Origin of the sequence: Tamlana flava, assembly GCF_041287255.1 — a bacterium.
In the GTDB taxonomy this organism is placed as follows: Bacteria; Bacteroidota; Bacteroidia; order Flavobacteriales; family Flavobacteriaceae; genus Tamlana; species Tamlana flava.
The window spans coordinates 519,043-576,713 of sequence record NZ_JBGGTX010000001.1 but is presented as its reverse complement, the minus strand read 5'-3'; the positions used below and the strand labels follow the sequence as shown (position 1 = coordinate 576,713).

Genomic DNA, 57,671 nt, shown 5'->3' with positions numbered 1-57,671 from the left:
ATTACGGTGTAACCATTGCAGATGGAAAAGTAACTGCGCCAACAGGGGTTGTCGTGTATTATACTGAAAACACTACCCGCACTTGGATAGCAGGTTCAGACACACCACTTAACATTTGGGATGACGAATATTTATTAAATGGAAATCAATCTGGAGTAAGTGCCGCTGGTGTTGAATACAGCTTGACTGTGGAAGAACCGCTGCATTTTATCTTATTGCCAAGGGGCATAGAATCTGGTATTCTTGATGTAGATATTGCCAATCTTACTGATGTAAAAATAAATTATGGCAACAACACCATTACCATTTTCGGACAAATTTATCCATTCAGTAGTTAATCAAATGATTTATCATTTGTCATGCTGAACTTGCTTGCACTGAATTTATTTCAGTTCTCAGCATCTCATGTTTGACAACTGAAGGCTAACAAAAAGAGACTGCTAAAAAGCAGTCTCTTTTTTTGTTTTAAATTATAATTAGCTAGTTGTCTACAATATTTCCATCAACCATCGTCAGTTTTCTGTCTGCCATATCGGCCAGTTCTTCATTATGGGTAACAATGACAAAGGTTTGACCGAATTCATCACGCAATTTAAAAAAGAGATTATGTAGGTTTTCAGCGCTTTCACTATCTAAATTCCCGGAAGGTTCATCGGCGAAAATCAAATCCGGATTATTGATTAATGCACGTGCCACCGCAACACGTTGTTGCTCGCCTCCAGAAAGTTCACCTGGTTTGTGGTCGTATCGGTGTGACAGTCCTAAAAAATCCAAAAGTTCTTTGGCGCGCTTTTCGGCTTCAGCTTTTTTAGTCCCTTTTATAAAAGCGGGTAAGCACACATTTTCAATGGCTGTAAATTCAGGTAATAACTGATGAAATTGGAAAATAAACCCAATATGTTCATTTCTAAATTTGGCTAAAGCTTTATCTTTTAGCCTAATAATATCGGTGTCATTAATGGTAAGCTCAAAGTTTTCTTTTGAGGAAGCCTTGTCCAGCGTGCCCAATATTTGCAGTAAAGTGGTTTTACCCGCGCCAGAAGCTCCGACAATAGAAACGATTTCGCCTTTTTCAACAGCTATATCAACGCCTTTTAAAACTTCTAAATTGCCGTAATATTTATGGATGTTTTTTGCCTGGATCATCTGTAAAAAATAACAGCGGTGAAATTACTATTTTATGTTGGCTTGCACAATTAAGAATCCTTTTTATTGCCGTGTGCATTTTAAAGGCTATATTTATTCAAAATAAATTCCTCGAAATCTGTTTCGGGGTTTCCTTTGAAATTGTCATTCCTGTGACAACGGGAATCAAAAATAAAGTTAAAATCGTCATGCCTTACAAGAGTTTTGAAGAGTATAATATGAAAGTTAACGACGATGTAAAAACGCGGTATAAAAACATAATAAAAGATTTGGGTGAAGATGCCACTCGTGAAGGTTTGCTTAAAACCCCAGAGCGTGCCGCCAAAGCCATGCAGTTTTTAACCCAAGGCTATCACCAAGACCCCGTTGAAATTCTTAAAGGTGCCATGTTCAAGGAATCTTATAACGAGATGGTGATTGTTAAGGACATAGAATTGTACTCGCTATGCGAACACCATATTTTGCCTTTTTTTGGAAAAGTGCATATTGCCTATATACCAAACGGACACATTGTTGGGTTGAGCAAATTGCCAAGGGTGGTCGATATTTTTGCCAGACGTTTGCAGGTACAGGAGCGATTGACAGAGCAGATTTTAGACTGTATTAACGACACGTTGAAACCTCAAGGAACAGCCGTGGTTATTGAAGCGTCTCACATGTGTATGATGATGCGCGGTGTGCAAAAACAGAATTCCACGACTACTACTTCAGGTTTTAGGGGACAGTTTGAAAAAATTGAAACCCGAAACGAATTTTTAAAGCTCATCGGGAAATAGACAATGTTGAATTTTGGTACATTTCTTGCTTTTACCAACCGTAAATTTTAATGAATGAATAAATACAAAAAATTAATCCTCGGTATTCTTTTGGATGCCATGGGCTATGTTTCCTTTGTGATACCGGTTGTTGGTGAATTTTCAGATATTGTTTGGGCACCTGTTTCGGGTTGGCTCATGACCAAACTCTATAAAGGCAAAGCAGGTAAAATAGCCGGTGTTATAACCTTTGTTGAAGAAGCATTGCCATGGTTAGATGTTGTGCCTACATTTACTATCATGTGGATTTACACCTATGTCTTTAAGAAAGAGGGTAAAAATTAAATTGTTTTAAGCCACAACCTTCCCACCTTTAACAAGTAACCAAATAGCAAAAGCCATTTCACCAATAATACTGGGAATGGCTACCATAGCCAAAAATACTGAGGCATAATCATCATAATTTGGCAGAACAAAATGCGCCAAAGTATCTACCATATACATGATACCAGCAATAATGAGGAAAACAGCAATGAGTTTTGGTTTGCCAATAATTTTTCCCAATAAAATAAGGTGTATACCAAAAAACAAAAGCCCGATGAGCCAAATAGTATTGAATATATATACTTGCTCAAGGATGCCCTCGGCAGTATTGTGGGTCAATGCCATAGGAAGCGCAAAAATGGCCACGCCCATAATGGCGGCATGCATCATTCTAAAATAAGTGCTGAGGTTACTCAGTGCATGGGTTTTGTACAATTCATATAGCGCCCAAGCCACAACAACATCAAAAATAACGGTGATGATAAACGCCACAATACCAAGCCGCACCATCATGTGGTTGTTTTGCACCGTTTCCATGGGTGAGTTTAAAAGGTTTTCAAGTACAAGAAAATTGGCAAAAATGGCCGCAAAGAAAATAATCAAGTAGCTAAGGCCTGCTATTATGGAGAGTTTTTTGGGATTCATTGGTTTTATTTTGGCACTAGCAAGGAGATATTGAATTTGGTTCGCCTAATGCGATGATATGCGTCGTTTTAATGACTTATATCAATCGTTACTGAAACAAGTTCAGCACAAGTAGGCGAAGTTAGTTGAAAATTTTTACAAAATCAATAATTTTAAAATAAAAAACTACCCCAAAACCCCATTTAAAACATTGTTAACAACTCCGCCCCAATTACTGAAAAACAATTTCTTATTAACTGTTTTAATTTTGTAAATTTGCCTGCGTTTATAAGCGCAACATGACAACTACAGCAAAATATATTTTTGTAACCGGCGGCGTTACATCATCACTCGGTAAAGGTATTATAGCGGCTTCTCTGGCCAAATTGTTACAAGCACAAGGTTACCGGGTTACCATTCAAAAATTAGACCCTTACATTAACGTGGACCCTGGTACGCTAAACCCTTATGAGCATGGCGAATGTTATGTTACCGAAGACGGTGCAGAAACTGACTTGGATTTGGGGCATTACGAGCGTTTTTTAAACCGACCAACCAGTCAGGCAAACAACGTTACCACAGGGCGTATTTACCAAAGTGTAATTGAAAAAGAGCGTCGCGGTGAGTTTTTGGGCAAAACGGTTCAAGTGGTGCCACACATTACGGATGAGATAAAGGAGCGTGTTCAAATTTTGGGGAAATCGGGCAATTATGATATCATAATCACCGAAATTGGTGGAACTGTTGGTGATATTGAGTCCTTACCTTATATAGAAGCTGTGCGTCAATTGCGTTGGGATTTGGGCGAAAACAACGGTATAGTTATTCATTTAACGTTGGTGCCATACCTTTCTGCCGCTGGTGAGTTAAAAACAAAACCAACCCAGCACAGTGTAAAAACGCTAATGGAAAGTGGGATACAGGCGGATATATTGGTATGCCGTACAGAGCACGATCTTCCAAGGGAATTACGTAGAAAATTGGCATTGTTCTGTAACGTTAAGGAAGAGGCCGTTATTCAATCCATTGATGCGTCGACCATTTATGATGTACCTAATTTAATGCTTAAAGAAGGGTTGGATAAAGTGGTGCTTCAAAAATTGAATTTAGAGAGCTCAAAACCAGATATCGACCAATGGAACGAGTTTTTGAATCGCCATAAAAACCCAAAAAGTGAAATTACCATTGGTTTGATTGGCAAGTATGTAGAACTGCAAGATTCTTATAAATCCATCTTGGAAGCTTTTATTCATGCTGGTGCTTCAAACGAAGTTAGGGTGAATATTGAATCGCTTCACTCTGAATATATAAACCCTGAAAATGCCGAACTTATGTTGGGGCATTTAGATGGTGTTTTGGTTGCTCCAGGTTTTGGCGAACGAGGTATTGAAGGTAAAATAGATGCTGTTAGGTATGTACGTGAAAACAATATACCATTTTTGGGTATTTGTTTGGGTATGCAAATGGCGGTTATTGAATTTGCACGAAATGTTTTGGGAATTAAGGATGCCGATTCAACCGAAATGAAAATGGATACACCAAACCCGGTTATTGCCTTAATGGAAGACCAAAAAACAATTACCGACAAAGGCGGAACCATGCGTTTGGGCGCTTGGGCATGCGATTTAAAATTGGGTAGTAAGGTTCGTGATATTTATAAGGCCGAAAGCATTGCAGAACGCCACAGACACCGTTACGAATTTAATGGTGTTTACAAAGAGCGTTTTGAAGCTGCCGGAATGATTGCAACGGGGTTAAATCCAGATACTGGATTGGTGGAGATTATTGAATTGCCAGAGCACCCATGGTTTATTGGCGTACAGTATCACCCAGAATATAAAAGTACTGTGGCCAATCCACACCCATTATTTGTGGCGTTTGTAAAAGCCGCACTTAGCAACAAGAAAAAAAAGAATGCCACAATGGCACAAAACAAATAAACGGATAGTTTTTTGATATTAAGAAATCCGCTTGTTTAAATAGATAGGCATGTCCATTAGGACAGAAAGGTTAAAGTTATTTTAAAAAGACTTCGCTCAGTTTTAAGCATTGGGGTCTGAATCTAAAAAATGGAAGAAAAAAAACTAGACATTAATTCGATTATTGGTTTTATACTGATTTTCGGAATTTTGGCGTATATGCTTTGGCAAAACCAACCAACGCCAGAAGAGTTGGAAGCCCAAGAAAAAGCAAAGCAAGAGCAAATTGAGGTAGAACAAAAAGCCAAAGAACAAGAGCAAACCATTGTAACCACTGCCGAAGACTACGTGGCTGGTTTAGGTTTGGATTCCCTACAGCAAGTTCAATTAAGAAATAAATTAGGTGCATTTGCGTATTCGGCCATGCAATCTTCAGATGAAGAAACCGTGGTTGAAAGCGATTTGCTGGCTTTAAAATTCAGTAATAGGGGTGGTTATCTTTCGGAGGTTAAGCTGAAGAAATTTGTAGACTACGATTCTTTGCCTATTTATTTGGTAAAAGATGACAATGCTGTTTTCAATATCAATTTTGGAACTACGGACAGTAGAATTTTGAACACCAAAGATTTGCCATTTGTACCTTCGGTAACCGGAAATGGTGATATCACGGTTATTTCTATGAAGCTTAAAGTTTCTGAAACCAAGTTTTTGGAATACCGTTACGAGCTTAAAGATGACGATTACATGATGGGCTTCACGGTGCGTTCGCAAGGTTTGGCGGATGTCATTAATAGTTCGCAAGAAATTAATTTAGACTGGAAATTGAAAGGCTACCGTCACGCCAAAAGTATATCCTACGAAAACAGGTATACCGATATTCACTACGATTACGAAGACGGAAAAGATGATTACACAGGTGCTCGAGATGCAGACGAAAGCATTGAAGATGTGGCTTGGATAGGCTATAAGCAACATTTCTTCACTTCGGTTTTGTTAACCGATAACCGTTTTAAAAAGGTACATCTTACAGCTCAAAATTTGGTTGAGGATGAGGCTGTCGATACAGTTTATACTAAGTTGTTTACGTCTAAAGTACCATTGGAATTACAAGGTGGCGAACTAAACCAAAGTATGGATTGGTATTATGGGCCAAGTGACTTTAAGGTTTTAAATGCTTACGACAGAAATTTAGATGAAATAGTGCCATTTGGTTGGGGTATTTTCGGCTGGATAAACCGGTATGTGTTCATGCCTCTGTTCGCCTTTTTAGGAGGCTTTATGCCCTACGGTATTGCCATTGTGGTGATGACTATTTTGGTAAAAATCCTATTGTCTTTTGTGCAGTACAAACAGTTTTTATCCCAGGCCAAAATGAAAATTTTGAAACCGGAATTGGATGAAATCCGTGAAAAGTACAAAAACAACAAAATGAAAGCGCAGCAAGAAACTATGGCTTTGCAAACAAAAGCAGGGGCAAGCCCAATGGCGGGCTGTTTACCAGCTTTAATACAGTTGCCCGTGTTTTACGCGTTGTTCCAGTTTTTCCCTTCAGCATTCGATTTAAGACAAAAAAGTTTTCTTTGGGCGGACGATTTATCATCGTATGATGTTATTGCCAACCTACCGTTCAATATTCCATTTTATGGTAACCACGTGAGTTTGTTCCCGTTATTGGCATCAATCGCTATTTTCTTTTACATGAGATTAACTACAGGGCAAAACATGCAAGCCACGCCACAACAGGAAGGCATGCCCGATATGGCAAAAATGATGAAGTATATGATGTACTTCTCTCCAATCATGATGTTGTTTTTCTTTAATAATTATGCATCAGGTTTGAGTTTGTATTACTTCATTTCCAACTTGATTAGTATCGGTATTATCTTGGTCATCAAAAATTATATTCTTGATGAAGATAAAATCCATGCCCAAATTCAAGAGAAAAAGAAACAGCCTAAAAAACAAAGTCGTTTTCAGAAAAAAATGGCTGAAATGATGGAACAGGCGGAACAGCAAAGGCAAAACCAACAAAAGAAAAGGTAATTTGTTATTATGATATTGTCACGCTGAGCGCAGTCGAAGTGTTATTTCAATTCACAACATAAAAATTTTAAAAACTGTCAGAAATAATTTTGGCAGTTTTTTTGTTACAAGAAAACAGTAAAACAGTCGTTTGTATTTTATAATTTGGGAAAACGCAAAAATCGATTAAGAATGAAATTTATATATAGCCTTTTAGTATTTTTAATGTCGGCCAATTTCCTTTGCGGACAAACCTTCAATCAACTTGACTCAGAAGGAAAACGGCATGGCAAATGGAAAAAGAACTATGATAACACCGATATTTTAAGATATGAAGGTGAGTTTTTCCATGGTAAGGAAATAGGACTTTTCAAGTTCTATAAAAAACATAGAAACAAGGCCGTATTGTCGGCTACCAAAAAGTTTAATGTAGATAATAATTTGGTGGAAGTTAAATTCTTTACGTCAACAGGTAAGCTGGTTAGTGAAGGGCAAATGGATGATAGAACTTATGTTGGTACATGGAAATATTATCAAAAGGACTCTGATGAGCTGCTTATTTTAGAGCATTATAGCAACAAAGGTGAGTTGGATGGCGAACGTTACGTGTATTATCCCAACGGGCAAATCGCAGAAAAACAAACTTATGTTGCTGGAAAATTGTCTGGAGAATCTTTATGGTATTCCGAAAACAATGTGCTTTTAAAATCCTATTTGTATGAAGATGATGAGCTGCATGGTGAAGCCAAATTTTATAATGCCCAAGGGGAATTAATTTCTGAAGGAACGTACAAAAGAGGAAAAAAAGGTGGTGTTTGGAAGTACTATGAAAATGGAAAATTGGTAAATGAAGAAAATTTCAGCTATGTGCCGAAGCCAATAAAAAAAACGCCTTAATTACTTAAGGCGCTCTCTTTCATAGGCAATTATATGGGAATAACTAAGTATTGCCTATAATCAACAAACCAAACTAATTTTATTGTTCTAGGTTGGGAAGTATAACGCGGTCAATCACGTGTACTACTCCATTAATACCCTGAATATCTACTAATGTTGTTACAATGTTGCTTGTTCTACCATTGGCATCTGTAAGTGTAAAGGCTGATGCATCTGCTGTAATTGGACCACCTATGGTGGCTACTTCACCGCTGGTTAATTGATTTGATTGGACATTGGCATTTACAATATGGTGCAAAAGTACGGCATCAACAGTTGAGGTTTCAACTTCAGACAGAGCCGATACATTCAACTCAGCCAATAATGCTACAAAAGCGTCATTGGTCGGGGCAAATACAGTGAATGGCCCAGACATTGCATTTGATACCGTTGCAATATATGGAACAGTTGGGGTTCCTGAATCGGCATAGACCAATGCATCTACCAACACAGATAAATTAGGGTTAGTGGTTGCAAACGTTGCTATTGTAGGAATATCAATCACTTTATCAATAACATGTACAATACCGTTTGTTGTTGAAACATCAGGCATAGCAACTTTTGCAGCTCCGTTAAATGTCACTCCAGAGGTGCCATCATAGTAAAGACTTAAATTTGTTCCATTTGGACCGCTTGCCATGGTATTGGTATACCCTGTATTTCCTATTAATGCTGATGATGAAATATTGGCACCAGCAATTACATGGTTCAATAAAATTTGAGTTAACACATCATTTGGAACTTCGGCAAGCGAGCTAAAACCCTTTTCAGCTAAAAAGGCTGTAAAAGCTTCATTAGTTGGGGCTAGAACGGTTTTATCGCCAGAAGCAGTTAAGGCATTAACTAAACCCGCTTGAACTACGGCATCAACTAAAATACTCAAATCATTAACGGATTGGGCAGTCTCAACTATATTTAAAGTTGGGCCTATTACGGTGTTGTCATCATCGTTGCTGCATGATACAAATAGGCTAGTCGTTATTAAAACGATTACTAATTTTTTAATGGCTTTTAATCTTTTCATAATACAGGTTTTAATTTATTGTTTAACAAAAATATTAAAAAATTAAACAAAAATCCAAATTTTTGTTTAATTTATTTTTAAAAAGTTTAAACAAAATAGTTTTAGTGATTTATTATAGACGAGATTAAACCATAAAAAAATAGGCTAATTATGTGTATCTTTGCGCTTTAAACTTAATGATGAAACGGGTAATTGTCGGACTTTCAGGAGGGGTAGATTCTAGTGTAGCTGCATACTTGCTTAAGGAGCAAGGCTATGAAGTTATTGGCTTGTTTATGAAAAACTGGCATGATGATTCCGTAACCATTTCCAACGAATGCCCATGGTTAGACGACAGTAACGATGCTATGTTGGTTGCTGAAAAATTGGGTATTCCTTTTCAGACGGTCGATTTAAGTGAACAATATAAAGAACGCATAGTCGATTACATGTTCCATGAGTATGAAAAGGGCAGAACACCAAATCCCGATGTGCTTTGCAACAGGGAGATTAAATTTGATGTTTTCATGAAAATTGCGCTCGAATTGGGTGCAGATTTCGTAGCTACGGGGCATTATTGTAGAAAAGGAATTATCCAAAAGGATGGTAAAAATACTTATCAATTGTTGGCAGGTGTTGATGGCAATAAAGATCAATCTTATTTTTTATGTCAATTATCCCAACAGCAATTGGCCAAATCTTTATTTCCTATTGGTGAATTGACCAAACCTGAGGTACGCGAAATCGCCTCAAAATTGGATTTGGTGACTGCTGAAAAGAAAGATTCACAAGGCCTCTGCTTTATTGGTAAAGTGAAGTTGCCGGATTTTCTTCAGCAACAATTAAAACCGAAAGAAGGTGTTATTGTTGAGATTCCTAAAGAACAAGACATTTTTAAGACTATTGAAACCCATTTTGATTCCGAAGAGGAAAAATTAAAATACCTATCCAGAAAGATAAACTACAAATTGGATTATGGCAAAATTGTAGGTAAGCATCAAGGCGCACATTATTTTACCAAGGGGCAACGAAAAGGTCTTGCAGTAGGTGGTACTGTTGAACCTTTGTTTGTAATCGATACCGATGTTGAGGAAAACATAATCTACACGGGTCAGGGGAAGGAGCATCCCGGTCTGTTAAAAAAAGCCTTGTTTGTAAACAACGAAGAAATACATTGGATTCGTGAAGATTTAGAGCTGGCCGTTGATGAAACCATGCAAGTTAAAGCCCGAATTCGCTACAGGCAACCTCTTGAAAAGGCAACGCTTCATAAAGTGGATCCCGGCTTGTATGTAGAGTTTGAAAATTTTCAATCGGCAATAACTGAAGGCCAGTTTGTGGCGTGGTATATTGAAGATGAGTTGGTAGGATCGGGAGTTATTTCGTAAATTGTCATAAAAAAATTATGACTAAAGGAATAGTATTTTGCAGTTTCCTTTTATTTCAGATTTTGTCCTTTGCCCAAGAAGATGCATGGGTTTATTTTGTTGATAAAGAAAATGTGTCAAATTCTTTAGCCAATCCAATTACCATTCTTACCCAAAAATCAATCGATAGAAAATCCAGGTCCGGTGTGGCTATTGATGAGCGTGATGTTCCGGTTAACGAAAATTATATTTCCCAATTAAAAAGTACCACAGGTATAACCGTGATGGCTAAATCTAAATGGCTGAATGCGGTTCATGTTCGTGCTAGTCAAGCAGATATTTCTGGACTTCTGGAACTAAGCTTTGTCAGTTCTGTAGATTTTGCCAATAAAAGTTTGAACAGAAGTTCCGCTAAGGTTGATTCTTTAAGGCAAAAATTAAAATATAAATTAGAAACTCCATTAACATTTTTTGAATATGGCAGTGCTTTAAATCAAGTGCAAATGCTAAAAGTAGATGGGTTACATGTTTTGGGCTATACCGGGGCTGGTATGACCATTGCTGTTCTTGATGCGGGTTTTCCTAATGTCAATACCATGAATGGATTTCAAAGGTTAAGATATGGCGAAAGTATTTTAGGAGCGCATGATTTTGTAAACAGGGATGATGATGTTTATACAAATACAACCAGCGGACATGGCACCTATGTTTTAAGTTGTATGGCGGGTTATTTAGAAGGTGGGTCGCAATACGTGGGCACTGCACCAGATGCATCGTACTATCTGTTCATTACGGAAGATGCTACCAGCGAAAACCCCGTAGAAGAAAGTTATTGGGTTGAAGCTGCAGAAAGGGCAGATAGTTTGGGAGTAGATATAATCAACACTTCCTTGGGATACACTTCTTATGACAATTCTAACTATTCCTATGCTGCTGCAGATTTAAATGGTCATACGGCCTATATCTCCAAAGGAGCCAATATTGCTTTTGAAAAAGGTATGTTGGTCGTGGCTTCTGCAGGAAATTCTGGTAATGGTGGAGTCGGGGCACCTGCCGATTCGCCCAATGTACTATCCGTAGGTGCCGTAGATCGTAATGGTAATTACGCTTCTTTTAGCTCGGTTGGTAGCAATAATCAACCCACACAAAAACCCGATGTGGTTGCCCAAGGGCAAGCAAGCTTCATTATCGCAGAGAATGATGGCATTTATTCTGGAAATGGAACATCATTTAGTGCTCCAATTTTGGCTGGAGGTTTGGCATGTTTATGGCAAGCCATGCCTGATAGAAACAACGCCGAAATCATGCAATTGATTAGAGAGTCTTCTTCCCAATATAACTCCCCAGATTATTTTATCGGTTATGGAATACCCAATTTTAAAGCTGTGGTGGATGGAGAATTACCCAATGGAACATATATTCCAGAAAATCTTATTGTTGAGTATTATCCAAACCCGGTGGAGGATAAACTATATCTAAAATTAACATCAAATCAAAATATGGTAACCTTTCAGTTATTTGATGCTTTGGGAAAATTTTTAAAGGAAATCTATGTTGCAAAAAATGAACTCCAAACTATTGATTTGGATTTTTTACCCCAAGGAATGTACATGGCGCGAATAACTTCAAGCAGAAATACTAAGGCTTTTAAATTGATAAAGTACTAATGGCAAATAAAATCACTAAATTATTCAATATTAATTACCCCATCATTCAAGCTGGCATGGTTTGGAACAGTGGTTGGCGATTAGCTTCAGCTTCCAGCAATTCAGGAATTTTAGGGCTGATAGGTGCTGGTTCTATGTATCCAGAGGTACTAAGGGAGCATATTCAAAAATGTAAAAAAGCGACCAATAAACCTTTTGGGGTAAATGTTCCGATGTTGTATCCGGATGTTGAAAAAATTATGGATATTATTGTAGAGGAAGACGTAAAAATTGTGTTCACATCAGCGGGAAATCCGAAAACTTGGACAGGTTGGTTACAAGAGCGAGGCATTACTGTTGTTCATGTCGTTAGTAGTGTAAAGTTTGCGCTAATGGCTCAAGAGGCTGGGGTTGATGCCATTGTAGCCGAGGGATTTGAAGCCGGTGGGCATAACGGAAGGGATGAAACTACAACTTTGGCTCTAATCCCTATGGTGAAAGAGAAAATAAATATACCTTTGATAGCGGCTGGTGGAATTGCAACAGGCAGGGCCATGTTGGCAACAATGGTTTTAGGGGCAGACGGTGTACAAATTGGAAGTCGGTTTGCAGCCAGCCAAGAGAGTTCGGCGCACATTAATTTTAAGCAAGCCATTGTTGATGCCAAAGAGGGAGACACCCAACTTACCCTCAAAGAACTTGCTCCAGTTAGATTGATTAAAAACAAATTTTATAATGATTTGCAGGCGCTTTATAAAACATCACCGACTGTCGAAGAGTTAAAAGAATTACTGGGAAGGGCAAGAGCAAAAAAGGGTATGTTTGAAGGTGATTTGGAAGAAGGTGAATTGGAAATCGGGCAAATTTCTGGATTGATATATGACATTAAACCAGTTGGCAAAATAGTTGCGGAAATCATCGAGGAATTTGAAGTGGCACAAAAAAACATTCCAGAAATTTAATATCGGCTAAAAACGAAAGAGGAGAAAATTTCTTTCCTCCTCCATGATTTGAAACTTTAAGTTTTTAATATTTTAAATCCCTATCAATATAAAACTTAACTGTCTCGTTGCTTGTTATTTAGTTTTAAAGAGAATCACCTAAAGATACAAAAAAAGAGTAAATATCTGACAATACTCTCTTTTTATTAAGATTTGTTAATGTGTTGTCAGCATAAAAGCGGTTAACAGCCTTCGTAAAAATATAGCTATAGTTTACATTTGCTACATGAAATTGGCTAATTATAGCAAAGAATTTAAATACAACTGGAACCTTGCTTCACCTGTTATGTTAGGGATGCTTGGCCATACTTTTGTGAGTTTTGTTGATAACGTCATGGTTGGTCAGTTAGGGAGTGCTGAGCTTGCAGCAGTTTCTTTGGGTAATAGCTTTATGTTCATTGCCATGTCTCTAGGCATTGGATTTTCAACGGCTATTACACCTTTAATCGCTGAGGCAGATGCTGAGCAAAATTTCATAAACGGAAAATCATCGTTCAAACATGGGCTGTTTTTATGTACGATTTTGGGTGTTTTGCTGTTTTTATTGGTGTTTTTTGCCAAACCTTTGATGTACTTGATGAAACAGCCAGAAGAGGTTGTAGAGTTTGCCATGCCATATTTGGATTTGGTAGCGGTATCCTTGATTCCGTTAATTGTTTTTCAAGGTTTTAAACAGTTTAGCGATGGCCTGTCTATGACCAAACCTCCCATGTATGCCACAATTTTGGCAAATATTGTTAATGTGGTTTTAAACTATGTCCTGATTTTCGGGAAGTTTGGTATGCCAGAATTAGGTATTGTTGGAGCGGCTTATGGTACGTTGGTATCACGGTTAGTTATGGTTGGGCACCTTTGGTTTTTGTTGAAGCAAAAGGAAAAATCAAAAGCTTATGTTGCCCATATCAAGTTTTTCGTTTTGGAGAAACTGATGTTAAAAAAGATTATAAACCTGGGCACACCCAGTGCGATGCAAATGTTCTTTGAAGTGGCCATTTTTACTGCAGCTATATGGCTAAGCGGTTTGCTTGGCAAAAATCCTCAAGCAGCCAACCAAATAGCCTTGAATTTAAGCTCTATGACCTTTATGGTCGCTATGGGTTTGAGCGTCGCGGCGATGATAAGGGTAGGGAACCAAAAGGGATTGAAAAATTATTTTGAACTTCGCCGAATAGCTCATTCCATTTTTCTACTGGGCATTATTTTTGCCACTACGTTTGCTATTTTATTTTTAATTTTCCATCAGCAATTACCAAAATTATATCTGGATAACAATGATATTGAAAATGTTTTGGACAATACCGAGGTGCTGACAATTGCAGCAAAATTATTACTGGTTTCAGCGGTATTTCAAATAAGTGATAGCATGCAGGTTCTTGCTTTGGGTGCATTAAGGGGTCTTCAAGATGTAAAGGTTCCTATGTTTTTGGTTTTTATTTCGTATTGGATCGTTGGCTTTCCCATATCCTGGTTTTTAGGAAAAGAAGGAAGCTACGGTAGTTTTGGTATTTGGCTAGGATTACTGGCAGGACTTACTTCGGCAGCAATTTTATTGTATATTCGATTTAATTATCTAACTAAAAAGCTAATTTTGTCCAATAATTAATTCCAAGAACCATGTCTCTTCCAAAGTTTATATTAGGCGATAATTCAGATTATCCAGATGCTATTTTTATCATACATACTGAATTTCCAAGGTTCATAATTAACCTAGAAAATGATGAGGTGGAATGGTTTGAAGATTTTGATGTCGAGGATCAAAAAGAATTGCAAAATGAAACGGAAAACGCCATTAAACAAGCTACCGAGTTTTATGATAACGAGTTAGCTAAATATGAAGATTAGATTTTTTGGAATAAATTTAGGGTATCATACTGCTAAAAATGATTGAAAAACTTCTGGAATACGATACCGAACTGTTCCTCTTCCTAAATAACTTAGGATCACCAAAATGGGACAGTCTTTGGCTAATTATAACTAATAAATTATTTTTTGGTAGTTTTTTTACAATACTATTGTTTTATCTTTTTTATAAAAAATTTGGATTGAAAGCGGTGTTTATTCTAATTTTCGTTGTTGCAGTGATGATTACGTTTACCGACCAAATTACCAATCTTTTTAAGAGTGGTTTTGCCAGACCCAGACCTTGCGGAAACACCGATATTGCTGACCAATTGCGCTTTATTGCCGTGCGGTGTGGAAAATATGGGTTCTTTTCTGGGCATGCCTCAAACTCTATGGCGGTTGCTGTTTTTGGTGGACTGCTATTAAGTCCCCATTTTAAAAAGCTTATTTATATTCTAATGTCTATTAGTTTGATTGTGGCCTACAGTCGTATTTATATTGGCGTTCACTATCCGTTGGATATTGTTTGCGGAATGATATTTGGTGCTTTTTCGGGGGTATTGTTCAGTAAATTGGCACAATATCTTTTGAAAGGTAAAAATAATCTTAAAGCTTAAGATTCAACAAATAGTCTGCCGCAGCAAAAGGCGTCGTTTTTTTGTTTTCGATAAGTTTCATTTGCTTTTCTAATTCCTTTTTAATTTTTGGTGCGTTGAAGAAATCAAATTTCAGTTGCTCTTCAATGGTTTGGATGAGCCAATATTCACTTTGTTTATTTCGCTTAACCTCAAAATAACCATTTTTGGTTGTTGCTTCCATATAATCTAAAACCAGTTTCCAAATTTCATCGATTCCTTCACTGTTAATGGCACTGCAAAGAGTCACTTTTGGTTGCCAATGCGATGGTCTTTCTGGGTAGAGGTGCAGTGCCATGCTAAATTCTTCTTTTGCAAGTTTGGCAGATTTTAGGTTGCCTCCATCTGCTTTGTTAATGGCTATGGCATCAGCCATTTCAATAATACCGCGTTTGATGCCTTGCAATTCATCACCAGCACCGGCTAGTTTTAATAGCAAGAAGAAATCCACCATACTATGGACCGTGATTTCGCTTTGGCCCACACCAACAGTTTCAATAATAATGACATCAAAACCTGCGGCCTCGCATAAAATTATGCTTTCTCTAGTCTTTCTGGCTACACCACCAAGGGAATCACCAGAGGCCGACGGGCGTATAAAAACGTTATCATCCTTGGCCAAGGATTCCATTCTGGTCTTATCGCCTAAAATACTACCTTTCGAAATGGTGCTTGTTGGGTCTATGGCCAAAACAGCAACGCGCTTGCCCTGCGCGGTTAAATGCTTGCCAAAAGCCTCTATAAAAGTGCTTTTGCCAACGCCCGGAACTCCTGTAATACCAATACGAATAGAATTATTTGCATAAGGTAAACAGCCCATTATAACATTGTTGGCGTCTTTTAAATGTTTCCGATTTTTGCTCTCTATAAGGGTGATTGCTTTACCCAAAGCCGTAATGTTCCCATTTAAAATAGAAGCAATTAATTGGGAAGGGGCAATTTTGTTACTGCGCTTTTCTTTAATTGACTTGATGGAAGATTTATCAGTGGTTTCTGAAACGGAAACTCCTTTTTTTTCTTTTAACGCCGATTTTTTTTCTTTTGACACGAATGGAACGATTGTTAAACTAAAATAACAATTTTATTTTCATTCTTATAAAATGGTTGTATGATATAATCCCATTTACTTTAACGGCACTGCAATCTTAACATCGTCCCATGCCATGGTCAACGCCAACCTGTCTGTTGAATTATCAAATGCTATAGTAAATTGCTCCACAATATGGTCTAAATTTTGAACAGGAACTTCAATGTCCAGAACGTCATAATTAGGGTCCCACATGGGTTTCATTTCGGCATTTACACCCCATGAATATTGTTTGGAATTGAACATCACAGTCCAAGTGGAATCTTTAGGCACGGTCCAAAGCGTGTATTTACCAGCATCCAGTTGCCTTCCGTTTACTTCAAGTGGTTGGTTAGTTTCAAAAGTGGTGGCTTCGTTGGCACCCGTACGCCAAACTTGGTTAAAAGGTACAAGTCCACCAAAAATCTCCCTACCTTTTTTATAGGGCCTGTTGTAAAACACCTTCAGTTTTAAATCGTTCAGTTCAAATTTTACTGTGTCTTTCGGGCTTAATCGCTTGTTGAAAATATTTTCAACAAAAACAGAATATAAAAATAAACCTAAGGCTACTATGGATAATAGAATTAAAAGACGTTTCAAAAAGGTGTTCATAGAGAGCAATTTAGAAAGGCACAAAGATAATTTAATTGATATAACTTCTAAAATCCAAACGTACATTTATTTAGCTTTGTTATGAGACCCAAAAAAAATATTTTAATTTTTTGCAACACCGCTAGTTTTTTGTCGTCTTTAAGATGAACTAACATAAACCAGAAGTAAAAACCCGTATGTTTCAAGTTGACATTATAGAACAATGTAAACAGAACAACCGAAAAGCACAACTGCAGTTATACAACCAGTACTGCAATGGTATGTATATTGTTGCCAAACGGTTTTTGAAAGATGCTGGTGACGCTGAAGATGTGGTGCAAGAAGCCTTTATTAAGGCATTCACCAAATTGCACCAATATAAGGCAGAAGTTACTTTCGGGGCATGGCTAAAACGTATTGTGGTCAATAAGTGTATCGATTTTTTAAAAGCTAAAAAACATGAACTCGTTGAGTTAAAGGAGGCGCACCTTAAAGTGGTCGATACACCAAAAGACGACAAATGGTTGGTAGATGATGCCATTACCCTAAACGATGTAAAAGTGGCAATTACCGAGTTGCCCGATAAATATCGTTTTGTTGTGATGCTGTACTTAATTGAAGGCTACGATCATCAAGAAATTTCTGAAATATTAAAAATTTCCGAAGTGGCCTCACGTACCCAATTATCAAGGGGAAAAGTAAAATTACAAGAACTTTTAACACTAAAAAAAGATGGCGCAAGATATTAGGGAGTTGTTTAAGGATGACAAAATAACACGGGAGGAAATGCCAGAAAACCATCAAGCTAGGTTTTTAAAAAAGCTTGATGAAGCATTGCCAGTTTCCAAAAAGTCGAAATTTGGATGGTTGCAAATTGCTGCCAGTATTGTTGTTCTTTTAGGCTTAAGTTTTGGTGTTTTTAAATATTTTCAACCTACTCAAATAGAGACTTTGCCTGAAATTGTAAACACTGAAATAATAGAGACCAAAACTTTGGGTGATGTTTCGCCGGGTTTAAAAAAGGTCGAGGATTATTATTTGGCGAGTATCAATTTAGAGTTGTCTAAAATGAAATACACACAAGAAACCAAAGAGCTTTTTGATGGGTATTTAGAGCAGCTTAATGAGCTTGACCAAGAATACAAGCGTCTCTCTTTGGATTTAACAGAATCCGGCCCTTCAGAATTGACCGTGAACGCCCTTATCGATAATTTAAAATTCCGTTTAAACCTGTTGTATCGCCTTAGGGAACAACTGGAACAATTTAATGCTTCTGATGTTAACTCTGACGAAGTTTCACAATCAATCTAAAAAATCAAAAAATGAACAGTACAATTATAAAATTGAAATTTTTGGCCATTTGTTTCTTCATTTCAGGAAGCATTTTGGCACAGGAAAAGTTGACCAAAGTGTCACAATCCATAAAAGTGAATAAAGATGTTACCATCGACTTAAATACGAGCCATTGTAACATTGTTTTTGACACCTGGAACAAAGACGTTGTAGAAATAGAAGCTTATATAGAGGGAGAAAAGTTAAGCCAGGAAGAGCTTCAAAAGGTATTAAAAGCTTGGGATGTTGATATTGATGCCACGGTGGATAAAGTGTCCATTAAAACCAAAGGAGGAAGTCCAAATGTTTGGGTGCTTAAATCGTCGCACCATGGAGACGATAAGGATGTTGAGGTTATTTTAAAGGAGCTAAAATATGAATTGGCAGATTCACCTGATATGGATTTCGATTTTCATTTTGAGGTTCCAGAACCACCAATGGCGCCAAATGTTTCTGGAATGCCTGAACTTCCAGAAATGCCTGAGTTACCGGAGTTGCCCGAATTGCCAGAAGGTGTTTATAGTTTTAAATTTGACTACGAGGCCTATAAAAAGGATGGTGAGAAGTATTTAGAAGAATATACCAAACAATTTGAATCTAAATATGGCAAGGAATTTCAGGAAAAAATGAAGGCTTGGGGTGAAAAATTTGGCAAAGAATGGGGAGAGAAATATGGAAAACAGATGGAAGTTTGGGCCAAAAAGTTTGAAGGAAAATTTGATAATGAGGAGTTTGCCAAGAATATGGAAGAGTGGGGCAAGCGTTTTGCCGAGCAAATGAAAGGTCAGGCAGCACGTATTGAAGTTCAGGTTGAAAGAATGGAAGCGCAAAAGGAACGTGCCTTGGCTCAAAAAGAACGTGTTGAAGCCCATAAAGAGCGTGTTAGGGAACGAGCCAAACTTATTGAAGAACGAGAGGAAATAATTGAAAAAATTATCCATGGTAAGCCAGGGTCTAATGTTAAGAAGACCATTAAAATTAAAATGCCCAAAAAGGCAAAATTAAAAGTTAATGTAAGACATGGTGAAATAGAATTGGCTTCTACTGTTGATAATATAAAAGCCGATTTATCATATGCAAAATTTAAAGCCCAAAGCATTAATGGAAGTTTAACTTCCATTAATGCCTCCTATTCGCCCGTTTATGTGTCCAATTGGAATTTAGGGGAACTTAGTTTAAATTATGTAAAGCAGGCCAATTTGGAGAATGTAAAGCATTTGGTTTTAAACGCGGTATCATCGGATGTTGATATAGATAGTCTTACGGGAAGTGCCATTATTGATAGTAATATTGGTGATATGGCTATTTTAAATATTGGAGATGATTTCACCAATTTAAATGTGATTTTGCAAAACAGCAATGCCGTTTTAAAGCTTCCAAAAGTAGATTGTAATGTGCAATACAAAGGAACGCGTTCACGTTTTACGCACCCCAAAAAGAGCTCCAAAGATCAAGATTCTAATTTTTCATCTGGTAGCATGGCCAGCGGGAAAAGTATTGTGGTTAATGCCAAATACAGCAATGTGGTTATGCAATAACCTCTTCATTTTAACAAATACCCTTTTGTTAACACAACTGTTTTTTAGCAGCTAATCTTCCAATACTCCATTTCTCTTCTTACCGTAAACCCCAGTTTTTTGTATAAAGCTATAGGGCCCAAATTAGTTTGGTCTACATGCAGGAACGGTATTTTCCCTTTGTCGAAAATTGTATTTGCAGCGTGGGCAATTAATTTAGTTGCATATCCTTTGCCCGTATGGTCTGGGTGCGTTGCTACAGCGCTTAGTTCAATGAAATTTTTTGTTTGGAAACGTTCACCGGTGATGGCAACTAGCTCACCTTTTTTAAAAATGCCATAATAAGTTCCTAAGGTATTAGTTTTTGCTTTGAAAAAATGTGGATATACGAGTTCTACCAAATCAATGAGCTGATCGTAATGAGCTTTATTTAGCGTGATGATTTCTTCCTTTATAGGGATGTCCAATTGATTGTAAAGCATCATTTGGAGGCCAACATAACGTATTAAAGGCTTAAAATGTTCAGGAATTTTAGGTTTATTGCCAACGATAAAGAAGTCTTTAATTAATTGGGAGTGTTTTTCAATGGGAGCAGATGTATCTTCACTATTGATAAATGCCCCAAAAGGTGCATAGTCGGTTTTGTAAAACTTAACGTTTCCGTAATCAATGCATTCATTAAAATGCGTGTCGGTCAAAGAGTTCCAAACAGGATTATCCAAGGCATCTTCATTTACTTTCATCTTCCGTGCTTTTTTCCAATCGATCGATTATGGTTTCCGTTGGGGTTAAATAATTAAACCAAAGAGTGTCTTTATTTTTTTTAAACCATGTGAGTTGTCGCTTGGCAAATCTGCGTGTATTTTTCTTTATTTCTGAAACTGCAAAATCGAGTTCCCATTCACCATTCAAATAGCTGAAAAGCTCTTTATAGCCTACTGTGTTGAGGGCGTTTAGGTTTTTAAATGGGAGTAAACTTTTTACTTCGTCCAGTAAACCTTGCTCCATCATGATGTCAACCCGTTGGTTAATGCGGTTGTAAATTGTTGACCGTTCGGCAGTCAATCCAATGCTGATTGTTTTAAAAGGGCGTTTAACTTTTTCCTTATTTAAAAAGGAAGAGTAGGGTTTTCCTGTGCCGATGCAAATTTCTAAAGCACGAATAACACGATGTGGATTGTCAATAGCCATGGATTGGTAGCTTGTTAAATCAAGAGTTTTTAATTGTTTTTGAAGATGCACTAATCCTTGAATCTTTAACTCTGCATTAAGTTTTTCCCTGATGGAATAATCAATATCCGGAAAATCATCCAATCCATTAACGACGGCATCTACATACAAGCCAGAGCCACCAACCATAATCACAACATTGTGACTTTTAAACAGTGCATCCAAGCATTCTAAAGCGTCTTTTTCAAAAGAACCGACACTATAATGGTCGTGAATAGATTTGTGGTGAATAAAGTGGTGTTTTGCCCCTTTCAATTCAATAGGTGATGGAGCTGCGGTGCCAATTAGCATTTCTTTGAAAAACTGGCGGGAATCGGCCGAAATAATTTCCGTCTTAAAATGCTGCGCCAATTTTATGCTCAAAGTGGTTTTTCCTATGGCCGTAGGTCCAACAATAGATATCAGATATTTATTTTTAGGATTGATAAGCTGTGAACAATTATAAATTAAGATTTCAAAGTTTGTGTCCGCATTTATGGCAAAATTCTGCCCCATCTTGATGTCCCTCTGCCGAACAACTTGTGCAGGCCTGCGTATTTAGATGAATTTTAGGGTTAGCCTCAGGTTGCTTCTGTTTGCTTTGGCTGGTGTACTCGGCCGACACTATACCTGTTGGTACCGCAATGATGCCGTAACCCAAAATCATGACCAAAGAGGCTATGAATTGTCCCAAAGGTGTTTGCGGCGCTATATCGCCAAAACCAACAGTTGTGAGTGTTACGATACACCAATACACGCTTTTTGGTATATTGGTAAAGCCATTTTCTTCTCCCTCTACCAAATACATAATAGTTCCTAAAATTATGGCAATTATTAAGACTGCAAACAGAAAAACAGATATTTTGGCCCTACTTGCCTTCAACGCCCTTAATAAATTATTGGACGCTCCTAGATATCGTGCTAATTTTAGAATCCTGAAAATCCGCAATAACCTTAACGCTCGTAAGGCTGCTAATGCATGGACACCTCCAAAAATCAGTGAAATGTATTTTGGTATAGTAGAAAGAAAGTCTACTATGCCATAAAAGCTAAAAATATACCTAAAAGGTTTTTTTACGGTTATGATTCTGGCTATGTATTCAATGCTAAATAAGATAGTTATAATCCATTCAGATATGTTTAGAAAGTTATGGTATTTGGCATCAATGCTTTTAACGCTTTCCAGCATTACCAATAAAATACTGGCGATAATGGCAATAAACAAAACCACATCAAAAAGCTTTCCCTCTGGGGTATCCGCTTCATAAATAATTTCATGTAGCCTATCTTTCCAATGCTTTTTTGTTTTACCCATAACTTTTTGAACTCCTTCAAAAATAAGAAAGATAACTTATATCTTCTTTAAGAGCAGCAAAGAGTTTTTTTGGACATCAACAATCTTACTCATATATTCTTTTAAGTATGGGTAAAATTCCGCTGAATACATGGCTGACTTAAAATCAAATTTCATGATGATAACAATGGAGTTGTTCATGATTTTTGTTGAAAACCCAATTTCCCCGGTGTTATTCGGAAGCGATAAGCTTAGGTCTTTTGGTTTCTCGACTACCGTGTACTTTTCTCCCAAATTTAATCTGAACATGTAGAGATAATCATCTCTATAACCAAAATCAATAGGGTAAGTTCGTTCTTGAAGTTTAAACGGATTTTCAGTAAAAAATTTAACAAAAAAAGGATTTAAGTATATGTTTTCTCCAGTATTTTCTGGATGATATTCAATTTCATAAACTTCCGAAAAATCCTGAGCCGTTACGTCATCTTCAGTCACCGCATGTTCTATTATTTCTAAATATGGCGCATTATTGGTTAAATTTTCCCTATACGCAGTGGGGTTAGGGTAATATGCTTTTTTGTGTTTTAGGGCATGGTAACCAGTTCTTTTGCTTTTAACTTTTCCAACCAGCTTTTGTTCTTCATCAAAGATCATTTCAACATCATACATAACCCTAGACAATGATTGCGGCTCTATTTCTATCCATTTACTGCCATTTTTAAAATCCAATAGACGGCCATATTGGTTTAGACATCGAAAAGGAAGGTCTCCAAAGCTCAGGAAGCTATCCGTAGCGTCGAGCAAAAATGTTTTGTTGTTGATTGTGGTCTGAACAATTAAATAATTAAACTCTGAAATAACGGGGAATAATTTTGTGGAAAAACCATTGCCTCTTGTGGAAAGCAAAACGGGATTGGCCTTAATTCCTGTTTCTTCAAGAAGTATTTTTAGAAGAATATTTATGGCAGTTGCGTTTCCAGATTTTTCTTGAATGAGGTCTTTGACTGAAACATCTCTAAAAATTCTAAATTCCTCGTTCCATGTATAGTTTTCTTGCACGAACCTGTAAATAGCTTTGGCTTTTGCTAATAGGTCTGTTTCGTTAAGAATATTTGCAGGAAGAATTTCTTCAACTTTAATGGATTTTGCCAATTGTCGACCTATTGTTTTTTCCTTCTTTAGTTCTTTGTCAACATCCTCCCATGTTTTTGTATAAGATTGCTTTCTGCCATCAAAATGCATAAATGATTTTAGTTCATATTCAATTCTGGCCAGATAGTTGGATTTACTAGTCATGTAGTCTTCCTCGACAAACGCGGGCATATCTTTCATAGCATATCTTGCATCAAAACAATTAGCTTCGCCACCATTGCCACCTGATAAACATGCTTTTTTTACTTTGGATTCATTAATGGCAAGTTTTTTGCCGCCAATGAGCTTAATATTGTAATCCCAATTTCCAGGAATGCTAGCGCAGTATTCACTGTAGAGTTTGGGAATGCTACCCTGAAAATCCCAGCCCCTATAGTTAAACATAAATGGGGTTCTTTTGGTATAGCTATAAGTAATTACGGAACCTTCCTTAACGTTTGGTAATGTGAATTTTACCAAGGTGTAGTATTCGTTATATTTTTCTCTAAATATATTTTTTTCTTCTAGCTTGGTAGTGGTTACTTCTTCTCCTTCTAAATTATAAGTTGTGGCCACAATGTTCTCTATCCTCTCAAAACTGTTGTTGTCTTTTTCGTAAAGGGGGATAGTTATATTGGCGTTTTCAAAGCCTTCCTTGTTGAAAATTTTAATTTTGTGCTTTTCTTCGGTATGCAAATCATAATCTTGCTGGCTGACAAAACTATTTCCGTATTCATATAAAACAATGGCGTTGGCCGTCGAGTCTTTTGGGTAGGATGCCATCCTTAAGTCACTTAGGGAAACTCTAAAAACAGGTTCTTCACTTGATTGGGAGAATGTAAGTAAAGAAAATGTAAGAAATAGGGCGGCAGTAAAGAGATTTTTTAACATAGTTTTTTAGTTGAAATTACGTTAAAAATATGTCTTAAATTTCTTAAAATAATTCAATCGAACAAAATTCTTTTCACTCTTTTGTTCTTACGAAGGTAACTTTGAATGATATGTTGTGTGTCCCTGTTGTTTTGCATTGGAGTTATTATAGATTTTAGAATATCTATATTATTGATTTGATAGTTTAAATTAAAATATCCAACTCCTTGGAATACACCATTTTCTATAAGTATAGCACTTCGCTCATCCACTGCGCGGCCTTTGTCCAAAATAACCATGTTTTTATTTGAGTAGCTATTTTTTGTTATGAGTTGTTGAACACGTTTATTATAGGAATCTGCAGGTTCTTTCTGTATGCAAGCACCTTGGCATTCTTTTATATCGAAATTGAAACAGCTAGACTTTGTTTTGTAAAGGCCGGTGAGTTTTTGGCATAAATTGTATTCGTTTACGGCATTTGTAATGAAGCTTTTTCCACTTTGTCGGTTGCTAAACGTGGTTATGGGTTTTTTTCGGCCATCTGAAATGTCAATTTTTAAATTAATATAGTTGTTCTCATCCGTAAAACTATATAAAGCATGAGTGAAAATGGAGCGGCGTAAAGCTCTGTTGTATATGGGTTTGTTTTTTTTTATTTCCTCACTTTCTTTCAAAAGGGCAATTAGTTCGCTGCCTGTTTCTTCGTAGGTCACCGCAGAAACTTGAGCTTGAATTTTTTTTGACTTTTGATTTGTGCTGGTGAAATGTTGGTTGATTCGTTTTTTAATATTCTTGCTTTTCCCGATGTATATAATTTGGCCATCCGCTTTATGGATATAATATACTCCTGTAATAGACGGAAGCTCTTCAATAATATCTATGTGCCTAGGTTCTAATTGATGTTTCGGATTTAATCTAATAGATTGTTGCACAATACTTTTGCTAACGTCTTTATCAAGTAGCAGTTTAAATAACTTAACAGTAGCCATCGCGTCCCCCGCAGCACGATGCCTATCGGCTACAGGAATGCCCAATGAGCGCACTAATTTACCAAGACTGTATGATTGTTGTCCTGGTATTAAATCTTTTGCTAGTTCAACAGTGCAAAGAGATTTTCGTTTGTAATCGAAGCCTAATCTTCTAAATTCGGTACATAATATTCGATAATCAAACTGGGCGTTGTGTGCCACCAGAATACATTCATCGGTAATTTCTACAATGCGTTTGGCTACCTCATAGAATTTTGGGGCATTGCGCAACATGTTGCTGTTTATACCTGTTAGATTAACAACAAAGGGTTGAATATCCCGTTCAGGATTGATTAAGCTAATGAATTGGTCCACTATGTTGTGCCCATTATATTTGTAAATAGCTATTTCGGTAATGCCCTCTTCATTGTACTTTCCGCCAGTGGTTTCTATGTCTAGTATCGCGTAGATTTCTTAAAAGTTAAATGTTAAAATTAATTAGTTGTTGTTTTATGGTTTTCTAGTTTTGGATTCTGGTTGATTTTTATCAATTATAGTTTCGTTCTCCAAAAATGCTGCTTCCAACTCTAATCATAGTGCTTCCGCAGGCAATAGCTAATTTATAATCGCCACTCATGCCCATGCTAATGATTTTAGGTTTAAAGTTAAAAGTTTCTAGGTTTTTTATACTATCGAATGTGGTTTTTAACAGAGTGAATTCCATCTTAATTTGATTTTGGTCATCGGTGTAGGTTGCCATGCCCATTACACCGGTAATTCTTATGTTTCTCAGTTCTGAAAATGTTTTTGATTGTAGAATTTCGGAAGCTTCTTTTGCGGACATACCAAATTTTGAATCTTCTTCTGCAATTTTTATTTGCAATAAACAATCTATGGTTCGTCCGTGTTTTTTAGCTTGCTTGTTGATTTCTTTTAAGAGTTTAAAATTATCAACTCCATGAATCAATGAAACAAAAGGTCCCATATACTTTACTTTGTTCCGTTGTACATGTCCTATCATATGCCATTCAATGTCTGTGGGCATGACCTCATGTTTTTCAACCATTTCCTGGATTTTATTCTCTCCAAAAATGCGTTGCCCGGCGTTATAGGCCTCCATTAAATCGGTAACAGGTTTTGTTTTGGAAACGGCAACCAAGGTTACGTTTTCAGGTAAAGAAGATTTTATTTTGTTGAGGTTTTCCTGTATGCTCATAATTATTCGTTAAGCCGTTTGGTGTTTAGTTGTAAATATCTAAACGACTGAACAACTAAACAAATAAACATTACTTAAAATTCATAAATGGTTACGCCGCTTCTTAATTTGGGTTCAATATAGGTGCTTTTTGGTGGCATGGTCAGCCCTTCATCTGCTATGGCTTTTAATTCTTTAACCGTTATTGCAACCAAACCAAAACCAACAGCAAATTCACCGCTATCAACTTTACTTTTTATAGTTGCCATATCATTTTTACCATGGGAATAGGCTATTCTGGTGTCATTACGCAAATCTGAAATCGCTAAAATAGGTTCCAAAACCTTTTTGTAAAGAATATGGGTGTCTAAAGCATCTAAAGAGGTTTTAAAGGTATCATTGTTTTTGCGTAAAAAGAGGGAATAGAAATCGCCATCTAAATACATGCTAAAATGATGTTTTTTGCTGGGTTCGTAGAGTTGATTTCCTCGTTTTTCAATTCGGAAAATAGCGTCCAGTTTAATCAGAAAAGTTTCCTTTGAAAGTCCGTTTAAATCTTTCACCAACCTGTTGAATTCATAGATTTTAAGTTCCGATTCTGGAATCAAGAAACTCATAAAATAATTATACGGTTCGTTTCCTGTGTGTTTCTTGTTTTCAGATTTTAATTGTTCGGCCAATAAAACAGATGAAGCCGAACGGTGGTGCCCATCTGCAATATAAATGGTTTTCATTTTTTCGAATTCAAGACTAATGGTTTTCTTGGCGTCTTCATCGTCAAGTTTCCAGAGATAATGTATGTCGCGGTAAGTGGTAGTAAACTCATATTCGGAGCGCTCTTTTTGAATTTTTGAAATGATGTGGTTAACAATGTTATTATCTGGATATGTGAGCAATACGGGCTCTGCATTGAAACCAACGGTTTTTAAATAGTCTTTAAAAATGTTTTCACGATATTCAATGGTGTCTTCGTGCTTTTTTATCACATCGGTTTGATAATCTTCAGTGCTTGCTGCTGCAATAATGCCCGAAAAGGTTAAACCATCTCGGTTTACAATTTTATAAACGTAATAACTTGGCTTTTCATCTTGAATAAAAATTCCATCCTCCTTAAATTCCAAAAACCGATTTTTGACTAAAGCATACCTGTCCTTCCCTTTTATGTCTTTATGGTATTTATAGCCTGGATTAACAATATGTAAAAACGAAAAGGGATTATAATCCATTCGGGCCTCCAACTCAGCCTGAGTATAGCTTTGATAGGAGCGCGATGCTACTAAAGTAACTTTATCGCGTGTAGGTCTTACAGCCTTAAATGGAATTATTTTTGCCATGTTTTTATCTTAACGTCATTGCGAGTAAGAATGACAAATTAGCTTAAAAACTGTTTTGCAACATTCTCTGCTTTTTTGCCTTCGGAATAATCGTAAAAGCCTTCGCCGGATTTAACGCCTAACTTACCTGCGTTAACCATGTTTACCAATAATGGGCAAGGGGCGTATTTATGGTTTTTAAAGCCGTTGTACATCACATTTAAAATGGACAAACAAACATCCAAACCAATAAAATCTGCCAATTGCAATGGCCCCATGGGGTGTGCCATCCCTAACTTCATCACAGCGTCAATTTCTTTAACGCCGGCAACACCGTTGTAGAGGGTCTCTATGGACTCGTTAAGCATGGGCATTAAAATGCGATTGGCGACAAAACCAGGGTAGTCGTTAACTTCCACGGGTTCTTTTCCCAAGGTTTTGACAAGTTGTATGATGGTGTTGGTCACTTCATCTGAAGTGTTATAGCCACGAATAACCTCGACCAAAGGCATTATGGGTACAGGGTTCATAAAATGCATGCCAATAACCCGCTTTGGATTAGAGGTTACAGCCGCAATTTGTGTAATGGAGATTGATGATGTATTTGTCGCCAATATGGCACTTTCAGAACATGCTTCGTCCAACTCTTGAAATATTTTTAATTTTAAATCCAGATTTTCGGTTGCTGCCTCAACAACCAACGCGGCATAATCTACACCAGCTTTAATGCTTGTAAACGTTGAGATATTATTGAGGGTTTCTGTTTTTTGCTGCTCTGATATTTTTTCTTTCGTAACCAATCTGTCTAAGTTGGTTGAAATTGTTTTGAGACCTTTGTTCAACGCTTCTTGGCTAATATCAATCATTTGGACCTTAAATCCGTTTTGGGCAAAAGTGTGGGCAATACCGTTTCCCATAGTTCCTGCTCCAATAACTGCAATATTTTTCATTTTAGTTTATTTTGTTATGTCATTGCGAATCACGCTAATGGAGTGATGTGGCAATCTTTAGAATTTAAGTTAAATACAAATAGATTGCCATGTTGCCGAAAGCTTCCCGTCAGCCAACGGGCACGCTCGTAACGACGTGGTTCATTAAAAACAATCAATGATTTGGTTGGCAATTCGCAGGGCCTCAGTTCCGTCATGTAACGTTACCTCTGGAGCTCTGTCATTATTTATGGCGTCCGCAAAAGATTCCAATTCATCCAAAATGGAATTATTGTCTGGTACTGGTGGATTATCAAAGTAAATCTGTTTTTTAACACCTTCGGCATTTTGCAAAATCATATCAAAGTCACCGGGATTTTCAGGTGCATCCTTCATTTTTACCACTTCACATTTTTTAGTGAGGAAGTCAACCGAGATGTAAGCGTCCTTTTGAAAAAACCTTGCTTTACGCATTTTTTTTAGGGAAATCCTGCTCGCTGTTAAATTGGCAACGCAACCATTTTCAAATTCCAATCTAGCGTTGGCAATATCTGGGGTGTCACTAATAACGGCTACACCACTGGCCGAAATGCTTTTTACTTTAGATTTTACAATGCTTAAAATAATATCAATATCATGAATCATTAAATCCAAAACAACGGGTACATCGGTACCTCTCGGATTAAACTCTGCCAACCTATGGGTTTCAATAAACATAGGTGATTTGATTTCATTTTTTACCGCTAAATAGGCAGGGTTAAAACGCTCAACATGACCCACTTGTCCACGTAAATTGTTTTCAGCAAGTAATAGCCGAATATGTTCGGCTTCTTCAACAGTATTGGTAATAGGTTTTTCAATAAAAATGTGTTTGCCTTTAGCAATGGACTGTTTTGCGCAATTATAGTGTGAAAGCGTTGGAGTCACAATGTCCACCATATCTACGGCATCAATGAGTTCGTCAACGGAATTGAAAAATTTATAACCAAATTCAGCTTCAACCTTTTTACCGTTAGTTTCATCTGCATCATAAAATCCAACAAGGTTATATTTTTCGGATTGCTTGAGAAGCCTCAAATGAATTTTTCCTAAGTGACCAGCACCAAGTACACCTGCTTTTAGCATAATTTTTTACGTTTTCAACAAAAATAAGATAATTAAAAGTTGAAGTTAAGGAATTCATTCAAATTTTTGGGGTTATCAATGCGAAAAATAAATTCTGAATAAATTAGTTTCAGGCTTTAAAATGTTTACCTAATTTTAACCGATTAAACGCAACCAAAATTGAAGGACACTTTCAAACATAAGGGATTAAGGCAGCAGCTTGTTAAGGAATTAAAGCACAAAGGAATAACTGATGAAGCCGTTTTAAATGCCATAGGTAATGTACCAAGGCACTTGTTTATGGACTCTGGTTTTTTGCATTATGCTTATGTTGATAAAGCATTTCCTATAGCCGCCGATCAAACCATTTCACAACCTTATACAGTAGCTTTTCAAACGGAATTGTTGCAAATTAAGAAAGGTGATAAAATTTTGGAAATCGGCACTGGTAGTGGCTACCAAACAGCCATTTTGTGCGAATTGGGAGCGAAGGTTTACAGTATTGAACGTCAAAACGAACTTTTTAAAAAAACCAGTAAGTTTTTACCAAAATTGGGCTATCGTGCTAAAAAACTGGTTTTTGGTGATGGCTATGCAGGTCTGCGGGAAGAAGCACCTTTTGATGGTATAATTGTTACAGCGGGAGCACCTTTTGTCCCGAAAGCTTTGCTTGGTCAATTAAAAATAGGTGGACGATTGGTTATTCCAGTGGGTAAAAATGTACAAGAAATGACTCTTTACACCAGAAAAGGAGAAAAGGAGTTTGACAAAGAAGAGTTTGGCGAGTTTAGATTTGTGCCTTTGTTGGAGGATAAGAATTAGCTAATCCCAAACAAATTTCCAAGTATTGTCTGCTTGTCTTTTCCAAACGGTATGAAAAATGCCCTCGTTGTTTTTTTTGTTCCCTAGAGAATCTTGATATTCAAAAATATACTTACCGTAGGTGTAGCCCAAATCGCCAGAGGCTGAAACATCAACAAAATCTGGTTTCCAGGACAAACCTTTTGAGGTGCTGTTTTGCATAAAAGTTTTAATGTTATCCTTTCCTTTTATAATTTTATTGTTTCTGAGCATAACGGCATCATCTGCAACAAACTTTAGAAAAGCGATATTCATGCCTTTTTCTTGGGCTAAATTTGAGAATTCAAGTTCGGTTTTTACGATTTCATCTTTCCAAACCTCGGTCATGTTGTTGTCTACTTCATTTTTACATGAATAGCAAGCAAATATGAATATGATAAATATTCTAAAATGTTTATTCATTTTAAGGCAGATAGTTTAAAGGTATTTGGTTTTCAGGTGTTTCCTGTGTCCAGTAAATATTGATTATCCACCAACGCGTTCCATCATTTAAAAGTTGGATGCTATTGATGCCTCGCATAAACGGTTTTTCGTCCGATTCAGAATAAAACGATTCATAAGTGCTATAAACTTGGGCTATGTTGCCAAAAATATCAACATCACGATGGATTTCTTTCTCAAAAAAACCATGCTCCACCAACCACTTTCCAGAACTTTTTATATAATCTTTGGGGGACAGGTAGCGCACTTGGTAAACATCGTCTTCATCTTTATACGAAGGAATTAACTTGGCATCTTCCTTAAAAAGATATTTGAACTGTTTCCAGTTTCTTTCTTCCCCTCTTTCGCCTGAAATCACATTGTACAATGTGTTTAATGTAGTGTCCAGGGATAAAACCAAAGTGCTATCAATTTCAAATTCTTTTGTTTCCTTTTCTGGAATTGCTTTAGTGTCAGTTTGAGCGTAAAAGCTGTATGAAATAAGGAAAACGAGTAAAGTGGCGAATATTTTTTGCATTTTTTGTAGATTATTTAAAGGACAAAATAAATAATTGATAATGGATCTAGCGTTAAGAAACACTTAAATTATTTATAGATTTTTTTAATCCTGTCTAGATTTCGTTTGTTGTCGCGGTCTTTTATGGTTTCACGCTTATCATAAAGTTTTTTACCTTTTGCCAAAGCAATTTCCATCTTGGCGTAACCTTTTTCGTTAATAAACAACCTTAACGGAACAATGGTTAGGCCTGTATTTTGAACTTCCTTGTTCAATTTGTTAAGCTCTCTTTTGTTTAAAAGTAATTTGCGTTCGGCCTTTGGTCTGTGGTTATAATGCGTGCCATATTTGTATTCCTCAATGGTCATATTTATAACAAATAACTCGCCACGCTCATTGAACTCACAAAAACTTTCGGCTATAGAAGCTTTACTGTCTCTTATGGACTTTATTTCGGTTCCAGTTAAAACAATTCCAGCAGTGTATTTGTCCAATATTTCATATTGAAAACGTGCTTTTTTGTTTTGTATGTTTATGTTTTTCTGCATGAAGCACAAAACTACATAATTTCACAGGAGAAATTTATAGCGTGCTTTATTAATTTTTCATGGTAAAGCCCATTTTAATGGTTACTTGCCACATATCAACTTTGCCTTCTTTTATATTGCCACGGGTGTCGATAACTTCAAACCATCTTAGGTTTTGAATCGATTTAGATGCTTTTTTAATGGCATTTTCAATGGCATCATCGCTGGATTTTGCTGAAGTGCCTACAATTTCAATTTTTTTATAAATATGCTCATCCATAATAATTTGATTTTGGTTAAAGTGAGACATTAAGGTACGAAAAAAATAGGAAGTCGATGCAATTAGTTGTTTATCAACATTTTTACAACCAGTCTAAAATAATCGATTACATTTTGATAAACATATTATCAATAACAAAGAGATTACCTTGATTTTTTCTGATTTGAGAAATTTGTTATTCTTTTTTATGAAAATCACTAAATCATTTTATAAACGAGCCTTTTTTATTGCGATACAATAAAACATTCGTATTTTTGAATCTGTCTTAAACTAAAGAAATTCAACAAAAAAATATGAACTCATACGATGTAGCCGTGATAGGCTCTGGTCCTGGAGGATATGTTGCGGCCATACGCTGCGCACAATTGGGCATGAAAACTGCCTTAATAGAAAAATATGCAACACTTGGAGGCACTTGCTTAAATGTGGGATGTATACCTAGTAAGGCGCTTTTAGATTCGTCGCATCATTACGAAGATGCTGTGAAACATTTTGAGGAGCATGGCATTGAAATTCCTGGCGATGTAAAGGTGAATTTGGAAAAAATGATTGCGCGTAAGCAAGCTGTTGTAGATCAAACCACTGGTGGCATCGATTTTTTAATGAAGAAAAATAATATCGATGTTTATAACGGCATAGGCAGTTTTAAGGACGCTACACATATTACCGTTTCTGGTGAAAAAGCTACTGAAATTGAAGCGAAAAACACCATTATAGCAACAGGTAGTAAGCCGTCAAGTTTGCCGTTTATCAAAATTGATAAAGAACGAATCATTACTTCTACAGAAGCATTGAAGCTGAAAGAAATTCCAAGGCATTTAATTGTTATTGGTGGCGGTGTTATAGGTTTGGAGCTTGGTCAAGTTTATAAACGTTTGGGGGCAGAAGTTACTGTGGTTGAGTATATGGATCGTATCATCCCAACTATGGATTCGGGTTTGTCAAAAGAGTTGAATAAAGTTTTGAAGAAAGCAAAATTCACTATCAATACGTCGCATAAAGTAAAATCTGTTGAGCGCAAAGGGGATGAGGTTATTGTAAAAGCAGATAACAAAAAAGGTGAGGAAATAGAACTTATAGGTGATTATTGTTTAGTGTCTGTTGGTCGTCGTCCATATACCGATGGTTTAAACGCTGAGGCTGCTGGGGTAAAACTAAATGATAGAGGACAGATTGAAGTCAATGACCATTTACAAACTAGTGCATCAAATATTTATGCTATTGGTGATGTGGTAAAAGGAGCCATGTTGGCTCATAAAGCTGAGGAAGAAGGCGTTTTTGTTGCCGAAACTTTAGCAGGACAAAAACCACATATCGACTATAATTTAATTCCGGGTGTTGTTTATACTTGGCCTGAGGTTGCTTCGGTTGGAAAAACAGAGGAGCAGTTAAAGGAAGCTGGTGTTGATTTCAAAATAGGTTCCTTCCCTATGCGTGCTTTGGGTAGAAGTAGAGCGAGTATGGATTTAGATGGATTTGTGAAAATTTTGGCTGATAAGAAAACCGATGAAATTTTAGGCGTACACATGATAGGTGCCCGTGCTGCCGATATGATTGCCGAGGCCGTTGTAGCCATGGAGTACCGTGCATCTGCAGAGGATGTCTCCCGCATGTCGCATGCACATCCTACATTTACTGAAGCTATTAAAGAAGCTGCATTGGCGGCTACTGACAATAGGGCTTTGCACATCTAAGAAATAATATAAGTTTAATGGTTGGGCGAATCCTTTCGGGTTCGTTTTTTTTGTTTTCGAGAATTGAGTATATTCAATTTCGAAAAGTTTTATTTTAAATTAAAATTATTGTCCATTTTTAAGTAACTAGTGAGTGCCAAGAAAAAGATATTCTAGAGAGTCGAGTAAGTGTGTAGGATTAACTTTAAGTTAGGGTTAAAATTTGGTTGGTTATTTTTCTGTATGCCGAAAAACTCTCTACATGTTATCCATCCCTTTTCATTAATTTGAAAGGGATTTTTTTGTTTTAGAATATCCATTCGAACTAAAACCTTAAATTAGCAAGGAATTTACCAACTAAAAACTAAACTCCTCGTGAAAAAGTTCATTTTCATTTTTCTGCTTCCATTTTTATTCGTCTCTTGTTTTAAACAAACACAAACAGTTTCAGCCGAAATACTAAGCGAGTCTTCTCCAAGTAGCGCTGGTATGTCCGATGAACGATTGTCCAGAATTGATTCTATGCTGACAGATGCAATTCGTAAAAATAAAATTCCTGGTGCAGTGGCATTAATTTCAAGACATGGAAAAATAGTTTATCACAAAGCCTTTGGTCTTGCTGATAATGAGTCTAAAAAATTATTACGAAAAGACGCCATTTTTCGGATTGCCTCACAAACTAAGGCTATTACATCCACTGCGGTTATGATGCTATGGGAAGAAGGCAAGTTTGATTTGGACGACCCAATTTCCAAGTTCATTCCTGACTTTGCGAATCCGCAGGTTTTGGAATCCTTTAATGAGGGCGATTCGTCATTTACTGCTAAATCTGCAACAAAGCAAATTACAATTAGAAATCTGCTAACGCATACCTCCGGTATTGGTTACGGACAAATTGATGGCGATTCTCGATTCAGAAAAATATATGCAAAAGCCGGAGTTACGGATTTGTTTACTACTGAAGACATCAGCATTGAAGAAAGTATCAAAAAATTGGCAAAATTGCCTTTGCATCATAATCCCGGAGAACAATTCACTTATAGTGAAGGGCTAGATGTCTTGGGTTATTTTATTGAAATAATTTCTGGAATGCCGCTTGATGAGTTTTTTAAAACTAGAATTTTTGAACCATTGGGGATGCACGACACCCAATTTTACCTATCAGAACCCCAATATAACCGTCTGGTTACTGTGCAAACCATTGAGTCTGGTAAATGGGAAAAATTTCCAGTAACCTTTTACGATACTGATTACCCGAAAACAGGTGCTAAGCGCTTTTTTTCGGGTGGTGCTGGACTAACTAGTACGGCTACCGATTATGCCATGTTCTTAAATATGTATTTGAATAAGGGGAAATTTAATGGCAATCGACTTTTAAGCCGAACCACAGTTGAAACCATTTTAACCGATCAAATTCCTTATATATCTGAAGATATAGAAGCCGTTCATGGCTTGGCCTTTGGCTTGGTAGACAAAAAAAGACATGATTTAGGCGGTAGCGGAAGTGAAGGTACTTTTGAATGGGGTGGTTACTTTAACACCCAATATTTTGCCGACCCAAAAGAGGATATGGTTGCTATTTTGTTAAAACAAACGCAGCGCACAAGAACTGATGATACTGCTGGAAAATTCAGAATATTGGTAAATCAGGCGATAGCTGATTGATGTGGAAAACCATTTTAAATTTATAATTTTCATGGCGAAATATATATTGGCATGTTTTTCACTGCAACTTCTTCATTTTAGAGCATCTTTTTTTGAAAAATTTTAAAATTTCACCTTTAATAAAGACAATTAGACAATACTTTTTGGGCAATTAAAAAATCGTCTAAAAATATCTTATTTTTATTCAGAATAGCTTTTGAAATTGTCTTTTAAGTTTAGTTATTCAACAATTAATTTTGAAAACTTAATTCTTGTAAAATATGTTTCAAAAAGGTGCTGAGGTAGAGCGGTTGGCGGTATCCGATACTTATAAATACTGGAAAAAATGGGGGCCATATTTGGCTGACAGACAATGGGGAACCGTACGTGAAGATTACAGTGAGCATGGTACGTCGTGGGAATTTATAGATCATGAAAAAGCTAGGAGTAATGCCTACAGATGGGGAGAGGAAGGGATTGCTGGTTTTTGCGATTCGCGCGAAATCATGTGTTTGGCACCCGCTTTTTGGAACGGAAAGGATGCTATTTTAAAGGAGCGATTGTTTGGGTTGACAAACAATCAAGGCAATCATGGTGAAGACGTGAAAGAACTTTATTTCCATCAGGTATCGTCGCCTACGCATTCGTATTGTAAATTCCTCTATAAGTATACTCAAAATGAATTTCCTTATGGCGATTTGGTTCATGGTAATCAAAGAGGTAGGCATGAACCCGAATATGAATTGCTCGATACTGGGTGTTTTAAGGATAATGCCTATTTCGACTGTTTTATTGAGTACGCTAAGGCCGATGTAAATGACATTCTCATGAAAATCACGGTGGTAAACCGTGGCAAGAAAAAAGCTAAAATACATGTGCTGCCTCATCTGTGGTTTCGCAATTTCTGGAAACACAATAAACGGCATACACGCCCAAACATGAAGTCCACTTCAAAAACAAGTGTCATGTCCAGAAGCACCCGAAATGGTAGATATTATTTATATCATGAAAAGGGCAAACAACTATTTTGTGAAAACGAAACAAACAACAAGCGCATTTATAATATCCCAAATGACACCAAATATGTAAAAGATGGGATAAACGACCGAGTTGTGAGTAAAAAAAAGCAAACGGTAAACCCAGAATTGAATGGCTCTAAATTTGCAGTTTGGCATAAAATGAAATTGAAGCCAGGGGAAGAAAAGACGATTAAAGTACGTCTAACCAAAACCAAACTTCAAGATCCTTGGGCTGGTTTTGATACTGTGTTCCAACAGCGCATGAAAGAATGCGAAGAGTTTTACAACGAAACAATTAACAAGGATACTCCGGAAGTCCACCGCGCTATTGCAAAGGATGCATTTGCAGGGTTGCTCTGGACAAAACAGTTTTATTATAACGATGTGTTTAAATGGCTTTTTGGAGGCCCGGGCGAAGCCAAACCAAATCGCTATAATATGCGAAACTATAATTGGCAACACCTTACCAATAGGCACATTATTTCCATGCCTGATAAATGGGAATACCCATGGTATGCTGCATGGGATTTGGCGTTTCATATGGCATCGTTTGTTGAGGTGGATCCGTATTTTGCTAAAGAGCAGCTACTACTTGTTTTAAAGGAAAACTATATGCACCCCAACGGACAAATTCCAGCTTATGAATGGAATTTTAGTGATGTAAATCCTCCCGTGCACTCATGGGCTGTTTGGCATGTTTACGATAAAGACAAAGAATATAGAGGCAAGGGAGATACCAAATTTTTAGAGACAGCTTTTCAAAAATTATTACTCAACTTTACTTGGTGGGTAAACCAAAAGGATAAAAGTGGTACTGATCTTTTTGAAGGGGGATTTTTAGGTTTGGACAACATTGGTGTTTTTGACCGCAACCATATGCCATCTGGTATCACGAGAATGCAGCAATCTGATGCCACTAGTTGGATGGCCATGTTTGCCTTGAATATGTTGCGCATGTCACTGGAACTTTCAAAAACCAACAAAATTTATGAAGAAGCGGCGGCCAAGTTCTTTAGGCATTTCTTAAACATTGCTTGGGCCATGCACCATATTGGGAAAAAAGATATTTCACTTTGGGATGACGAGGATAATTTTTATTACGATGTTGTTGAAATGTCAAGCGGTGCAACCAATCGCCTTAGAGTGCGATCATTAGTGGGTGTTATACCTATGTTCGCTGTTGAAATCATGCACAAAAACCTTTTTGAGGAGCTTAAGGAATTTAGAATAAGAGCAAACGAAATTATAAGAACACGACCCGATTTGGCGTCTTTAATTTCAAATTTGGATAACACCAATGAAGAGGGCAACTATTTGTTTTCAATTATGCGAGCCTTTAGATTGGAGCATCTGTTGATACGTCTGCTTGATGAAAATGAATTTCTTTCAGATTATGGCATTCGTTCATTGTCTAAATACCATGAAAAACATCCGTTTGTATTTCAGCACCATGGTCACCACCAAATTCAATATGAACCAGGCGAAAGCCGTTCAAACATGTTTGGCGGAAACTCGAACTGGCGTGGACCAATTTGGATGCCGTTAAACTATATGATTATTCAATCTCTGCGCAAGTATTATAAGTTTTATGGACCAACCTATCAATATGAATTCCCAACAGGTTCGGGAAAAAAACTAAACCTGAAACAAATTGCCAATGAGTTGACAAAACGACTTATAAAACTTTTTGAAGCTAATTCTGACGGGAAATTCCAGTATCATTCGGACGACCCTAACCACATGTTCACCAAAGAGGAACACTTTAAAAACCTTCATTTGTTCTATGAGTTTTTTGATGGCGACACAGGTAAAGGTTTAGGGGCATCCCACCAAACAGGTTGGACAGCTTTGATTGCCAATTTAATTATGGAAATGGACGAGGCTTAAGTAATAAAGAATTTAGGTTATTTAAACTTTCTTTTTGAAAACAGGCATTTATAATTCTTGTGTACCTGACTGGCTACATACGGTAGGCAGGTGTCCGTTTTTTAGGCTGTTTGTTTAATGGTATTCATGGCTTTAATGTAAATTCTGATTATTTGTTTTTTCCTTTATTAATACCTAACTTGGCCTATCTCCCCAAAGCGGTTTCAATATCATCTGATATAAAATATTTAAAACAACTACATATCTAGGCGTTTTAACGAGTAAAATAAGTTTGGAAATTTTAAAAACTTGTGCTAACTAAAACATAAAATAGAAGTATCATGAAAAACTACGTCATTTTATCAGTAATGTTAATTTCATCTTTACGTTTTGTCAATGCCCAGGACAAAATAGTTGTTACAAAAGCGGAAGACTTACCAAAACATTCTTATGTACTTGAAAACAAGGATGCTTTAGCCATTGTAAAAAATAAAGAAAACATCATGGATCTAGCGGCCATGATTAAAAATGACTTGTTGGCTGATTTGGGAAAATACGACATAAAGGAAAATGCCACTCTTAGAGGTTATTACGGTAAATTAAGGAATATAAGTATTCTTGAAGGTGATTATAATAAGGCCATTGAGTATATTAAGATTGAAAGAAAATTGGCTGATAAAGCATCCCAGAAAATCACATTAGGAATTTCAACAGAAGCATTTATCAATGCTGTGGTTCAATATAACACCATGGAACCTAATATAATTAATACTCATATAACCAAATCTTTGGAAGACAAGTTACATGCCGCAGATTTTGTAGTGATCCAGGAAGATATTGAGGCTGCAAAAGGGCGAATTGAGATTATGGGAGAAAATATTTTGTTGGGACTTATTAAAAGTCAAATTCAACCTGCACTCGATAATAATCAAGGAGAAGTACCTGGAAATTTGGTTAACGGGTTAATTAACATGTATTATACTCTAAACTATTTTATTCCCTATAAAGAAGCATTTCACCAAGCTTATAGAATGATACTTGAGGAGAATGAAGCCAAAGTAGAAAAACATAATATTTGGAAAGAGAGAGAAATTGAGATTAAGGAGAACCCAAAATATTCAAATGTTATAATAGGCATTTGGGATTCTGGTGTCGATACACCGATACTACCCAAAAAGAAACAATGGAAGAACGACAAGGAAAAATTTGATGGTAAAGATTCGGATGGAAATGGCTTTATTGACGATGTCTATGGAATTGCACACAATATGGAAGGGCTCAAAGACCCCAATTATCTTGAACCAATGGCTAATAACTTAAAGGATAAACTTACTTACCAGCAGTTCTTAAAAGGTTTTATGGATTTGAGATCTAACATTAATTCAAAGGAAGCTTCAAACCTAAAGAATTATTTAACTCAATTAAAATCAGAAGATGTCAAAGGGTTTATTGAAACCTTATCTCTATATAGTAATTATGCCCATGGAACACACGTGGCCGGAATAGCAGAAGCTGGAAATGAAATGGCTAAGATAATGTCGGCAAGGATTACATTTAACTATAAGAGCATTCCAAGCCCTCCCAATGAGGAAATTATTGCTAATAAGGTAAAATCCTTTGGCGAAATAGTGGGATACTTGAAAGATAAAAAAGTACGCGTTGTTAATATGAGTTGGCATAACAGTTACGAAGGCACTGTTTCAGTCTTGGAGCTCAACGGAATTGGTAAAGATGATCAGGAAAGAAAAGCACTTGCAAAAACCTATTTCACAACACTTTATAACTCCTTTAAAAAGGCATTGCAATCTGCAGAGGAAATATTATTTGTTTGTGCGGCCGGTAATTCAAACGATGATGTCGATTTTTCTGCTAATTATCCATCAAGCCTTAATTTACCAAATTTAATTACAGTAGGTGCCGTAGATATTGAAGGTAAAAAAACAAGTTTTACTACCGAAGGTAAAAGCGTGGATGTGTATGCAAACGGTTACGAGGTAGAAAGTTATGTCCCAGGTGGAGACCGAGTTGCCTTTTCTGGAACCTCAATGGCCTCGCCAAATGTAGCTAATTTGGCTGGCAAAATATTGGCGGTTAATCCTAAACTTAATCCCGAGCAAGTGATTGAAATAATTATTAATACCAGCACAAAATCAGAGGAGGACGAAAGAGTGCTTTTAATACATCCGAGAAATGCAATTGAACTAGCTTTAAATTAGAATGGATTTAAAAATTATATAACAAATAAAGGGTAGAGTATGGCAAATGCTATTTGAAAGGTGGGTAAAATAGCTATAATTTATGTGTTTTTTGATGGTGATATCAGTAAATATATAGTCACTTCCTATTGAATTGGATGGATGGCTTTAATCGTTAATTTGATATGGAAATGGTTAAAGAATAATTCAATTAAGGTTGGATTCCTGCGGAGGCATGAATCAAAATAGTGCAAAAATAATCGAGATAATGAATTTATAGCATTAAAATAATAGCAATGGCAAAACCCCTTCCAATTACTTACGTTTATTTCGCTTATTATAGTTTTTATCCCCTCTGGCTTTTGGCTTTTTGTATTTTTTGGCTATTTCCCTTCGGTAGGAACCGCCTAAATTCACCTTTTGGTTTTTTGCTTTCTTTTCATGAAAGGCCGGTCCAGGTTCGTCTTCGTCTTTTCGCTTGGTTGGGTTGTTGCGCTCTTTAATTTCAGGGCGCTCTTCTGGAATAAGCTCTGTTGAAATATCTACCATTTCTGGAAAATCAATTAGAGGAATTTCCATTTGCATCAACCCTTCAATATTTTGAAGGTGTTCTTGTTCTTTTTCAGTTGAAAATGTAATGGCAACACCTTTGCGTTCGGCGCGTCCGGTTCTGCCGATACGATGCATGTAGTTTTCAGGATATTCAGGTGTGTCAAAATTAATGACGTGGCTTACATTATCAATATCCAAACCGCGTGCCATGACATCGGTAGCCACCAAAATTCGGTTTTCACCCTTTTTAAATTGTTCGATACTTCTCAGTCTATAGTTTTGGGTTTTATTGGAATGGATAACACAAAGTTCCTCCTTAAAATATTCATCGAGCTTTTCAAATAAACGGTCCGCCATGCGCTTGAAAGCCACAAAAACTAGAACTTTATGAAACGTTTCGACATCGTTTAATAGATGCACCAATAAATTCACCTTAGTGTAGAAATTGGGAACATCGTATCTTGATTGCTCAATATTCTCCAAAGGCGTACCCGAAACCGCAATGGAAACACGCTCTGGATTAATGAAAAAATCATTAATCAGTAAATCCACATCATGGGTCATGGTTGCCGAAAACATAATGTTTTGTCGTTTCTGTGGGAGGATATCAAAAATATTGATGAGCTGGTGTCGGAATCCCAAATCGAGCATCACATCCACTTCGTCAATTACCAATTTTTGAATGGACTTTAATTGCAAAGCCCTACTAACTGCCAAATCATAAAGTCGGCCAGGAGTGGCAATAATAATGTCCAAACCTTGGGCAACGTCTTGTTTTTGGGTATTAATGTTGGTACCGCCGTAAACCCCTAAAACCCTATTGTTGATGTATTTTGAAAGTTTTTCAATTTCTTCAACTACTTGAATGACCAATTCACGTGTGGGCACCAAAACAAGTACGCGGGGGTTATCTTGCTTTGAAAATTTCAAATCCCTTAAAATGGGTAACATGTAGGCAAAGGTTTTGCCCGTACCTGTTTGCGCAATACCAACCACATCTTTTCCGGAGGCTACAACGTTAAAGGATTGCTCCTGTACAGGAGTTGGCGAGGTGAAGCCTAAATCGTCTAAGGCGTTATATAATGGGGTATTTAAATTGAGGTTTTGAAATGTCACGTGGTGCTATTTAGCTGGCAAAGTTACATTTAAAAATTATTTTACACTAAATGGCTGTTATGTATTTCAATACTGTAAGTTGCTGTGGCGTATTTGTTTGGCGCTAAACTTAAAATACCTTCTTTAGTTTTAAAGTCTTGATTGGTGTTTTCATGGTCAGCAATGCCCAACCAAGGTTCAATGCAAACATAATTGCCATTGGGTTTTGCCCAAATGCCCAAATACGGAAAGTCTTCATAAGAAACCGATAAAAGGGCACCATATTTTTTGCTTTTTAAGGTTACTTTTCTTGATTTTAAATCCTTAAAAATTAAGGCGTCTTCTTCAAACATATCATGTGTTAAAGGCAAAATTTTACTGTTGTTGAAAACGGGTTTCTTTCTGGATGAAATCAAACCGTTTTCCATATTTATAAGGTGTCTTTTGGAGTTTTCGGCGTGTTCAAATTTCAAAAAATAATCGGTGTAATCTTCATCGTCATAAACGGGACATTTAAAAGCAGGATGGCCACCAACGGAGTAATATATGGTTTTGGAATCTTTATTTTTCACGGTTTGGTTAATAATAATGGTGGAATCTTTCAGTGTGTATGACATGTAAAATTCCAACTTAAAGGGATAGATGTTCAAAGTCTTTTCGTTGTACGCAAGTTTTAATGTTAAGCTGTCTTCCGAAAGATTATGCAAAGTAATATCGGTGTTATTTCTAATCAAACCATGTTTTGGTAGTTTATAACTTTGTTTTTCAACTATATAAGTATCGTTTTTTAACGTGCAAATAATAGGGAAAAGGTTGGGTGCATGGCTGCTCCAAACATTTGGGTTGGCATCCCACATAAACTCCGTGTTATACTTTGCAGAAGTTATTTGACACAGTTCTGCACCTGTTTTTTTTACGGCAATTTTTAGGAGGTTGTTTTCTAGTGAGAGCATAAACTTATATTTAATCTTAAAGATACAAAACTTGCGATGTTTTCAGTATTCTTTCTAAATTTACAGCATAAACCAACGGATTGAGAAAAACACACATCCATAAACTGAAAGACGGCCAAGCGTTTAAGAAGAAAGCGCTAATTTGGAGTCAGCAATTTGAGGATGTCGTTTGGTTAGATTCCAATAACTACCATCAGAATCACTCAACTTATGATGCTATTCTTGCCGTTGATGCCTTTACGAGTATTCAGACCGATTTTCATAATGCCTTTGCAAAATTAAAGGAATACCAAACGTATATCAATGATTGGATTTTTGGCTATTTAACTTACGATTTAAAGAACGATATCGAGGCGCTTGAATCCAAGAATTTTGATGGACTTGGCTTTCCAGATTTATTTTTCTTCCAGCCAAAAAAACTCTTTTTATTTAAGGGGAATGAAGTTGAAATACAGTATTTGAATTTTGTTGCCAATGAATTGAATGACGATTTATTGGCCATTAATCAAAGCGTGCAGCTCCAGCGTGGGAAGGTGGCTAGCGACATCAAAATAAAATTACGTATTCATAAAGATGAATATTTCGATAAAGTAAATGCCATTTTGGGGCATATTCGACGGGGGGATATTTACGAGACGAATTTTTGTCAGGAGTTCTATGCCGAGAATACCGTGATAAACGCTTTTGAGACTTACCAGAAACTAAACGATATTTCCAAACCGCCATTTGCTGCGTTTATTAAAACGAAAGACAAATATATATTGTGCTCATCTCCGGAGCGCTATTTGAAAAAGGAAGGTAACACCGTCATTTCTCAGCCTATTAAGGGTACGGCAAAGCGCTCAGATAACCCTGATGAAGATAATAGGTTAAAATTGAATCTTTCGAAAGATAAAAAAGAGAGAAGCGAAAACGTTATGATTGTGGATTTGGTTCGCAACGACCTTTCAAAAACGGCATTGAAAGGCAGTGTGAAGGTTGAGGAATTGTGCAAAATTTATACGTTTGACCAAGTTCACCAGATGATTTCCACGGTTTCATCGGAGGTGGACAGCACGACCCATCCGGTTGATATCATTAAGAGTACATTCCCCATGGGAAGTATGACTGGCGCACCTAAAATTTCGGCAATGAACATTGCGGAGGAACAAGAAGAAACAAAAAGAGGCGTTTATTCCGGAGCCATTGGCTATTTTACCCCAGAAGGGAATTTTGATTTTAATGTGGTTATAAGGAGTATTCTTTACAACCAAACCAAAAAATATGTGTCATATTCCGTTGGTGGTGCTATAACCGTTAAGAGCGACCCGCTTCGGGAATACGAAGAGTGCTTGGTGAAGGCCAAGGCCATGAGAACGGTTTTGGAAAACTAATCCAAATAATTTTTAAAAGACTTTACGGCAATTCCCAAAACACGCTCTACACGCTTGGCTTCAATATTTTTTATTTTGGCAATTTCATCAATGGTCAGTTTGCCAAACACCGATAAATCCACAATATTTGAAACGCCCAATGGTAACCAAGTGTAGATTTTGCCCAATAGTTTTCTGTTATGTGTAGAACTTAAATCCTTTATTTCAAAGGCATCCACTACAGAAGTATTGTTGTCGTCATACAAGAAAAGATGCTTTTGCTTGTTTTCTTGCTTGTAAGAAATATCGTTTAGCTCATCGTTCATGATGAAATCAAAATCTTCATCTACGGTGAACTTTTCATCAAGGGCATCCAGTTCATCGGTTAAAATGGTATGGGTGCTCATAGTGTCTTTATGAAAAGCCTCTTTTCTAAAAAGTTCATCTAGTTCGGCATCAACAATTTTGAAGAGCTTAAGTTTTATAACTCCCGTATCGTTATCCACGTTAAAGCCATTTTCGTAGTATTTGGCAATGGCTTCGTCAATAAAATCATTGGAAGAATACATGTTTTTTGGGATGATGCCCGTAGATTCTGCAATGTACAACCTGTGTTTTACGTAAGCCTGCAAATGTTGGGTTATTGAAACCACCTTTTTGTTGAATGCAACTTGGTTGGCCTTGTCGTTTAATTCTTCTATAGAGCTCATGACAACATGTATTAAAGTTAATATTCTAAAGTTACGAAATTTATGCATCATTTTAAATGATAATTGTCATTTCAAATAGTGGCAGAGGTGTCTTTTAAATGCTCAAAGTTGTATATTTGAAAGCATGTTGAACAAATTAAAGAACCACATTGATAACCAGCTCGGCTTTTTAAAAGAAAGCCGTTTGCTCATTGCTGTTTCTGGTGGAATAGATAGCGTGGTTTTAGCCCATTTGTGCCATAAGTTGAATTTGGATGTGGCTTTGGCACATTGTAATTTCAATTTGCGTGGAAAGGAAAGTGATGCTGATGAAGATTTTGTAGTGGAATTGGCTGACGGTCTAAACTTGGAAGTTTTTGTACAACGTTTTGATACCGAAAAATATGCCAAGGATAATAAGCGTTCCGTTCAAATGGCGGCCCGCGAATTGCGCTATGATTGGTTTGAAGAACTGGCGGAACAATTAAAGTTCGATTACATTTTAACCGCACATCATGCCGATGATAATCTGGAAACCTTTTTAATAAACTTTACACGAGGGACAGGTTTGGAAGGCCTAACAGGAATCCCATCAATTAATGGAAAATTTGTGCGTCCTCTGTTACCATTTTCAAGTCATTATATCCATAAATACGCCAAAGAAAATAAAATAAAGTGGCGTGATGACAGCAGCAATAAATCGGTGAAATATTTGCGTAATAAATTGCGCCACGAGGTAGTGCCTATTTTAAAGGAAATAAACCCGAGTTTACTACAGAGTTTTCAAACTACAATAGATAATTTAAAAGATTCAAAAGATATAATTGAAGATAAGATTTCAGATTTAATTAGAGATGGTGTAATTAAATTAACACCAACTGGTTTTCAAATGGATATTTCTTTGATAAAAAAGCAGTCAAATCCGAAAGCTTATTTGTATAGACTTCTTAATGAGAATGGATTTACTGAATGGGAAAATATAGCTGATTTATTGGATGCCCAGCCAGGCAAATTTATTCAATCAAATGGTTGGCGCTTGATTAAAGACAGAGAATATTTATTGTTGAGTCCCATTATGGAAGAAGACTCTTCTGTCGAAATTTTGGTAGAAGAAGGAGCCAATAAAGCTGAAACGCCTTTTGGAACATTGTTATTGACAGCAACAGATATACCTTCAGATAACACATCAAATATCATTTACGTTGATAAAGACTTACTAAAGTTTCCTTTAGAAATAAGAAAGAAACAAGAAGGCGATGTGTTTTTTCCATTGGGCATGGATGGTAAGAAGAAAAAGCTTAGTAAGTATTTTAAAGATGAAAAGTTCTCTTTGTTGGATAAAGAAAATGCATGGCTGCTCTGTTCTGGCAATAATATTGTTTGGGTTATTGGTAGTCGTGCTGATCATAGATTTAGGTTGACCGAGAACACTAAAAACATTCTAAAAATTGAATTAAACAAGCATTGAAACTAAAAGGCAAGATAGTAGACATACATAACAAACGGATTTTTAAAGGTGAAGTCACTTTTAGAAATGGTAAGGTTTTTTCCATAGAAGAAAAGGAAAATGATGTTGAAAATTACATCATGCCAGGTTTTGTTGATGCTCATATCCACATTGAAAGTTCCATGCTAGTGCCTAGTGAATTTGCTCGCTTGGCAGTAAAACACGGTACTGTGGCGACGGTTTCAGACCCCCATGAAATCGCTAATGTTCTTGGGGTTAAAGGCGTAAATTTCATGATTGAAAATGGAAAGCGGGTACCATTTAAGTTCAATTTTGGTGCACCATCTTGTGTTCCAGCAACCACTTTTGAGTCGGCAGGAGCTACAATTGATTCTAATGCTATTAAAACGCTTCTTGAAAACTCAGATATCAAGTATTTAGCGGAAATGATGAACTACCCAGGTGTTCTTTTTGATGATGCTGAAGTGATGCAAAAAATAAAATGGGCCAAACATTTTGGTAAGCCCATTGATGGCCATGCGCCGGGATTATTGGGTGAGGATATTACAAAATATATCAATGCCGGAATTTCAACCGATCACGAGTGCTTTAACCATGACGAAGCATTGGAAAAGCTCCAAAAAGGCATGAAGATTTTAATCAGAGAAGGTAGCGCCGCCAAAAATTTTGAAGCTCTTATTGGTTTAGCGCCCGAGTATTTTGAAAGCATGATGTTTTGCAGCGATGATAAACACCCAGACGATTTGTTGGTTGGGCATATTAACCAATTATGTGCGAGAGCTATTTCGAAAGGGATTGATGTATATAAAGTATTGCAAATGGCTTGTGTCAACCCTGTTAAGCATTATAATTTGGAGGTTGGTTTGCTGCAAGTTGGAGGTGCAGCCGATTGTATTGTTGTTGAGGATTTGATCCATTTCAATACACTACAAACCTATGTAAATGGCGAATTGGTTTTTGATAATGAGGTATCCAAAATAAAACCGGTTGCTGTTAAAAGTTTAAATAATTTCAATTGCGACAAAAAGGAAGTTTCAGATTTTAAAGTGAAATCAAAGTCCAATAAAATCCGTGTGATTGAAGCTTTGGAAGGACAGTTAGTGACCAACGAAATTGTTCATAAGGCTAAAATTGACAACGGAAATCTTGTATCAAATACAGATAGTGATATTTTGAAAATGACTGTGGTAAATCGTTACCAAAACACAAAACCGGCTATGGCATTTATCAAAAACTTTGGATTAAAGCATGGAGCTATTGCTTCCTCTGTTGGTCATGATTCGCATAACATCATTGCCGTTGGCGTTTCAGATGAAGCCATATGCCAAGCCGTCAATTTAATTATTGAACATAAAGGGGGCATTTGTGTAGTCTCCAATACCGAAGAAAAAATTCTTGCGCTTCCGGTAGCTGGAATAATAAGCGATAAAGATGGAGAAAGCGTTGCCAAAGCTTATGCGGAACTTGACAAAATGGCAAAAATATTGGGCAGTACTCTTCAATCGCCATACATGACTTTGTCTTTTATGGCCTTGCTGGTCATACCATCATTAAAATTGAGTGATAAAGGCCTATTCAACGGAAAAACATTTCAATTTACCTCCTTAGAAGTTTAAGCATGCCCATTGTTGAAAGCACTTATAAACCACCAATTTTCTTCAAAAGAGGCTTCGTTTCCACAGTTTATTCTGGTTTGGTTAGAAAAGTTACTTTAAAGCAAGAACGAGAGCGCATCACCTTGAGCGATGGGGATTTTTTAGACTTGGATTGGAGTTATTCCAAAGAAAAGGGCAATAAACTCATTATTCTTTTACACGGATTGGAAGGCAATGGGCAACGACCCTATATGACGGCACCTGCTAAGCTTTTCAATGAAAACGGTGCTGATGCTGTCTGTGTCAATTTTAGAGGATGTAGTGGCATGGATAACTTGAAATTTAGCAGCTACCATTCTGGTTTTACATGCGATTTGGTTGAGGTAATTTATCATGCCTTTTCCCAAAAAGGCTATTCTGATATTTATTTGAAGGGGATTAGCTTAGGAGCCAATATTATTTTGAAATATTTGGGTGAACGGGATGTTCCAAATGAAGTAAAAGCTGCTATTGCTGTTTCTGTACCGTGTTTTTTGGCAGGTTCGGCCAGAGAATTACATACGTTTAAAAATAAGTTATACCACGATAGATTTTTAAGGCATTTGGTCAAAAAAATTGAATTGAAGCATCAACGATTTCCAAATCAATTAACAGTTTCTGACCTAAAATCTATAAAAACCTTGAACGATTTTGATAATGTTTACACGGCCAAAGCCCATGGATTTAAAAATGCTGACGATTATTATAGCCAGTGCAGTAGTTTGCAATTTCTTCCCAATATCAAAACACCAACTTTGATTATCAATGCGTTGAATGATTCTTTTCTTTCACACGAATGTTACCCAGTGAAAGAAGCAAAGAATAACGCTAACGTATATTTGGAAATGCCAAAGCATGGTGGGCATGCCGGGTTTATTGATAAAAAGAACGTGTATTACAATGAACGCAGAGCATTGGACTTTGTGCTCGGTCTTAAAAAATAGTTAAAAAACTGGAATAAAATAGACTGAGGAATCTTTTTCGTAATTTTAAAGGAAATCCAATTCTGATAAAATTATGGCATTATTCAATTTAAAAATCAACAACAAATCATTTTCTGTAGAAGCCGACCCAGACTCACCAATTTTATGGGTTTTAAGAGACCAACTTAATTTGATGGGCACCAAATATGGATGTGGTATTGGTCAATGTGGCGCATGTACTATCCATGTTGATGGAAATGCATTTCGAAGCTGCATGCTTCAGGTTTCACAAGCTTCTGGAATGAACATCACCACAATTGAAGGCTTGTCCGAGGAAGGTGACCATCCTGTTCAAAAAGCATGGTTGGAACACGATGTACCTCAATGTGGCTATTGCCAAAGTGGACAAATAATGAGTGCGGCAGCACTTTTAAAGCATACGCCAAACCCTACTGATGAAGACATTGACGGAGCTATGCATGGTAATATTTGCAGGTGTGGAACATATACAAGAATTAAACAAGCAATAAAAACGGCATCCAAAATTTAAATCCATAAATCATGACAAAAATAAAAACACAATATAATCGTCGTTCGTTTTTGAAAATCTCTGCAGCCGCGGGTGGAGGGATGCTCATTGGGTTTAATTGGCTTTTAGCATGCAAGCCCGAAGTTAAGGATGAAGTATTAGCGATACCCAATGAATGGTTCGAAATTAATGGATATATAAAAATTGGAGATACAGGATTAGTAACCGTTTATTCCCCTAACCCAGAAATTGGTCAAAATGTAAGAACTTCAATGCCCATGATTGTTGCTGAAGAATTGGATGTTGATTGGAAAAATGTAGTTGTGGAACAAGCTCCTCTAAATATTGGGTTCTATAATAACCAATTTGCAGGAGGAAGCCAATCCATCAGAAGAGGTTGGGATGCCTTGCGCATGGCAGGAGCAACAGGAAGAAGAATGTTGCTGGAAGCAGCTGCAAAGGAATGGCAAGTTTCAGTTGAAGATTTAACAGTGGCGGAAGGAATTATAAAGGAAAAGAATGGAGAAAGAACCATTGGTTATGGTGATATAGCTTCAAAAGCTGTTGGTATTGAAGTTCCCGAGGAAATTGAATTGAAGGACATTAAAGACTTTAAGATAATCGGGCACAGCAAAAAAAATGTTGATGGTTTAAAAATAGTGACCGGAAAATCCGAATTTGGTTTAGATTTTAAAAGAGAAGGCATGAAATTGGCCATGATTGAACATGCACCGGCTTTTGGCATGAAAATCAAGAGTTTCAATGAAGAGGAAATAAAAAGCATGCCAGGTGTGAGCGATGCGTTTGTTATAGATACTTCAATTGATGATTCGGGTAATTCTGACCGACAAGGCTATTACCAACATATTGCCATTGTTGGGGATTCTACGTGGCAGCTTATGAAGGCTAAAAAGGCTTTAAAGGCCAATTGGGAAGTGTTTAGTGAATTGGAAAATTCTGAAACACATATGGCCCGAATGGAAGAAGTTTTGGCGTCAAACAAAGTTGAAATAAACAGAAAGGATGGTGACCCAGGTGCCGCTTTTGGTAAAGCGGCAAAAGTTATTGAACGTACTTACAGTTCTCCGTTTTTGGCTCATAACACGATGGAACCAATGAATTTCTTTGCCCATGTCACTGACGATTCCGTAGAACTAATAGGCCCGACGCAATCTCCAAGAGGCTTGGAAAATGCAGTTTCTAGATTAATTGATTTGCCAATTGAAAACATAGACGTTAATATGACCAGAATTGGAGGTGGGTTTGGTAGGAGGCTTTATGCCGACTTTGGCATTGAAGCTGCGGCTATTTCAAAAAAAATAGGGGCCCCGGTAAAACTTATTTATACTAGAGAAGATGATATGACCAAGGGAGTTTATCGTCCAGCCTATTTATCAACTTATAAGGCCGGTTTGGATGAAAACAACAATTTGATTGCCTTTTCTGTTAAGGGAACCGGCTTGCCATCACCTGCTGTATTTCAAAATCGATTTCCAGCAGGTACTGTAGAGAATTATCAGGCTGCTTCAAAAAGAAGTGACACTAATATTACTACTGGGGCTTGGCGTGCTCCAAGATCACATTTTGCTGCTGCCGCAGAACAGTCGTTTTTAGACGAAGTAGCTGAATTGGCGGGCAAAGACCCTATTGAATTCCGATTAGAGTTGTTTGATCGAGCCATAAAAAAACCTGTTGGGGAGAAAAATGATTATGATGCTGAACGTTATGCCGGTGTGCTAAAATTGGTTAAAGAAAAATCTAACTGGGGTGTAAGTGAGTCCGGTGTGCACAGAGGTGTGGCTGCTTATTTTTGCCATAACTCTTATGTTGCAGAAGTTGTAGATGTTGTTATGGTCGATAATCAACCAAAAGTTAAAAAAGTTTGGTGTGCTGTAGATTGTGGTATTGTTGTAAACCCTGACGCGGCTATAAATATGATTCAAGGCGGTGTTATTGATGGCATTGGTCATGCCATGTACAGCCAGCTGACTTTTGAAAACGGAGCACCTGTTCAAAATAATTTTGATAGATATCAATTAATTCGCCATTCACAGGCACCTGAAGAGATAGAAGTGTTTTTTGTGGAAAATGATATTGCACCAACGGGATTGGGTGAGCCTGGATTGCCACCAGCTGTAGGAGCATTGGCCAATGCGCTTTATCAAGCTACTGGACAGCGCTATTATCACCAACCATTTATATCAAGTCAGAAAGTTTTAGGCTAACAGCTCAGAATTTAATAACAGTTTTTTAATGACACACGAATTTAAAAGCATAGTCCAACAGGCTTCATTGGCGAACAACAAAGGAATTAAAACGGTTTTGGCATCAGTAGTAGATTTGGACGGCTCGTCCTACAGGCGACCAGGTGTGAGGATGCTAGTTTTAGAAAACGGGAATATGGTTGGTGCCGTTAGTGGTGGCTGTGTGGAAAAGGAGGTTTTATTGCAATCTGAATCTGTTTTTAAGACCGGAAATGCCAAAATAATGACTTATGATGGCCGTTATCGCTTGGGCTGTGAGGGTGTACTTTACATATTGTTAGAGTTTTTTCAACCTGATGAGAAATTTACTTCGTTTTTTTTTAATTGTTTAGAAAATCGAGAACCTTTTGAGTTGCTTTCATTCTATAAAAGGGAAGAAGGCATACATCCTAATATAGGTACGCATGTAAAAATTAATGATAAACTGTTCTCGGTTTCTGACAAAGAAATGAAATTAGAAACCGTAAAACTTCCGAAATTTAAACAGACCATGCCACCATGTTTTAAACTGATTATTATTGGTGCGGAACATGACGCCGTCCAGCTTTGTAAATATGGGGCTTTAACCGGATGGGAGATCACCGTTGTTTCAGGTGCATCAGAAACAAAATCCATTGATAATTTTCCAGGAGCTAACCATTTCATTTCCTCATCTCCTGAAAATTTGGATATTAAAAATATAGATAATCAAACAGCGGTAGTTTTAATGACGCATAATTTTGCAAATGATTTGAGATTTTTGGTTGCATTGCAAAATACCAAACCAACTTACATTGGTTTACTTGGCCCAACAAAGCGAAGGGATGATTTAATATCCCAATTTTTAGAATATTGCCCCGATGTCGATTATGGATTTTTAGATAGCATTCATGGGCCTGCAGGTCTTGATATTGGATCTGAAACACCACAAGAAATTGCTGTTTCAATTATTTCAGAGATATTGGCATATTCTCGTCATCGCGCTCCAATTTCTTTAAGTAAAAAAACTGGAAAGATTCACTCAAAATAGTTCAAGCTTGTCGGATACTAATAAAGCAAATATTCCTATAGTTGTTTTAGCGGCTGGAGCATCAAACAGAATGGGAAGGCTGAAACAATTATTAAAATGGGGCGATACAACACTTATGGGACATACTATAAACGCTGCTTTAAATTCTGGAGTAAAAGATGTTTTTGTCGTGCTTGGTGCCCATTACATAACCATTGAGAAAAGTATTGAACAAGAGTCTGTTAAAATTTTGGTAAATGAGGAGTGGAAGCAGGGGTTGGGTTCATCAATTTCCTTTGCTGCAAATTATTTGTTGAAAAGCAATTTAAAAATTGAAGGTGTTCTTTTTATGTTGGCAGATCAACCTACAATAACATTTGATTTTCTCAATGAATTGATTCAAAAATTTGAACCCAATAAAAGTCAAATCATCGCAACGGATTATGAAAATGGAAAGTATGGCGTACCTGTTGTATTCGACCGAATTTATCTAGGGGCATTGTCTAAATTAAAGGGAGATGACGGGGCGAAATTGTTAATTAAAGAGAACCAATCTTTGGTCAGAGCCATAAAACCTTCAAAAAAAAATGTAGATTTAGACACAATTGAAGATTACAACAAGCTTTTAAACAAAACTTTTGAAGAATAAAATGAGCCAATCACCTTCAGAAAAAGCCAAAACTCCTGAACATTTTTCAAATTTAAAAATAACCAAACCAGCAACAGATAGTGCTGGTTTTGGTGGTGTTAAGTCGGCATTTAATCATGTTTCAAAATACATGAATACTGCTGATGCACTTAAATTGTCGGGAAAAATAAACCAAAAAGGAGGTTTTGATTGTCCAGGTTGTGCTTGGCCCGACCCCGATGACGAACGGTCTTCTCTTGGTGAATATTGCGAAAATGGTATAAAGGCTATTGCCGAGGAAGCTCAAAATAAAACCATTGGTGCCGATTTTTTCGCCAAACATTCTGTAGAAGAATTAGCAATTTGGACGGATTTTGAAATTGGTAAATCGGGTAGATTGGCAGAGCCTATGTTTTTGGCAGAAGGGGACACCCATTATAAGCCCATTTCATGGGAAGATGCTTTTAAAAAGGTTGGTAAACATCTAAACGCTTTAACACATCCGGACGAAGCTGTGTTTTATACATCAGGTAGAACAACCAACGAGGCTGCGTTTTTGTACCAACTATTTGTTCGTGAGTTCGGTACGTCCAATTTACCGGATTGCTCCAATATGTGCCATGAGGCTAGCGGTAAGGCTTTATCTGAAACTTTGGGCATTGGAAAGGGTTCAGTAACGTTAGACGATTTATACAACGCGGAAGTCATCATGGTCATTGGTCAGAACCCAGGCACGAATCATCCAAGAATGCTCACGGCTTTAGAAAAATGTAAAAAGAATGGAGGAAAAATTATAGCCATCAATCCACTAGAAGAAGCTGGCCTGATAAGGTTTACCAATCCACAAAATCCATTAAAACTATTAACAGGAGGTGGTACAGCATTAGCCGATGTTCATGTTCCTTTAACTATTAACGGAGATGTTGCATTTATTAAAGCTTTATTGTTAAAACTTTTGGAAAAGGAAGACTCTGCCGGAAATGTCTTTGATAAGGCATTTATTGAAACATACACCCTTGGTTTCGATGCTTTTACTTCAGATTTAAAGACGTATAATTTTGAGGATTGTTTGAAGGCTTCTGGTGTATCCAAGGATATTTTTGAGGCTGTTTTTGACTTGATTTTGAATAACAATAAAATCATTTGTTGTTGGGCTATGGGCTTAACACAACATGAAAATGCAGTTGATAATATTCGCGAATTGGTCAATTTACTGCTGTTGAAAGGAAGTATTGGCAAAGAGGGTGCTGGTACCTGCCCGGTTCGTGGGCATTCCAACGTACAAGGTGATAGAACTGTTGGTATTTGGGAGTCGGCTCCACAGGCTTTTTTAGATAAAATTGAAGTAAAATATGATTTTAAGCCAACGGCTAAACATGGCTATTCTGTCATAGATGCCATTAAGGCCATGTATGAAAAGAAGGCGAGGGTGTTTTTTGGTTTGGGTGGTAATTTCATTTCAGCGGTTCCAGATACTGAATATTCTGCTCAAGCCATGGCAAACTGTAATTTAACGGTACATGTAAGCACAAAACTTAACCGTTCGCATTTAGTAACCGGTAAAGAAGCCCTTATTTTGCCTTGTTTAGGACGAACGGAAATAGATTATCAAAAAACTGGTGTCCAGATACAAAGTGTGGAAAATTCCATGGGTATTGTTTCGTCAACTAAAGGCGTTTTACAACCTTGTTCAAAAGATTTGTTAAGCGAAGTGACCGTAGTCTGTGGTATTGCACAAGCTACTTTAGGTAAACATTCCAAAGTTAAATGGGAAAAATATAAAGATGACTATAATTTGGTTCGCGATGATATTGCTGAGGTAGTTGCTGGTTTTGAGGATTACAATACCAGAATTAAACAACCTGCTGGTTTTTATTTGCCCAATGGAGCACGAGTTAGAACATTCAATACGTCGACCGGAAAAGCAAATTTTTCCATAAATAAATTGCCCCAGTGGAAATTAAAGGAAGATGAATTGATGATGATGACCATACGTAGCCATGACCAATTCAATACGACTATTTATGGTCTAAATGACAGATATCGTGGAATTTTTAATGAACGGCGCATTATTTTTATGAATTTGTATGATATGGCTGAAAGAGGATTGAAAGACCAAACTATTGTAAATCTAAAATCAGAGTTCGATGGCGTAATCCGAACAGCTAATAACTTCAAGGTTGTTGGGTATAATATTCCAAAAGGCTGTTGCGCCACTTACTTTCCAGAAACCAATGTGCTTGTGCCACTTGATAGTTTTGCGCATACAGCCAAAACCCCAGCTTCGAAAAGTGTGAAAATCACGGTTGAAAAAGTTTAATGTTTCCATAAAATCAAATCCTATTCTTTTATTAATAAGCAATTATTTGTATTTCTATTTGAGAAATTGGTAATAATTGGGGTTCTACGTAAAATTATTTAGAAAAAAACATTATAATTAAGTATTAATACTTAGATTTGCTAAATAAATACGTAGATATGCAAAAAATCATTGTAGTTGGAAACGGTATGGTTGGCTACAAATTCTGTGAGAAATTTGTTGAAAAACCTGGAAGTGAAGCGTTTAAGATTATCGTTTTTGGTGAAGAACCACGGCCGGCTTACGATCGTGTTCATTTAAGTGAATTCTTTGAAAATAAGGATGCCAAAGCTTTGGAAATGGCTCCCCGTGAATGGTATGAAGAAAATGGCATTGAATTGATAACTAATGAGCGTATCACAGATATTCATAGATCTTCAAAAAAAATAACCTCCTCAAAGGACATCAATTATAAATATGACTACTTAGTTCTAGCTACGGGTTCGTCTCCTTTTGTTCCTAATATTAAAGGGATTGAGAAAAAAGGCGTTTTTGTTTACCGAACTATAGAGGATCTTCAAGGCATGTTGGATTATGCTGATAAAATTCAACAAGGAAGAACAGATAAAGTAAAAGCTGCTGTTTTGGGTGGTGGCCTTTTAGGTTTGGAAGCTGCAAAGGCTGTGATGGACATGGGGCTTGAGGCCCACGTTGTGGAGTTTGCTCCTAAATTAATGCCGCGCCAATTGGATACTCGCGGTAGTAAAGTGCTCATGGAGAAAATTGAATCTATGGGTATTCATGTGCATTTGTCAAAAGCGACCAACAAGATATTGGGAGATGAAGATGCCATAACTGGTATGGAGTTTGGTGAGTACGACAAGATTGATGTTGAGATGTTAGTTGTTTCAGCTGGTATAAGGCCTAGAGATGAACTGGGTAAAACTTGTGGATTAGAAATGGGCAAACGCGGAGGGATAGTTGTAAACAACAGGATGCAAACATCAGACCCAGAAATTTATGCCATTGGTGAAGTAGCCTTATATAACCAAATGATTTATGGTTTGGTTGCACCAGGTTACGATATGGCAGAGGTTGCCGTAAACCAAATTTTAGGCAAAACAGATGTGTTGATGCAAGAAGATATAGACATGTCTACAAAACTCAAGTTGATTGGAGTTGATGTTGCCAGCTATGGCGAACCGTTTATGCCTGTCGAAAAGGGTTACTCTATAATTTTTGAGAATAAAACCAAAAATTTATATAAACGAATCAATGTTAGTCATGATGGAAAAAAATTACTTGGCGGAATATTAATTGGTGATGCCAGTGATTATAATATGTTCCATCAAATATATTTAAATGGACTGCCAATCCCTGAAGATGCCGAAGAATTAATCATTGGTTCTAGAGGTGAGGGAGGCTCATCTTTTGGCAGTGTGTTGGATATTCCAGATGTAGCTCAGGTATGTTCCTGTGAGAGCGTTACCAAAGGATCTATTTGTTGTTCCATCACTGAGGGTGATTGCACCAATTTAGGGGATGTTGTAGCGAAA

The 57,671-nt window shown here is 36.9% G+C and carries 51 protein-coding genes (2 of these 51 only partly in view); 30 read left to right on the top strand and 21 right to left on the bottom strand.

Annotated features, from left to right (window positions below; genetic code table 11):
• Positions 1-338, top strand: partial view of a hypothetical protein gene (locus ACB104_RS02390; protein ID WP_370476680.1) — the 3' end only. It extends 475 nt beyond the left edge of the window; the window shows 338 of its 813 coding nt (coding positions 476-813); its start codon lies off the left edge, out of view; its stop codon occupies positions 336-338.
• Between the two features lie 142 nt (positions 339-480).
• Here the strand turns inward: ACB104_RS02390 and ACB104_RS02385 are convergent, their stop codons facing one another.
• Positions 481-1,146, bottom strand: coding sequence for an ABC transporter ATP-binding protein (locus ACB104_RS02385; RefSeq protein ID WP_370476679.1), 666 nt, complete (start codon positions 1,144-1,146; stop codon positions 481-483).
• 188 nt (positions 1,147-1,334) lie between these two features.
• Here ACB104_RS02385 and folE point away from each other — a divergent pair, with 188 nt between their 5' ends.
• Both folE and ACB104_RS02375 read left to right on the top strand, forming a co-directional pair.
• Entirely contained in the window at positions 1,335-1,922 is a 588-nt protein-coding gene (gene folE, locus ACB104_RS02380; RefSeq protein WP_370476678.1) for a GTP cyclohydrolase I FolE, read from the top strand.
• Between the two features lie 54 nt (positions 1,923-1,976).
• Positions 1,977-2,246: a hypothetical protein gene (locus ACB104_RS02375; protein WP_370476677.1), complete on the top strand. Its 270-nt coding sequence runs from the start codon at positions 1,977-1,979 to the stop codon at positions 2,244-2,246.
• Between the two features lie 6 nt (positions 2,247-2,252).
• Here ACB104_RS02375 and ACB104_RS02370 read toward each other — a convergent pair whose 3' ends face one another.
• Positions 2,253-2,870 carry a DUF4386 domain-containing protein gene (locus ACB104_RS02370; protein ID WP_370476676.1) on the bottom strand — a complete coding sequence of 206 codons (618 nt, stop codon included), beginning with the start codon at positions 2,868-2,870 and terminating at the stop codon, positions 2,253-2,255.
• Between the two features lie 278 nt (positions 2,871-3,148).
• On the opposite strand from ACB104_RS02370, the gene pyrG reads away from it, so the two are divergent.
• From pyrG to ACB104_RS02355, 3 genes are all read left to right on the top strand, one after another.
• Positions 3,149-4,789 (top strand): CTP synthase, encoded by a 1,641-nt coding sequence (gene pyrG, locus ACB104_RS02365; protein WP_370476675.1) that lies wholly within the window; start codon positions 3,149-3,151, stop codon positions 4,787-4,789.
• Positions 4,790-4,918: 129 nt separating this feature from the next.
• Positions 4,919-6,811: a membrane protein insertase YidC gene (yidC, locus tag ACB104_RS02360; RefSeq protein ID WP_370476674.1), complete on the top strand. Its 1,893-nt coding sequence runs from the start codon at positions 4,919-4,921 to the stop codon at positions 6,809-6,811.
• A 171-nt stretch (positions 6,812-6,982) separates the two neighbouring features.
• Complete coding sequence (locus ACB104_RS02355; protein WP_370476673.1) at positions 6,983-7,687, top strand: toxin-antitoxin system YwqK family antitoxin; 705 nt, start codon at positions 6,983-6,985, stop codon at positions 7,685-7,687.
• Positions 7,688-7,766: 79 nt separating this feature from the next.
• Here ACB104_RS02355 and ACB104_RS02350 read toward each other — a convergent pair whose 3' ends face one another.
• Positions 7,767-8,750, bottom strand: coding sequence for a fasciclin domain-containing protein (locus ACB104_RS02350; protein ID WP_370476672.1), 984 nt, complete (start codon positions 8,748-8,750; stop codon positions 7,767-7,769).
• Between the two features lie 179 nt (positions 8,751-8,929).
• Between ACB104_RS02350 and mnmA the strand changes: the two genes are divergently transcribed.
• The 6 genes from mnmA to ACB104_RS02320 all read left to right on the top strand — a co-directional run bounded on the left by mnmA (position 8,930) and on the right by ACB104_RS02320 (position 15,202).
• Entirely contained in the window at positions 8,930-10,117 is a 1,188-nt protein-coding gene (gene mnmA, locus ACB104_RS02345; RefSeq protein WP_370476671.1) for a tRNA 2-thiouridine(34) synthase MnmA, read from the top strand.
• 17 nt (positions 10,118-10,134) lie between these two features.
• Complete coding sequence (locus tag ACB104_RS02340; protein WP_370476670.1) at positions 10,135-11,763, top strand: S8 family serine peptidase; 1,629 nt, start codon at positions 10,135-10,137, stop codon at positions 11,761-11,763.
• Positions 11,763-12,704, top strand: a complete 942-nt coding sequence (locus ACB104_RS02335; RefSeq protein WP_370476669.1) for an NAD(P)H-dependent flavin oxidoreductase — start codon at positions 11,763-11,765, stop codon at positions 12,702-12,704. Before ACB104_RS02340 ends, ACB104_RS02335 begins: the two co-directional genes overlap by 1 nt.
• Before the next feature lie 265 nt (positions 12,705-12,969).
• On the top strand, positions 12,970-14,346 hold the full coding sequence (locus tag ACB104_RS02330; protein WP_370476668.1) for an MATE family efflux transporter: 1,377 nt from the start codon (positions 12,970-12,972) through the stop codon (positions 14,344-14,346).
• An 11-nt stretch (positions 14,347-14,357) separates the two neighbouring features.
• Complete coding sequence (locus tag ACB104_RS02325) at positions 14,358-14,585, top strand: DUF8828 family protein (protein WP_370476667.1); 228 nt, start codon at positions 14,358-14,360, stop codon at positions 14,583-14,585.
• 38 nt (positions 14,586-14,623) lie between these two features.
• Positions 14,624-15,202, top strand: a complete 579-nt coding sequence (locus tag ACB104_RS02320) for a phosphatase PAP2 family protein (RefSeq protein ID WP_370476666.1) — start codon at positions 14,624-14,626, stop codon at positions 15,200-15,202.
• Here ACB104_RS02320 and meaB read toward each other — a convergent pair.
• Together meaB and ACB104_RS02310 are read right to left on the bottom strand one after the other, a co-directional pair.
• Entirely contained in the window at positions 15,192-16,268 is a 1,077-nt protein-coding gene (gene meaB / locus ACB104_RS02315) for a methylmalonyl Co-A mutase-associated GTPase MeaB (protein ID WP_370476665.1), read from the bottom strand. The genes ACB104_RS02320 and meaB overlap by 11 nt on opposite strands.
• A 75-nt stretch (positions 16,269-16,343) precedes the next feature.
• On the bottom strand, positions 16,344-16,898 hold the full coding sequence (locus ACB104_RS02310) for a DUF2911 domain-containing protein (RefSeq protein ID WP_370476664.1): 555 nt from the start codon (positions 16,896-16,898) through the stop codon (positions 16,344-16,346).
• 176 nt (positions 16,899-17,074) lie between these two features.
• Between ACB104_RS02310 and ACB104_RS02305 the strand changes: the two genes are divergently transcribed.
• From ACB104_RS02305 to ACB104_RS02295, 3 genes are read left to right on the top strand one after another with little or no spacing between them, the layout of a single operon-like run.
• Entirely contained in the window at positions 17,075-17,626 is a 552-nt protein-coding gene (locus ACB104_RS02305; protein ID WP_370476663.1) for an RNA polymerase sigma factor, read from the top strand.
• Positions 17,610-18,188 (top strand): hypothetical protein, encoded by a 579-nt coding sequence (locus tag ACB104_RS02300; RefSeq protein WP_370476662.1) that lies wholly within the window; start codon positions 17,610-17,612, stop codon positions 18,186-18,188. Before ACB104_RS02305 ends, ACB104_RS02300 begins: the two co-directional genes overlap by 17 nt.
• An 11-nt stretch (positions 18,189-18,199) precedes the next feature.
• Positions 18,200-19,747, top strand: a complete 1,548-nt coding sequence (locus ACB104_RS02295; RefSeq protein ID WP_370476661.1) for a hypothetical protein — start codon at positions 18,200-18,202, stop codon at positions 19,745-19,747.
• Between the two features lie 44 nt (positions 19,748-19,791).
• Here the strand turns inward: ACB104_RS02295 and ACB104_RS02290 are convergent, their stop codons facing one another.
• The 9 genes from ACB104_RS02290 to ACB104_RS02250 all read right to left on the bottom strand — a co-directional run bounded on the left by ACB104_RS02290 (position 19,792) and on the right by ACB104_RS02250 (position 29,760).
• Complete coding sequence (locus ACB104_RS02290) at positions 19,792-20,469, bottom strand: GNAT family N-acetyltransferase (protein WP_370476660.1); 678 nt, start codon at positions 20,467-20,469, stop codon at positions 19,792-19,794.
• Positions 20,456-21,451 carry a tRNA (adenosine(37)-N6)-dimethylallyltransferase MiaA gene (gene miaA, locus ACB104_RS02285; RefSeq protein WP_370476659.1) on the bottom strand — a complete coding sequence of 332 codons (996 nt, stop codon included), beginning with the start codon at positions 21,449-21,451 and terminating at the stop codon, positions 20,456-20,458. The genes ACB104_RS02290 and miaA overlap by 14 nt, the downstream gene beginning before the upstream one ends.
• A complete protein-coding gene (locus ACB104_RS02280) occupies positions 21,411-22,250 on the bottom strand; it encodes an ion transporter (RefSeq protein ID WP_370476658.1) in 840 nt (279 codons plus the stop codon). Before ACB104_RS02280 ends, miaA begins: the two co-directional genes overlap by 41 nt.
• A gap of 36 nt (positions 22,251-22,286) precedes the next feature.
• Positions 22,287-24,251 (bottom strand): DUF3858 domain-containing protein, encoded by a 1,965-nt coding sequence (locus ACB104_RS02275; protein WP_370476657.1) that lies wholly within the window; start codon positions 24,249-24,251, stop codon positions 22,287-22,289.
• Positions 24,252-24,304: 53 nt separating this feature from the next.
• Positions 24,305-25,669, bottom strand: coding sequence for an exonuclease domain-containing protein (locus ACB104_RS02270; protein WP_370477092.1), 1,365 nt, complete (start codon positions 25,667-25,669; stop codon positions 24,305-24,307).
• A 76-nt stretch (positions 25,670-25,745) separates the two neighbouring features.
• Positions 25,746-26,414, bottom strand: a complete 669-nt coding sequence (locus ACB104_RS02265; protein ID WP_370476656.1) for a YggS family pyridoxal phosphate-dependent enzyme — start codon at positions 26,412-26,414, stop codon at positions 25,746-25,748.
• 74 nt (positions 26,415-26,488) lie between these two features.
• Positions 26,489-27,727 (bottom strand): DUF1015 domain-containing protein, encoded by a 1,239-nt coding sequence (locus tag ACB104_RS02260; protein ID WP_370476655.1) that lies wholly within the window; start codon positions 27,725-27,727, stop codon positions 26,489-26,491.
• Positions 27,728-27,765: 38 nt separating this feature from the next.
• On the bottom strand, positions 27,766-28,656 hold the full coding sequence (locus ACB104_RS02255; RefSeq protein WP_370476654.1) for a 3-hydroxyacyl-CoA dehydrogenase family protein: 891 nt from the start codon (positions 28,654-28,656) through the stop codon (positions 27,766-27,768).
• A gap of 144 nt (positions 28,657-28,800) precedes the next feature.
• On the bottom strand, positions 28,801-29,760 hold the full coding sequence (locus ACB104_RS02250; RefSeq protein WP_370476653.1) for a Gfo/Idh/MocA family protein: 960 nt from the start codon (positions 29,758-29,760) through the stop codon (positions 28,801-28,803).
• A gap of 159 nt (positions 29,761-29,919) precedes the next feature.
• On the opposite strand from ACB104_RS02250, the gene ACB104_RS02245 reads away from it, so the two are divergent.
• Positions 29,920-30,561 carry a protein-L-isoaspartate(D-aspartate) O-methyltransferase gene (locus ACB104_RS02245; RefSeq protein WP_370476652.1) on the top strand — a complete coding sequence of 214 codons (642 nt, stop codon included), beginning with the start codon at positions 29,920-29,922 and terminating at the stop codon, positions 30,559-30,561.
• Here ACB104_RS02245 and ACB104_RS02240 read toward each other — a convergent pair whose 3' ends face one another.
• The 4 genes from ACB104_RS02240 to ACB104_RS02225 form a co-directional block, all read right to left on the bottom strand.
• Positions 30,562-31,002, bottom strand: a complete 441-nt coding sequence (locus tag ACB104_RS02240) for a YybH family protein (RefSeq protein WP_370476651.1) — start codon at positions 31,000-31,002, stop codon at positions 30,562-30,564. It lies immediately after the preceding gene.
• Position 31,003: 1 nt separating this feature from the next.
• Positions 31,004-31,558 (bottom strand): hypothetical protein, encoded by a 555-nt coding sequence (locus tag ACB104_RS02235; protein WP_370476650.1) that lies wholly within the window; start codon positions 31,556-31,558, stop codon positions 31,004-31,006.
• A 68-nt stretch (positions 31,559-31,626) separates the two neighbouring features.
• Entirely contained in the window at positions 31,627-32,085 is a 459-nt protein-coding gene (gene smpB / locus ACB104_RS02230) for an SsrA-binding protein SmpB (protein ID WP_370476649.1), read from the bottom strand.
• 49 nt (positions 32,086-32,134) lie between these two features.
• On the bottom strand, positions 32,135-32,344 hold the full coding sequence (locus tag ACB104_RS02225; protein ID WP_370476648.1) for a dodecin: 210 nt from the start codon (positions 32,342-32,344) through the stop codon (positions 32,135-32,137).
• Positions 32,345-32,637: 293 nt separating this feature from the next.
• Here ACB104_RS02225 and lpdA point away from each other — a divergent pair, with 293 nt between their 5' ends.
• The 4 genes from lpdA (at position 32,638) to ACB104_RS02205 (ending at position 40,762) form a co-directional block, all read left to right on the top strand.
• Complete coding sequence (gene lpdA / locus ACB104_RS02220; protein WP_370476647.1) at positions 32,638-34,038, top strand: dihydrolipoyl dehydrogenase; 1,401 nt, start codon at positions 32,638-32,640, stop codon at positions 34,036-34,038.
• Positions 34,039-34,392: 354 nt separating this feature from the next.
• Positions 34,393-35,682 carry a serine hydrolase domain-containing protein gene (locus tag ACB104_RS02215; protein ID WP_370476646.1) on the top strand — a complete coding sequence of 430 codons (1,290 nt, stop codon included), beginning with the start codon at positions 34,393-34,395 and terminating at the stop codon, positions 35,680-35,682.
• 260 nt (positions 35,683-35,942) lie between these two features.
• Complete coding sequence (locus tag ACB104_RS02210) at positions 35,943-38,567, top strand: MGH1-like glycoside hydrolase domain-containing protein (protein WP_370476645.1); 2,625 nt, start codon at positions 35,943-35,945, stop codon at positions 38,565-38,567.
• 320 nt (positions 38,568-38,887) lie between these two features.
• Positions 38,888-40,762 carry a S8 family serine peptidase gene (locus ACB104_RS02205; RefSeq protein ID WP_370476644.1) on the top strand — a complete coding sequence of 625 codons (1,875 nt, stop codon included), beginning with the start codon at positions 38,888-38,890 and terminating at the stop codon, positions 40,760-40,762.
• Positions 40,763-41,056: 294 nt separating this feature from the next.
• Here ACB104_RS02205 and ACB104_RS02200 read toward each other — a convergent pair whose 3' ends face one another.
• Together ACB104_RS02200 and ACB104_RS02195 are read right to left on the bottom strand one after the other, a co-directional pair.
• The gene (locus ACB104_RS02200; RefSeq protein WP_370476643.1) at positions 41,057-42,409 is read right to left on the bottom strand and encodes a DEAD/DEAH box helicase; all 1,353 of its coding nucleotides are present in this window, start codon (positions 42,407-42,409) and stop codon (positions 41,057-41,059) included.
• Between the two features lie 41 nt (positions 42,410-42,450).
• Entirely contained in the window at positions 42,451-43,341 is an 891-nt protein-coding gene (locus ACB104_RS02195) for an aldose 1-epimerase family protein (protein WP_370476642.1), read from the bottom strand.
• An 80-nt stretch (positions 43,342-43,421) separates the two neighbouring features.
• On the opposite strand from ACB104_RS02195, the gene ACB104_RS02190 reads away from it, so the two are divergent.
• Complete coding sequence (locus ACB104_RS02190) at positions 43,422-44,714, top strand: anthranilate synthase component I family protein (protein WP_370476641.1); 1,293 nt, start codon at positions 43,422-43,424, stop codon at positions 44,712-44,714.
• Here ACB104_RS02190 and ACB104_RS02185 read toward each other — a convergent pair.
• Positions 44,711-45,403 (bottom strand): hypothetical protein, encoded by a 693-nt coding sequence (locus ACB104_RS02185; protein WP_370476640.1) that lies wholly within the window; start codon positions 45,401-45,403, stop codon positions 44,711-44,713. The genes ACB104_RS02190 and ACB104_RS02185 overlap by 4 nt on opposite strands.
• Positions 45,404-45,527: 124 nt before the next feature.
• On the opposite strand from ACB104_RS02185, the gene tilS reads away from it, so the two are divergent.
• From tilS to nirB, 9 genes are all read left to right on the top strand, one after another.
• Positions 45,528-46,850 (top strand): tRNA lysidine(34) synthetase TilS, encoded by a 1,323-nt coding sequence (gene tilS / locus ACB104_RS02180; protein WP_370476639.1) that lies wholly within the window; start codon positions 45,528-45,530, stop codon positions 46,848-46,850.
• On the top strand, positions 46,847-48,466 hold the full coding sequence (gene ade / locus ACB104_RS02175; RefSeq protein WP_370476638.1) for an adenine deaminase: 1,620 nt from the start codon (positions 46,847-46,849) through the stop codon (positions 48,464-48,466). Before tilS ends, ade begins: the two co-directional genes overlap by 4 nt.
• Positions 48,467-48,468: 2 nt before the next feature.
• Positions 48,469-49,428, top strand: coding sequence for a YheT family hydrolase (locus ACB104_RS02170; protein WP_370476637.1), 960 nt, complete (start codon positions 48,469-48,471; stop codon positions 49,426-49,428).
• Positions 49,429-49,501: 73 nt separating this feature from the next.
• Positions 49,502-49,957, top strand: coding sequence for a (2Fe-2S)-binding protein (locus tag ACB104_RS02165; RefSeq protein WP_370476636.1), 456 nt, complete (start codon positions 49,502-49,504; stop codon positions 49,955-49,957).
• 11 nt (positions 49,958-49,968) lie between these two features.
• Positions 49,969-52,161 (top strand): molybdopterin cofactor-binding domain-containing protein, encoded by a 2,193-nt coding sequence (locus ACB104_RS02160; RefSeq protein WP_370476635.1) that lies wholly within the window; start codon positions 49,969-49,971, stop codon positions 52,159-52,161.
• A 28-nt stretch (positions 52,162-52,189) separates the two neighbouring features.
• Positions 52,190-53,209 (top strand): XdhC family protein, encoded by a 1,020-nt coding sequence (locus tag ACB104_RS02155; protein WP_370476634.1) that lies wholly within the window; start codon positions 52,190-52,192, stop codon positions 53,207-53,209.
• Between the two features lie 7 nt (positions 53,210-53,216).
• Positions 53,217-53,837 (top strand): nucleotidyltransferase family protein, encoded by a 621-nt coding sequence (locus ACB104_RS02150; protein ID WP_370476633.1) that lies wholly within the window; start codon positions 53,217-53,219, stop codon positions 53,835-53,837.
• A 1-nt stretch (position 53,838) separates the two neighbouring features.
• Complete coding sequence (locus ACB104_RS02145; protein WP_370476632.1) at positions 53,839-56,136, top strand: FdhF/YdeP family oxidoreductase; 2,298 nt, start codon at positions 53,839-53,841, stop codon at positions 56,134-56,136.
• Between the two features lie 158 nt (positions 56,137-56,294).
• Positions 56,295-57,671: the 5' portion of a nitrite reductase large subunit NirB gene (gene nirB / locus ACB104_RS02140; protein WP_370476631.1), read on the top strand. It continues 1,146 nt past the right edge of the window; 1,377 of the gene's 2,523 nt are visible here — the first part of the coding sequence; it begins with the start codon at positions 56,295-56,297; the stop codon falls past the right edge of the window.

Excerpts from the sequence above, each read along its gene's own strand:
- ACB104_RS02210 (WP_370476645.1), top strand. The coding sequence starts at position 35,943 with ATGTTTCAAAAAGGTGCTGAGGTAGAGCGGTTGGCGGTATCCGATACT.
- ACB104_RS02385 (WP_370476679.1), bottom strand. The coding sequence starts at position 1,146 with ATGATCCAGGCAAAAAACATCCATAAATATTACGGCAATTTAGAAGTT.
- ACB104_RS02355 (WP_370476673.1), top strand. The coding sequence starts at position 6,983 with ATGAAATTTATATATAGCCTTTTAGTATTTTTAATGTCGGCCAATTTC.
- ACB104_RS02225 (WP_370476648.1), bottom strand. The coding sequence starts at position 32,344 with ATGGATGAGCATATTTATAAAAAAATTGAAATTGTAGGCACTTCAGCA.
- tilS (WP_370476639.1), top strand. The coding sequence starts at position 45,528 with ATGTTGAACAAATTAAAGAACCACATTGATAACCAGCTCGGCTTTTTA.
- ACB104_RS02295 (WP_370476661.1), top strand. The coding sequence starts at position 18,200 with ATGAACAGTACAATTATAAAATTGAAATTTTTGGCCATTTGTTTCTTC.
- mnmA (WP_370476671.1), top strand. The coding sequence starts at position 8,930 with ATGAAACGGGTAATTGTCGGACTTTCAGGAGGGGTAGATTCTAGTGTA.
- miaA (WP_370476659.1), bottom strand. The coding sequence starts at position 21,451 with ATGGGGCAGAATTTTGCCATAAATGCGGACACAAACTTTGAAATCTTA.
- smpB (WP_370476649.1), bottom strand. The coding sequence starts at position 32,085 with ATGCAGAAAAACATAAACATACAAAACAAAAAAGCACGTTTTCAATAT.
- ACB104_RS02145 (WP_370476632.1), top strand. The coding sequence starts at position 53,839 with ATGAGCCAATCACCTTCAGAAAAAGCCAAAACTCCTGAACATTTTTCA.
- ACB104_RS02260 (WP_370476655.1), bottom strand. The coding sequence starts at position 27,727 with ATGGCAAAAATAATTCCATTTAAGGCTGTAAGACCTACACGCGATAAA.
- ACB104_RS02310 (WP_370476664.1), bottom strand. The coding sequence starts at position 16,898 with ATGAACACCTTTTTGAAACGTCTTTTAATTCTATTATCCATAGTAGCC.
- ACB104_RS02195 (WP_370476642.1), bottom strand. The coding sequence starts at position 43,341 with ATGCTCTCACTAGAAAACAACCTCCTAAAAATTGCCGTAAAAAAAACA.
- ACB104_RS02290 (WP_370476660.1), bottom strand. The coding sequence starts at position 20,469 with ATGAAAGTAAATGAAGATGCCTTGGATAATCCTGTTTGGAACTCTTTG.
- ACB104_RS02170 (WP_370476637.1), top strand. The coding sequence starts at position 48,469 with ATGCCCATTGTTGAAAGCACTTATAAACCACCAATTTTCTTCAAAAGA.
- ACB104_RS02265 (WP_370476656.1), bottom strand. The coding sequence starts at position 26,414 with ATGAGCATACAGGAAAACCTCAACAAAATAAAATCTTCTTTACCTGAA.
- ACB104_RS02370 (WP_370476676.1), bottom strand. The coding sequence starts at position 2,870 with ATGAATCCCAAAAAACTCTCCATAATAGCAGGCCTTAGCTACTTGATT.
- lpdA (WP_370476647.1), top strand. The coding sequence starts at position 32,638 with ATGAACTCATACGATGTAGCCGTGATAGGCTCTGGTCCTGGAGGATAT.
- ACB104_RS02275 (WP_370476657.1), bottom strand. The coding sequence starts at position 24,251 with ATGTTAAAAAATCTCTTTACTGCCGCCCTATTTCTTACATTTTCTTTA.
- ACB104_RS02255 (WP_370476654.1), bottom strand. The coding sequence starts at position 28,656 with ATGAAAAATATTGCAGTTATTGGAGCAGGAACTATGGGAAACGGTATT.
- ACB104_RS02160 (WP_370476635.1), top strand. The coding sequence starts at position 49,969 with ATGACAAAAATAAAAACACAATATAATCGTCGTTCGTTTTTGAAAATC.
- ACB104_RS02375 (WP_370476677.1), top strand. The coding sequence starts at position 1,977 with ATGAATAAATACAAAAAATTAATCCTCGGTATTCTTTTGGATGCCATG.
- ACB104_RS02325 (WP_370476667.1), top strand. The coding sequence starts at position 14,358 with ATGTCTCTTCCAAAGTTTATATTAGGCGATAATTCAGATTATCCAGAT.
- ACB104_RS02330 (WP_370476668.1), top strand. The coding sequence starts at position 12,970 with ATGAAATTGGCTAATTATAGCAAAGAATTTAAATACAACTGGAACCTT.
- ACB104_RS02350 (WP_370476672.1), bottom strand. The coding sequence starts at position 8,750 with ATGAAAAGATTAAAAGCCATTAAAAAATTAGTAATCGTTTTAATAACG.
- ACB104_RS02240 (WP_370476651.1), bottom strand. The coding sequence starts at position 31,002 with ATGAATAAACATTTTAGAATATTTATCATATTCATATTTGCTTGCTAT.
- ACB104_RS02165 (WP_370476636.1), top strand. The coding sequence starts at position 49,502 with ATGGCATTATTCAATTTAAAAATCAACAACAAATCATTTTCTGTAGAA.
- ACB104_RS02235 (WP_370476650.1), bottom strand. The coding sequence starts at position 31,558 with ATGCAAAAAATATTCGCCACTTTACTCGTTTTCCTTATTTCATACAGC.
- ACB104_RS02155 (WP_370476634.1), top strand. The coding sequence starts at position 52,190 with ATGACACACGAATTTAAAAGCATAGTCCAACAGGCTTCATTGGCGAAC.
- ACB104_RS02320 (WP_370476666.1), top strand. The coding sequence starts at position 14,624 with ATGATTGAAAAACTTCTGGAATACGATACCGAACTGTTCCTCTTCCTA.
- ACB104_RS02305 (WP_370476663.1), top strand. The coding sequence starts at position 17,075 with ATGTTTCAAGTTGACATTATAGAACAATGTAAACAGAACAACCGAAAA.
- ACB104_RS02335 (WP_370476669.1), top strand. The coding sequence starts at position 11,763 with ATGGCAAATAAAATCACTAAATTATTCAATATTAATTACCCCATCATT.
- ACB104_RS02300 (WP_370476662.1), top strand. The coding sequence starts at position 17,610 with ATGGCGCAAGATATTAGGGAGTTGTTTAAGGATGACAAAATAACACGG.
- yidC (WP_370476674.1), top strand. The coding sequence starts at position 4,919 with ATGGAAGAAAAAAAACTAGACATTAATTCGATTATTGGTTTTATACTG.
- ACB104_RS02205 (WP_370476644.1), top strand. The coding sequence starts at position 38,888 with ATGAAAAACTACGTCATTTTATCAGTAATGTTAATTTCATCTTTACGT.
- ACB104_RS02340 (WP_370476670.1), top strand. The coding sequence starts at position 10,135 with ATGACTAAAGGAATAGTATTTTGCAGTTTCCTTTTATTTCAGATTTTG.
- pyrG (WP_370476675.1), top strand. The coding sequence starts at position 3,149 with ATGACAACTACAGCAAAATATATTTTTGTAACCGGCGGCGTTACATCA.
- folE (WP_370476678.1), top strand. The coding sequence starts at position 1,335 with ATGCCTTACAAGAGTTTTGAAGAGTATAATATGAAAGTTAACGACGAT.
- ACB104_RS02250 (WP_370476653.1), bottom strand. The coding sequence starts at position 29,760 with ATGCTAAAAGCAGGTGTACTTGGTGCTGGTCACTTAGGAAAAATTCAT.
- ACB104_RS02280 (WP_370476658.1), bottom strand. The coding sequence starts at position 22,250 with ATGGGTAAAACAAAAAAGCATTGGAAAGATAGGCTACATGAAATTATT.
- ACB104_RS02185 (WP_370476640.1), bottom strand. The coding sequence starts at position 45,403 with ATGAGCTCTATAGAAGAATTAAACGACAAGGCCAACCAAGTTGCATTC.